This window comes from Celeribacter sp. PS-C1 (assembly GCF_019429625.1).
GTDB lineage: Bacteria > Pseudomonadota > Alphaproteobacteria > Rhodobacterales > Rhodobacteraceae > Celeribacter.
The window spans coordinates 285,620-340,492 of the sequence record NZ_JAHXRW010000004.1 but is presented as its reverse complement, the minus strand read 5'-3'; the positions used below and the strand labels follow the sequence as shown (position 1 = coordinate 340,492).

Genomic DNA, 54,873 nt, shown 5'->3' with positions numbered 1-54,873 from the left:
GAGCGCGTTTGATGGCACGGGCCAGTTCACGCTGTTTCTTCGCAGAGACTGCGGTGATGCGGGACGGAACGATTTTGCCGCGCTCGGAGATGTAGCGCTGCAGAAGACGGGTGTCTTTGTAATCGATCGCAGGTGCATTGTCGCCGGAGAACGGGCAGACTTTGCGGCGGCGGAAAAACGGTTTAGCGGCCATAGGTTAGGTCCTTTCCAAGCAAGATCAGTTGCGACGCGGACGGCGCTCTTCGCGGTCGTCACGTTTCTGCATTTGCACGGAGGGGCCTTCCTCGTGCGCGTCGACCTTGATGGTCAGGACGCGCATCACGTCGTCATGCAGACGCATCAGGCGTTCCATTTCCTGCACGGCTTCCGACGGGGCGTCGGTGCGCAGGTAGGCGTAGTGGCCCTTGCGGTTTTTGTTGATCTTGTAGGCCATCGTTTTGACGCCCCAGTACTCGTGCTCGACGAGTTTCCCGCCGTTGTCGGCGAGGACGGTGCCAAAATGTTCGATGAGACCTTCGGCCTGCGCGTTGGAAAGGTCCTGACGCGCAATGAAGACATGCTCGTAAAGCGGCATGGGTGCTCCAATCATGTTCAAGCGCATTTCATAGGACGGGCATTTGACCTTCCGCGGCCCGACCACGAGAGACTGCGCGGTTCATACGTATCTTGCGAAAGGATGTGCCCTTATACGCATTTCGGGCCTCGGTTCAAGAATAAACTCCGGCGTTGATCTGTGGCTTGGATGGGTGATTTTCGACGCCGCAAAAAAACACCGTAAGCTGGTCACATTCCCGCCCTGATTAACCAACATTACAACCTAAGGATGAGACGACTACAAGGAATGTACAGAATGACGCTGTCTTCTGATTTGGTGCGCGGGGCGAGCGCGGCACCCGTGAGGACGAAGGATCGCGGGACGATCTTTCGGCGAGAGACGGGGTGGGGCTATTGTCTCACGCAGCAGGACGGTTCGGGCAACATGCGGGCGCGGGCGGAGGTGGGCCTGCGGGGGCTGTCTTTTCTCTCTCTTCTGGCGATGGGTGCGCTTTGGCTCTGGCCGGGGGCGAGTTTTGCGCTCGGGCTTTTGGGCATCAAGTTGGGCCTGTCGATCATCCTTGGCATCGTCGGGTTGTCTCTGGGCTATCTGGCGGAGCGCGGCTTTGGTCGTGAGGTGCAGGTTGATTTGCTGCGCCACCAGCTTCGGATCGTGTGGGTGAACCGCCGCGCAGAGTCGCGGTTGCACACTGTGATCGGATTTGAGGAGATCGGATCGGTGTTCGTGCGCCGCAGTCCGGTGCCGAGCCGGACAACGCATCTCGATGTGCGTTTCGGCGCGCTGGGTGCGATAGAGACGCTGTTCGAGGGCAGTGAAACGGTGCTGCGGGAGCTTTGGTACGATCTGAATACGGATTTGCGGGCCGAACCTATCGCGCCAGTAATGTCCGTCACGGAGAATGCCGACGCGACGCGTCTTCGGTCTCAGCGCATGACGCGCAAGGCGGCTTCAAAGACACTGCCGCGTTCTTTGCGCTGATCTTAATCTCTGTTCCAATGGGTGATCCGGCGCGTCGATGCGATCAAGCTGAGTGACGGTGGGTCCCATGTCGGGCTTGCCGCCTGCGCGTGAGACCGTTAGACCCGTCTGCAACATTGAGACAGTTGGAGGGGCGAGCATGACGCGCGCATTCGTTTTCCCGGGGCAGGGCGCCCAAACCATCAGTATGGGCAAGGCTTTGGCCGAGGCATATCCTGCGGCTAAAGCCGTATTCGAAGAGGTCGATGAGGCATTGGGTGAAAGCCTGTCCTCGCTGATCTGGGAGGGCGAGATCGAGACGCTGACGCTGACGCAGAACGCGCAGCCTGCGTTGATGGCGACCTCTTTGGCGGCGATGCGGGCGCTGGAGGCCGAGGGCTTTGCGGTGACGGATGCAGCGTTTGTGGCGGGGCACTCCTTGGGTGAATATTCCGCTTTGGCTGCGGCGGGTGCGATCTCCGTGGCCGATACGGCGCGGCTTTTGCGCACCCGTGGCGAAGCGATGCAAAAGGCTGTGCCTGTGGGCGTGGGCGCCATGGCAGCTTTGCTGGGGTTGGATTTCGCGACCGTGAAAGACGTGGCGGAAGAGGCGGCCCAAGGTGAGGTCTGTCAGGCGGCGAATGACAACGATCCGGGGCAGGTTGTGGTCTCCGGTCACAAAGACGCCGTTGAGCGCGCCGTTGAGATCGCCAAGGAAAAAGGCGCGAAACGTGCGGTTCTTTTGCCGGTCTCCGCACCGTTCCACTGCGCGCTGATGGCGCCTGCGGCAGAGGTGATGGCCGAGGCCTTGGACGATGTCGAGATCGTGGCCCCCGCAGTGCCTCTGGTGGCGAACGTGCGGGCCTCCGCCGTGACCGATCCGGCGTTGATCCGGGCGCTTTTGGTCGAGCAGGTGACCGGTTCCGTGCGCTGGCGCGAATCCGTGGCCTACATGGCGGCAGAGGGCGTCACCGAGATGTGGGAAATCGGTGCGGGCAAGGCGCTTTCGGGTATGGTGCGGCGGATTGAGAAATCCATCGCTTGCAGTGCCGTGGGCACGCCTGAAGACATCGCGAAGCTGAAAGGGTAAGGGCTCCGCCCTCACCGCGCCTTTGGGCGCGGTTCACCCGGAATATTTTATGGACAAAAGAAGCGAAAAGCTTCGGAGGAATTGGAAATGTTTGATCTGACTGGTAAAAATGCGCTGATCACGGGCGCGTCCGGGGGCATCGGTGGTGCGATTGCCAAGGCGCTTTATGATGCGGGAGCAACTGTGGCGCTGTCCGGGACGCGGGTGGAGCCTTTGGAAGCGCTGGCGGCAGAGCTTGGTGAGCGTGCGCATGTGTTGCCGTGCAACCTGTCTGACAAGGAGTCTGTCGAGGCGCTGCCGAAGCAGGCGGCCGAGGCGATGGGCTCTGTCGATATTCTGGTGAACAACGCGGGCATCACGCGCGACAACCTGTTTATGCGGATGTCGGATGACGAGTGGGAAAGCGTGCTGAACGTGAACCTGACCTCGACGATGCGCCTGTGCAAAGGCGTGCTGCGCGGCATGATGAAGGCACGTTGGGGCCGGATTGTGAATATTTCCTCGATCGTCGGCGCGACCGGCAACCCGGGGCAGGGCAACTATGCGGCGTCGAAAGCGGGCATGGTCGGCATGTCGAAATCGCTGGCCTACGAGGTTGCAACGCGCGGTATCACCGTGAACTGCGTTGCGCCGGGCTTCATTGCGACCGCGATGACCGACAAGCTGACGGACGATCAAAAAGACAAGATCAACGCACAGATCCCGAGCGCGCGCATGGGCACGCCGGAAGAGATCGCGGCGGCTGTGTTGTATCTGGCCTCGCAAGAGGCAGGCTATACCACCGGCACGACGCTGCATGTGAATGGCGGGATGGCTATGCTCTGAGCGCATAAAGCCTTTTCGGACGTGGCGTCACAAAACATTTGCCACCGGGAAGGATTGTGCTATGAGCAGCGCAGATTGAGCACGGGCGGTCAAGCGCCCGTGGGCATGTGGGCGTTTAAGGGTTGAAACGATCCGATCACGTCGGCATGTAAAGAGAGTGGTCCGAGCGGCCAAAGCTGAAAGCGGGCAACGGGCCCCAAACTGTGAGGAAAGAACATGAGCGACATCGCAGATCGCGTGAAAAAGATCGTTGTCGAGCACCTCGACGTTGAAGAAGATAAAGTGACGGAAACCGCGTCCTTCATCGACGACCTGGGCGCAGACAGCCTCGACACCGTCGAGCTGGTTATGGCATTCGAAGAAGAGTTCGGCATTGAGATCCCGGACGACGCAGCCGAGACCATCCAGACCTTTGGCGACGCGGTGAAGTTCATCACCGAAGCTTCCTGATCCGACCCTTTTGGGGGCGCCCAATAGGGGGCCGATCAGAACTAGATTTTGAAACGGCGTGGTCTTTGGACGGCGCCGTTTTCTTTTGCCTGTGTCCTTTCCTTTTAGGCTGCGGCATCGGGCGGCTCTTGCTCTGAGGTATCGCGGTCTGAAGGGGCGGCCTCAATGTCGTCAAGGTTTTCTTCGGGCGGCGTAAGCGCGGGTTTGAAGGAGGCAGGAGCATAAGAGGACAGGGGGATGTCGAGACCCATTTGACGCGCTTCCTCGCGTTCTGCGGATATTTGCGCGGCATAGGGGCCCAGGAGCGAGCGCATTTCCAACTCGGACAGGCTACGGTCGAATTTCACGCCGACGAAGTGATTGTTGCGCCAGATCACGCGGGCTTTGCGCTCGACCGGACCGCAGGTGAGTTTGATCTTTTGGCGCAGAGGCAGGGTAAGATCGCTTTCGATTTTCGCACCGATCTGGCTGATGTCGAGAAATTCGCCGATGACCGGGGCGATTCCATCGAAAATGATCACCGGCAAACTGCAGGGGTAACGGATGGCGCGGCGTTGCACGATGCCGTAGCGCATCCAAACCCAGGAGGTGATGGCCGTGATAAAGGTGAAAATCCCCAAGGCGAAGGCGACGTTGCCCGAGGGGCTTAAAGCGACGGTCGACTTTTCGCGTGGCGCAGGCGGATGTGGGCGAAACTCGTCGAAATTTGTGGGGTCGACGGGCGCGGGCTCTTCCTCCTCTTTCGGCGTGAGGAGGGAAATCATTTCGTCGACGCCCCCGGACAAGCGGGCCATAAAACTTTGGTCATCCTCTGCGGCGGCGTTGAGGAAATCCGGCGCATCCGGGTCGCAGGGAATGGCTGTCAGATAGCGTTCGAGCGTGTTGGCTTGCGCGCCAAAGCGCGGGTCGGAGCCATAGCGTTTGGCCATTTCGGGCCAGTTCCCCTCATGCAAATCAAGAAGATGGCGGCGCGACGAGATGTAATTCATCAGGGCTTTTTCGTTTTGCCCCAAATCGGAATCGCGGATTTGTTTTAAAAGCCTGTCGCGGTCGTAGCGTTCCATTTCGGTGCGGAATTGCCGCGCGGCTTCGTGTTCCGACGCGCTTCCCAGAGCGGCGACATAGGAATTTGCGCTGGCGTTCAGCGAGGTGAGCCAGTCTTCGAGCCCGCAAGAGGGATCAGCCTTGGCAGACTTTGGCAGAACCACGCAGAACAGGCCGACAACTGCCAGAAAACAGAGGCGCAAGAGGCCGAGCAGGGGGAGTGAGAGCGAGAGCATAGGCGTTTCTATCGGTTGCACGTCCCTCTTGATTGCCCACCAAGCCTCAATATCTGGTTACCATTCGCCGATTTGGCGGCAAATCCCGTCTCGGACTTCCATCGCCGGTCGGAGCCGTGTAAGAAAACGCAGACGAAAAATGAGGGGGCACGGATGCGCCGAGTAGTTGTCACTGGACTTGGAATGGTTTCGCCGCTGGCATGCGGCGTGGAGGAAACATGGTCGCGCCTTTTGGACGGCCAATCGGCGGCTGGCACGATCCAGCGGTTCGACGCGAGCCATTTGGCGACCGATTACGCCTGTGAGGTGAAATTCGGGGATGGGACCGACGGGACGTTCAATCCCGAGGACTGGATGTCGAACAAAGAGCGCAAGAAGGTGGATGATTTCATCCTATTCGGCATTGCTGCGGCAGAACAGGCGCTCACAGATGCGGATTGGAAGCCCGAGGGCGAGGAAGATCGCCTGCGCACCGGTGTGCTGATTGGCTCCGGCATCGGTGGCCTGTCGTCCATCGCGGATGCGGCTGTCCTTTTGAAAGAAAAAGGCCCGCGTCGGATTTCTCCGTTCTTTATTCCGGGCTCCCTGATCAACCTGATCTCCGGTCAGGTGTCGATCCGCTACGGCTTCAAAGGTCCGAACCACGCGGTTGTGACAGCCTGTTCCACCGGCGCGCATGCGATCGGCGATGCCTCGCGTCTTATTGGCTATGGTGATGCGGATGTGATGGTCGCAGGCGGTGCGGAAGCGGCGATCTGTGAACTGGGTATCGCGGGCTTCAACGCTTGTAAGGCACTGTCCACAAAACGCAAAGACGATCCGAGCCACGCCTCGCGTCCCTATGATGACGACCGTGATGGGTTTGTCATGGGCGAGGGCGCCGGTGTTGTCGTGCTCGAAGAATACGAACACGCCAAAGCGCGCGGTGCGAAGATTTATGCTGAGGTCGTGGGCTATGGCCTGTCGGGCGACGCCTATCACATCACCGCGCCGTCCGAGGATGGCGATGGCGGTTTCCGCGCGATGCAGGCGGCACTGGCCCGCGCAGGGATTGAACCGTCCGAAATCGACTACATCAACGCGCATGGCACCTCGACCATGGCCGACACGATCGAATTGTCCGCCGTTGAGCGTCTGTTGGGCGATGCGGCCTCCAAGGCCACGATGTCTTCCACCAAATCCTCCATCGGCCACCTGCTGGGCGCTGCTGGGGCTGTTGAAGCGATTTTCTGTGTGCTGGCGATCCGTGACCAAGTCGCTCCGCCGACGATCAACCTCGACAATCCGGCGGTTGAACCGAAACTTGATCTAGCGCCCAATGCCAAACGTGAGCGCGAGATCAACGTGGCACTGTCGAACTCCTTCGGCTTTGGCGGCACCAACGCCTCTCTGGTTCTGAAAAAGGTGGACAGCTGATATGTGGCGATCCATCGCCTCGAATGCGCTGACCCTCTTCATCGTCGCCCTCGTCGCTTTGGCGGGGGCGGTGGCTTGGGGCAAACGGGAATATTCTGCTCAAGGACCTCTTGATCAGGCGATCTGTCTGCGTGTGCCGTCGGGCTCGACCATGCGGCGGGTGTCCGAAAATCTGGCCGATCAAGGCGCGATTTCCAATGCGCATATTTTCCGTATCGGTGCCGAGTATTCTGAGAAGTCACAAGAACTTAAGGCCGGGTCTTTCCTTGTTGAGGAAGGCGCCTCCATGGTGGAGATCATTGATCAAATCACCCGTGGCGGTGCGTCGACTTGTGGCACCGAGGTGGTTTACCGCATCGGTGTGAACCGCGCCGAAATTCAGGTGCGTGAACTGGATCCGCAGACCGGCAGTTATGTTGAAACCGCCGAGTTCGAACCCATCGCAGAGAGCGACGCGGTTCAGGAGATTCCGGCTGAATATACCAAGGTGCGGTCCGAGGCGGACACGCGCTATCGCGTGTTGGTGGCCGAGGGCACCACCGTGTGGCGCGTCGTTGAAAGCCTCAAAGCGGCTGATTTTATGACCGGCTCTGTCGAGACGGACGAGATGCCTGCAGAGGGCATGTTGGCGCCCGATAGTTATGAAGTGCGCGAAGGCTCCGATGTGGACGACCTGATTGCTCGCATGGAAGCGGCGCAGCAGCAGCGGATCGACACGGTCTGGGCGGCGCGTGTCGATGGCCTGCCGTTCGACACGCCGGAAGAGATGCTGATCATGGCCTCGATCATCGAGAAGGAAACCGGGCTGGCGGAAGAGCGCCGTCAGGTGGCTTCTGTGTTCGAGAACCGTTTGCGTCGTGGCATGCGGCTTCAGACGGACCCGACGGTGATTTACGGCGTGACCAATGGTGTCGGCGTGCTGGGGCGCGGTTTGCGTCAGTCGGAGCTGCAATCGAACAGCCCCTACAACACCTATGTGATTGAGGGCATGCCGCCGGGACCGATTGCCAACCCGGGGCTTGAGGCGATGCAGGCGGCGGTGAACCCGGATGAGACGCCCTATCTGTTCTTTGTGGCAGATGGTTCGGGCGGGCACGCCTTTGCCGAGACCTTGGTGGAACATAACGCCAATGTCGCCAAATGGCGCGAGATCGAAGCCGAACGCGCAAGCCAGTAAGCTATTGAGACGATATGAAAAGGGCGCGGCGAGGCTGCGCCCTTTTGCTTTTTAAGGACGAGACGATGGAAACCAGTGCCATTATTGCCATGACGCTTTTGGTGGCGGGGCTTTTGAGTTGGCCGCGGCTGGCGCAGGCACAGCTTTGGAAAGCGACTGTGACGCCATTGGCCTCGATCATAGGATCGGGCTTTCTGGTTTTGGGACCTATTTTGGCGCAGGCTTACGGGGCGTGGACACCGCTGGCGATGGCGCTTTTGTGTCTCTTGGCCTATGCGATCGGCGCTGCGGTGCGGTTCAATATCGCGGCATTGGACGAGCGCGGACATGATGCGCTGAGCGGTCGGCTCGAACATCTGGCCTCTTGGGTGCTGTCCTTCGCCTATGTGATTTCGGTCGCTTATTATCTCAACCTTTTGGGCGCCTTTGCTGTCAGTCTGACGCCATGGGACACGGAGGTTGCGGCGCGTCTGGTGACCAGTGCGGTGTTTGGTGTGATCCTGATCACCGGCTGGACCAAAGGGTTTTCGGCATTGGAGCGGTTGGAACAGGTGTCTGTCGGGCTGAAACTGTCGATTATTGCCGGGCTTTTGGTCGGCTTGGCATGGTTTTTCGCGGAGAAAGCCAGCACTGAGGCGTTGATCGTGACGCCCGCGAGCCTGACGGGCTGGCCAGCGCTGAGCCTGTTGTTCGGGCTTGTGGTCACGGTGCAGGGCTTTGAAACCTCGCACTATCTGGGCGAGGAGTACGACGCCAAGACCCGCATCCGCTCGATGCGCATTGCGCAATGGGTCTCGGCGGCGATCTACATGATCTACGTGCTGCTCATGGCCTATGTATTCCGTCCCGATCAGATCGAGACCTCGGAAACGGCCATTATCGACATGATGCGGATCGTTGCGCCGGTGTTGCCGATGATGCTGGTGATCGCGGCGCTCGCGGCGCAGTTCTCGGCGGCTGTGGCGGACACTTCCGGTGCGGGTGGGCTGGTTGAGGAACTGACCAAGGGCCGGGTGCCCGTGAAAATCGGCTATGCCGGGCTGGTCGCCTTGGGCCTTATGATCACATGGGGCCTCGACGTCTTCCAGATCATTTCCTGGGCGTCCAAGGCCTTTGCCGCCTATTACACGGTGCAGGGCGCCATCGCCGTAGTGCTGGCGCGCCGTGCTGGCAAATCAGCCATCCATATCGCCTTTTTCGTCGCCGTGACGGTAATCGCGGCCATGGTAACGCTGTTCGGCACAGCCGTGGAATAGCGTCTTTTCCGTGGGAAAATACTCCCGCCGGAGACGCTACAGAAGGCCTTCGGTTTGGATATGAACCACGGCGCCGCAATGTTTGCAGTGGGTCGCATCCGCGTCATGCAACATGAGCCCGCAGCTTTCGCACTCGTAACGCACTTTGGTGGGACGAAAGAGCACTTGGGCGAGGCGCAGGAACAGCGTGACACCAAAGAACATCACGGCGATGGAGACCAGGCGACCCGTTGTGCCGGGCAGGGTGATGTCGCCAAAACCGGTGGTGGTGAGCGTCGTCACGGTGAAATAGAGCGCATCTGCGTAGTTGCGGATATGCGGGTTGTGGCCGTGCTCCAAGGCGTAGATCAGCCCGGTTGTGACAAAGATAAAGACCAGTAGGTTGATCGCGGCGACGATGACTTCTTCGTGTTTGCGGAAGAGTTTAAAGTCCTGCCGCAGCCGGTTCATCAGCTGATAGGTGTGCAAGAGCCTGAGCGTGCGCAGGATGCGCAGGAAGCCAAGGCCTTCGCCCGCGAGCGGCGCCAGAAAAGAGATCATGGCGAGGATGTCGGCGAGCGTCGAGGGACGGGTCAGGTACTGGACCTTGCGATCGGCCACATAGACCCGCGCGGAGAAGTCCAGAAGGATCAGGAAGCCGAACACCAGATCGGTGATCTCGACCCAGAGCGGGTGCGGGAAGAATGAGGTGACGATGACGAAGAGGATGGTCACCATGTCGAAGGTCAAAAGCGCGTAGCGAAAGACATGCGCGCGGTCGCTGTCGCCCTCGTAGAGCGCGTAGAGCTTGGCGTGAAAGGCGCTGGCCATGGCGGTTCCTCGTTTTCTTTTCGGTGATGCGCAAAATGGGCCGCGATTTCAAGTGGGAACAAAGCCGCAGTCATGTGGCAAAGGTTAATGCTTTGATACGCTGACGCCGCGCGCTGGCTTTAACCAATTTTACGGGTTTTGTCGCAGGGTGGTCTTGCTGGAAAGCGTGGGGGATGAGGCGAAAGGGACCTGAGGGGGTCCAATTACGTCCCGTCAAAGTGCTGAGGGGCACCGAAAAACCTCGCGTTTCTCGTGCGGAGAACACTCAAGCATGAGAGGCGAAGACAATGAAAGTGACTTCATCTGTGGGGGATGAACACGGGTTGGACAATCTGGTGAAGATTGCCGACCAGAGCGTGCTCCGGGCGATCGGGGCCGTCAACGAGGCCATACTCGGTGTTGAGGCCGGAGATCCGGATGCGGCGAAGGACATCGCCAAGCACATGGCGGATCTCAACAAGGCGCTGAACACCTCATTCGACGAAAGGAAACGTCTCGATGAGCACAAACGCAAAAGCGGAGAGCTCGGCGGCGGAGAGATCGACTTTGACGCCGCCAAATCTGAGATCCTTGATCGGCTGGCTCGCCTCAGAGCCACCAGAGACACAGCGTGAGTTTTTGGACACGTTGGGGGAGGGGGCGCTTATGGCGCTCCCTTACCTCTTCGAGGCTTGGGCGCTGGATCACCAATTGCCGCCGGAGGGCGATTGGCGCACATGGGTGATCATGGGCGGGCGCGGTGCAGGCAAAACGCGCGCGGGCTCCGAATGGGTGCGGTCGATGGTTGAGGGAAGCCGGGCGACACAAAGAGGCCGCGCGAAACGGGTGGCGTTGATCGGCGAGACCTATGATCAGGCGCGCGAGGTGATGGTGTTTGGCGACAGTGGCATTCTGGCCTGTTCGCCCCCCGACCGGCGACCGACATGGCATGCGACGCGACGAACGCTGATCTGGCCCAACGGGGCGGAGGCCACCGTGTTTTCCGGTAATGATCCTGAGGCGCTGCGCGGGCCGCAATTCGATGCGGCCTGGGTCGATGAACTGGGCTGTGCCGCGATCGACAAGGGCACCAATGAGCCGAACAAGTTTCTGGATGCGAAATCCTCGGAAAGCGCACTTCCGGCCTATTCTAACGGGCGGCGGGATGATTTCATCCAGCTTCAGTACATCCGGGCGATGACCGGCTATTGGGGCGAGGATGAGAACAACCCGACCTCCGAGGTCTATGACGGCCCGATGATCGACATGACCCGTGCCCATGTCTGGGCGTGGGACGCGCGGCCCTATCCGGCGTTTCCGTCGGTCACGGCGGTGTGGTCCGATGGCGACAGTTACGCCAAGGGGCATTGGCTCAACGGGCGTTCGACCGCGCGGTCTGTGGCCGATGTCGTAACCGAAATCTGCGTGCGGTCCGGCGTGAAAGAGATCGACACAACCGAGCTTTGGGGCGTGCTCCGGGGCTATAACGTCAACGACATCGCGGGGGCGCGTTCGGCGCTGCAACCCTTGATGCTGGCCTATGGTTTCGAAGCCGTCGAGCGTGAGGGGCAACTGATCTTCCGCTCGCGGGATGGCAAATCGCAGCTGACGCTGGCGGATACGGATTTTGCGGTTTCCGACGAGTTGGACGGTCTGTTCGAGCGCGTCCGTGCGCCTGAGGCCGAGGTCGCTGGCCGCGTTCAGCTGACCTTTGTCGATGCCGACGGCGATTATGCGGCGCGCTCCGAGGAGGCGATCTTCCCGGATGAGGCAAGCCGTCTGGTGTCGCAATCCGAACTGCCTCTTGCACTCACGCGGGCCGAGGGGCGCCAGATCGTCGAGCGCTGGCTCTCCGAGGCGCGGATTGCGCGGGATACGGCACGGTTCTCCCTGTCGCCGTCGCTCATGTCCTATGGCGCGGGCGATGTGATCAGCGTCGAGACCGAAGAGGGCACGCTGCGCTACCGCGTCGATCACGCCACCCTTGGTCAACAGCAACAGATCGAAGCCGTGCGGGTCGAGCAGGAGGTCTATGAGCCTTCCGACATGGTCGAAGAGATCATCGAGGCCAAGGCCTTCTCCGCGCCTGTGCCGGTCTATCCGTTGTTCCTTGACTTGCCGTTGTTGACCGGAGACGAGGTGCCTTACACACCGCATATCGCGGTGACGGCCAATCCTTGGCCGGGCTCTGCGGCGGTCTATGCGTCGGCGTCGGACAGTGGCTATACGCTCAACACTCTGGTGCCGAGCTGGGCCACAATCGGGGTCACGCAGACTGCACTTGATGCGGCCAAACCCGGCCTCTGGGATCGCGGTTCTGTGCTGCGGGTCAAACTGACACGGGGGGAATTGTCCTCGGTCGACCCGCTTGATGTGCTCAATGGCGCCAATGTCGCGGCCATCGGCGATGGCACCTCGTCCAATTGGGAGGTGTTCCAATTCGCCAATGCCGAGATCGTGGGTGAGAACACCTACGACATCTCGCTGCGCCTTCGCGGGCAGGCTGGTACGGATGGTCTGGACACGGGCGATAAGACGCAAAGCTGGCCTGCGGGCTCGCGCTTTGTGCTGATCGACACGACATTGCGTCAGCTTGATCTGCCGCAGTCGTCCCGTGGTCTGGCGCGTCACTACCGGATCGGGCCGTCGAACCGGGCCTATGATGACACGAGCTTCAGCCACTATGTCGAGGCTTTCGATGGCATCGGATTGCGGCCCTATGCGCCCGCGCATCTCCAAGCGGTGCCGACAGGGACGGGCGGCACGGCGGTGAGTTGGGTGCGGCGAACGCGTATCGATGGCGACAGTTGGCAATCCTTTGAGGTGCCACTGGGTGAAAGCTATGAGCTCTACCTCGTCCGGGTCATCAAGGACGGCGCCATTCTACGCGAAGTTACCACCGGCTCCACAAGCTGGACCTACACGGCCTCTCAGAAAACCAGCGACGGTCTGACCGGCGCTTATGAAATCCACGTTGCCCAAATGTCCGAAAGCTTCGGCGCGGGCCTCTTCAAAAGGATTGAGATCAATGAGTGATACAACCCGTTTTGCCCTGCCGCTGATCGAGGCCGCGCAGGCCCAGAAACATGTGACCGTGAATGAGGCGCTGAGCCGGATCGACGGGCTGATGCAGCTCACGCTCCTCTCCGTAACCGGCAACACACCGCCTTTGACGCCGCAAGAGGGCGACGCTTACGGTGTGGGCTCCGCCCCTGTCAAGGACTGGTCCGGTCAGGCGGGGATGATCTCGCTGTATGTCAACGGCGGCTGGGCGTTTGTGCCCGCCACTTTGGGCATGCGCGCCTATATCGCGGATCAAAATGGCTGGGCCGGATATGATGGCGCGGATTGGGTGCTGGGCCTTCAGACCCTCTCCGCAAATGGTGCGGGCATGGTGCAGCGTGTCATCGAGATCGATCACACGATAACCGCCGGCACCACCTCTGCGGCCAGCTTTGCGCTCCCCGGACAATCCGTCGTCTATGGCGTCACAGGGCGGGTTCTCAGCGACATCACCGGCAGCGGGCTCACGGGCTTTTCGCTTGGTGTGGCGGGGTCTTCGAACCGCTACGGCTCAGGTCTTTCGCTCTCACAAGGCAGCTGGCTGCGCGGTCTCACCGGCACGCCTTTGACCTATTATGCCTCCGAGGATCTGATCCTCACCGGAGAGGGCGGGGATTTCGATGCAGGCGGAGTGATCCGCCTCGCCATCCACTGTGTCCAATTCTCACTGCCCTACGAATAACACGCGGACGACGACCATCCGGTCGATCACGCAAAATCACAAACCCCGTCGCGCACCTGCGGCGGGGTCTTTTTCATCTTTACGCTCTTGCGCTTTTGAATTCGGGACTATCTATAGTACACTCTCGAAAAAGAGGAAAAGCGCATGGCCAAGACACGCACCACTTTGAAAAAACTCGATCCCGTCTGGAGCCAGATCGTCTCCGAGGCGCGGCAAGCCGTTGAGGCCGAGCCTCTGTTGGGTGGGTTGGTCCATGCCTGTATCCTGCATCACGAGACGCTGGAGGATGCGCTGGCCTATCGGATCGCGCAGAAACTTGCCTCTCCCGAGATGTCCGAACAGCTTATTCGCGAGATTGCCGACGACGCCTATTCGGGCGATCCGATGCTCTCTGAGGCTGCGCGTGCCGACATCGCTGCCGTTTACGACCGCGATCCGGCCTGCCATCGCTACATCCAGCCTTTGCTCTATTTCAAAGGCTTCCAGGCGATCCAAGCCCATCGCGTTTCCAACTGGCTCTGGCGCGAAGGTCGCCGCGATCTGGCCTATTTCTTCCAGATGCGCATGTCCGAGCAATTCTCCGTCGACATTCACCCCGCCTGCCGCATCGGGAAGGGGCTGTTCCTCGACCACGCCCATGCTTTGGTCTTTGGCGAGACGGCTGTGATCGGCGACAATGTTTCGATCCTGCATTCCGTGACGCTCGGCGGCACCGGCAAAGAGGACGAAGACCGTCACCCGAAAATTGGCGACGGTGTCCTGATCGGCGCAGGCGCCAAGGTGCTCGGCAATATCAAGATCGGCGATTGCTCTCGCGTCGCTGCGGGTTCTGTCGTCCTCAATGATGTACCGCATTGCACCACGGTCGCGGGTGTTCCCGCCAAAGTCGTGGGTGAGGCTGGCTGTTCCCAGCCGTCGATTTCGATGAACCAACTGATTGGTGCACGCGGCGAAAAGGCCTGAGTAGGGCCGCTGCTCAGATGGACGTGAAATCGCTGCTTTCCGCGGGCTACCGCCATGTTTTCGCTCGGAAACACAAGCCGGAGGATGCGCCGCTTATCCTCGTGATGATCCCGCTCGTCGGCAAGGCGCGGGCGCACGACTGGCACAGTGTTTGCGATATTCTTGAACTGACCTTGGCCTCGATTCGGGCGCAGAGCTATTCGAATGTCGAAGTGATCCTCTGTTCTCAGGACCGGCCCGACAATTTCCCCGAAAAAGACGGCTATCATTTCGTTTCTGCTCCGCCACATCATGCCGCCGCCAACGTCTCCGATCAGAGGATCAAGGTGCGGTTGATGGCGGAATACGCCGCACGGACGTTCGACCGGTTCAGCTATGTCATGCATCTCGATGCCGACGATCTGCTGCACCCCGATCTGTTTCGCTATGTGGCAGAGGACAACAATGGCCGGGGCTATCTGGTCGAACAGGGCTATATGATGGATGCGCTGTCCGGGCGCATGGCCCCTTTGGGCCGGGCCATCGGTGGCGAGACCGAGTTTTGGGAGCATTGCGGCTCCTGCGCCTTTTTCGCGGTGGACTGGGGCAAACAGGCCTTTCCTGTCTTCTTCCTGCGCATGATTGGCAAGGGTCACAAGAATTACGCCCCCCGTGCGGCGCGACTTGGCTTTCCTCTGGACCCGGTTCCATTTCCGGCGATGCTTTATGTGGTCAACCACGGCGACAACATGCAGATCCGCAAAGGCAACGATAAGCTGCTCTATTTCGCCAATCTGGAAATCACCGATCCCGCGCGGCTCTCTGCCATTCAAGAGGAATTCGGCCTCGCAGATCCGGTGACCGTGTCACTCTAAGCCTGTGCCGCCCCCAGAAAAACCTCAACATCCATTCACCCCTTACGCAAAAGGCCCCGCACTTGCGGGGCCTTCTGTAACACTATGATGAGGCTTGGCGTTAAGCCAGCATCGCCACCGGATTTTCCAAGTTTTCGACGATGGCTTTGAGCAGTTCCGCCCCAAGCGCGCCGTCGATCACGCGGTGATCCACCGACATGGTGACGGACATCACGGTCGCGACCTTGATCTCGCCATCTTCGCCGATCACCGGTTTCTTGACCCCGGTGCCGACCGCCAGAATACCTGCGTGCGGCGGGTTCACGATGGCGTCGAAATTGTCGATGCCGAACATGCCGAGGTTGGAGATCGCAAAGGAGCCACCCTGATATTCATGCGGCGCAAGCTTGCGGTCGCGGGCGCGATGCGCGAGGTCTTTCATCTCTTTCGACAGGGCCGAAAGCGACTTCATGTCAGCGTCTTTCAGAACCGGCGTGAACAGACCGCCTTCGATGGCGACCGCGACGGCCACATCGGATGCTTTCATCTGCAACACACGGTCGCCTGCCCAAACGGCATTGGCGCTCGGCACTTCTTGTAGCGCGTTGGCCACGGCCTTGATGATGAAATCATTGACCGACAGCTTCACACCCTTGCCAGTGAGCTGGTGGTTCAGCTCGGCGCGGAATTTCATCAGCGCATCAAGCTGAATGTCGCGGCGCAGGTAGAAATGCGGGATGGTTTGCTTGGCTTCCGTGAGACGCGCAGCGATGGTTTTGCGCATGCCGTCGAGTTTGATTTCCTCGTACTCGCGACCTTCGTACATCTTCGCGACCATATCCGCCGAGGGACCAGAGGGCGCAGCGGCTGCAGCAGCCGGGGCCGGAGCAGCTTTCGGAGCTTCGGCTTTCGGCGCGACAGTGGCGTTCTCCACATCCGCTTTCACAATACGTCCTTTCGGACCGGAGCCCGAAATCGCAGACAGATCGAGACCTTTCTGAGCTGCGATGCGACGCGCCAGCGGCGAGGCAAAGATGCGCTCGCCGGAGGCTGCAACCGGAGCTGCCGGGGCAGGGGCCGCAGCAGCTGCGGGGGCAGGAGCCGCCGCCTCGGCTTTCGGGGCTTCTGCTGCCGCCGGAGCGGGCGCAGAGGCGCCGAGGTTCTCAGCGGCAGAGGCGTCTTCGCCCTCTTCCAAAAGCACCGCGATGGGCGCGTTCACTTTCACGCCTTCCGTGCCCTCGGCCACGAGGATTTTCCCCATGACGCCTTCGTCAACGGCTTCGAATTCCATCGTCGCCTTGTCGGTCTCGATCTCTGCGATCACATCGCCAGAGGAGATGGAGTCCCCCTCTTTCACGAGCCATTTCGCCAGCGTCCCTTCCTCCATCGTCGGAGACAGCGCGGGCATCAAAAGTTCAATAGCCATAACGGGTTCTCCTTAGCGGTAGGTGACTTCTTTGCAGGCAGCCACGACTTCGTCGGTGGTCACAAGCGCGAGTTTTTCAAGGTTGGCGGCATAGGGCATCGGCACGTCTTTACCGGCACAGTTGATCACCGGCGCGTCGAGATAATCAAACGCACGCTGCATAATTACAGCCGAGATGTGGTTGCCGATGGAACCGACCGGGAAGCCCTCTTCGACGGTCACGCAGCGGTTGGTCTTCATCACGGAGGCCAGCACGGTGTCGTAGTCGATCGGACGGAGCGTCCGCAGGTCGATGACTTCGGCGGAGATGCCTTCTGCGGCCAGTTTGTCCGCAGCTTCCAAGGCGTAGGTCATGCCGATGCCGAAGGAGACGATGGTCACATCCGTGCCTTCGCGCCAGATGCGGGCCTTGCCGAAGGGAATGGTGAAATCTTCGAGGTCCGGCACTTCAAAGGATTTGCCGTACATGATTTCGTTCTCAAGGAAGATCACCGGGTTCGGGTCACGGATCGCGGTTTTCATCAGACCTTTGTAGTCGGCTGCCGAGTAGGGCATGACCACTTTGAGGCCCGGGATTTGCGCATACCATGCGGCGTAGTCTTGGGAGTGCTGCGCGCCCACGCGGGCGGCGGCCCCATTCGGACCACGGAACACCATCGGTGCCCCCATCTGACCGCCAGACATGTAAAGCGTCTTGGCGGCGGAGTTGATCAGGTGGTCGATGGCCTGCATCGCGAAGTTGAAGGTCATGAATTCGACGATCGGTTTCAACCCGCCAAAGGCCGCACCCGTGGCGATGCCCGCAAAGCCGTGCTCGGTGATCGGCGTGTCGATAACGCGTTTCGGGCCAAACTCGTCCAGCATGCCTTGGGAGATTTTGTAAGCGCCCTGATACTCCGCGACCTCTTCCCCCATGAGGAAGACGTTCTCGTCACGGCGCATCTCTTCAGCCATGGCGTCGCGCAGTGCTTCGCGCACGGTCTGGGTTTTCATCGGTGTGCCTTCCGGGAAATCCGGGGAGGCTTTGGAGACCACTTCGACCGGAGCCGCAGCTTTCGCCGGAGCAGACGCCGGTGCTTCGGTCGCCGCAGGGGCCTGAGCCTCGGCAGCGGGGGCAGGGGCCGCGATGTCGTCCGCGCTCTCGCCCTCTTCGACGAGGATCGCGATCACTTCGTTGACCTTCACACCCTCGGTGCCCTCGGCCACGAGGATCTTGCCGACGATCCCTTCGTCCACGGCTTCGAATTCCATCGTCGCCTTGTCGGTTTCAATTTCCGCGATGATGTCGCCGGAGGAGACGGTGTCGCCCTCCTTGATGAGCCATTTCGCGAGCGTGCCTTCTTCCATCGTCGGAGAAAGGGCGGGCATCAAAAGTTCGGTTGCCATTGTGTCGTTCTCCCCGGATCAGGCGTTGTGCTGCGGAATTTCGTCCGCGTAAATGTCGGTCCAAAGCTCTTCGAGCGCCGGTTCCGGGCTTTCCTTGGCGAATTCTGCGGATTCGTTGACGATGGCCTTGATGTCTTTGTCGATGGCCTTCAGATCGTCTTCGGTCGCATGGTTGCCGGTCAAAAGGATCGAACGCACGGCCTCAATCGGGTCGCGTTCTTCGCGCATTTTCTGCACTTCCTCACGGGTCCGGTATTTCGCCGGGTCGGACATGGAGTGACCACGGTAGCGGTAGGTTTTCACCTCAAGGATGTAGGGCCCTTTGCCCGCGCGGCAGTGTGCCACGGCGCGCTCACCGGCCTCTTTCACGGCCAGAACGTCCATGCCGTCCACTTCCTCGCCTTCGATCCCGTAAGCCGCGCCGCGTTCCCACAGGGACGGGGATTTGGTCGAGCGGGCCACCGAGGTGCCCATGGCGTATTGATTGTTTTCGATGACGAAAATGACCGGCAGGTCCCAAAGCTCGGCCATGTTGTAGGTCTCATAGACCTGACCCTGGTTGGCTGCACCATCGCCAAAATAGGCGAAGGTCACATTGTCATTGCCTTTGTATTTGTCTGAAAATGCCAGACCGGCGCCGAGCGGCACCTGCGCACCGACGATCCCGTGGCCGCCGTAGAAATGCTTCTCTTTCGAGAACATGTGCATCGAGCCGCCTTTGCCTTTGGAATAGCCGCCCTCGCGACCGGTCAGCTCGGCCATCACGCCGTTCGGGTCCATGCCGCAGGCGAGCATGTGCCCGTGATCGCGGTAAGAGGTGATGCGCTTGTCGCCCTCTTTCGTGGCGGCCTCAAGCCCGACCACAACGGCCTCTTGGCCGATATAGAGGTGACAGAACCCGCCGATGAGGCCCATGCCGTACAACTGGCCGGCTTTTTCCTCGAAACGACGGATAAGAAGCATGTCTTTGTAATAGGCAAGAAGCTCGTCTTTAGAGACGTTTGCTTGGCTTGCCGGTTTGGACGCTGTTTTACGGGGTGCCATCAGGCCTCCTCCTCCAAGATCACGGCTGATAGTTTAGTATTAAACTATATGATAGAGGAGGTAAGTCACGATTGCACGGATTTTCTGATATGCATTGCGGGTGGCAGCTATGCGTTTTGGGAATGGCGGGGCAGGAGGGGGGCGGTGAAGCTCGGAGATGAAATGCCCAATGACTTCATGGCATTGTCTGACGCTGCATCCAGACGTTAGAATAGCGTCATGGCCATTCTCGTTTATGCTCTTGTTTTTGTATCGTTTGCCAATGCTGTTATTGCGTTTGGCATTTTCTTCTTTTGGCAGTCGAAAGTTATTTCCACGATGTTTAAAATATCAGAGGGGCATATTTCGTACGTACCATGGAAAGCTCTCGCTGACCCCAAAAGTCCGCAGAATAATTTTAGTCGCTTGTTGGCGGGGGAGATATTTCCCGAGTTGCGGAAAAAGTGGTTAAAGGCCCTTGCGTATGTTGTGGCGAGTTATGCAATGCTCTTTTCAATTGTTGGCTTGCTGATGATTTTCGCGCGGGACTACTTGCCGTAACGGTTTGAAGCGGCCTAACGCCGCTCACCGACTACAATACCCCAGCTGCGCCTCATAGCGCGCCGCGCGCGCAGCCACCCCATCCGCCACATTCAGCAACCACGTCTTGCCATTATGCGATCCGCGCCGGTATCCTGTGCGGCCTTCGTGATAGGCCAGATAGCTGTTGCGGGCGTCGGTGTTGGTAATCCCCAAGGCGGCGTTGTTGGTCGAGACATACCAGCCGATGAAATCGGTGGCGTCACGGATGTTGCTGCGGCTGGCGCCTGCGCGACCCGGGCCGTTGCGGTAGTCGTCCCATGTGCCGTCGAGCGCCTGCGCATAGCCGCGGGCGGAGCTGGCCCGGCCTTTCGGGATGATGAACAGGACATAGCGTTTCGGTGGGCGGGCGGTCGCGCGGAAGGTGGATTCCTGATAGATCAGCGCCATTTGCACATGCACCGGCACACCCCATTTGCGTGCGGAGGCCTCCAGCGCCCTTTGGTAATGCGGGCGCTCGCGGAAGATCGCGCAGGCATCCTCGGGGTTCGCAGGCGCGCCGCCATAGCCACCGCCACAGGCCGACAACGCCAAAAGACCCGTGCCACCCAAAATCATCCGGCGGCGGGTCAAAAACGGTGCGGTGTCATTGGCTGTCTGTGTCATCTTTTGCCTTTCGGGCAGGGGATGTCTGGATGTCAGCGGATCACAATCTCATCGGCACGAAGATAGCCCAAAACATCGCGTGCCTGTTCATCCAAAAGGTCGAGATCGAGATAGCTGTCGGACAGGCGCAAAGTCTTGTTGCGCATCACGGCCAGCTCCGCGTCGAGTTTGCCGCTCACCGCTTGCAACTCGGACAATTCTGCCTCGATCTGCAAGCGGCGAAACAGCCCATACTCCCCTTGCACGGATGCAAAGGTGAAATAGCCACCGAGGGTGACCATCACGCCGACGTACAAAAGCACAGCCAGCGAGGGGCGTTTACGCGGATGAGCCATGATAGGCTTCTTACCTTTTTGTATGAAAGATGCCCGACCGGAGTCAGATCACCTGTACTGCCTCACGGGGCGTTCTCTTTGGCGGAACCCCTCCGTAACCCTCTTATGCCACAGGCGATTCGCGCTGTGAATCCCAAAAACGAATCATCTGCAAAAAAATGCTGAAACGGATTGTGCGCGGCCTGAATACACTTGCGTGTTACTCTGCAGGCAGGGGCGGTGCCGCAACCTCCACCTGACGCGCGGCGGTTTTGCGCTTTGCAGACTTCTGAACATCGCCCAGCCAGGCGACCGCGATCAGGATCAATGCGCCCAAGGGTAGGAGCACCCACCCGAGCCACTCTGCCTCCGCGTAATAGCCCATGATCACATGGTTGAAGAGCGCCAGCACCGTGCCCGCTGCGAAAACCAAAAGGCCCTGACGCCCCAACAGCCGCAAGAACGACAGCGCTTTCGAGCCGGTCAGACGTGTCACCCAAGGCAGGCAGGACAACACATAGGCCAGCGCCAGAGCATGGGTCATACGAGGCAGGGCGAGGAAGGTCTTGTCATGCGATACCATGTTGAACGGCAGGCCCGCCTTGCCCAGAACCGCCATCTGATGGTTCATGAACGGCCCGAATTCCGGCACATAGCGCCATGCCAGAACCACCGCGAGCCACCCGGCCGCGAGCCAAAAGAGCCACGGCGTTTTCGGCAAAAAGCGTTCGCCCCGACGCAGGAAAATCCCCGTCAAAAGCCCGACGACAAAGATGAATTGCCACGCGACAGGGTTGAAAAACCAGCCGCCCGGATTGGGGTAATTCGGCAGGTTGATCCGCCAAATGCCCGCCGCGAGCCAAATCGCGGCCGACAGCCCCAAAAGCAACATGGGCCGCCAGAGCCCCAAGAGGATCATCAAGGGCCCGCAAAACAACAGCACCGAATAGGCGGGCAGAATGTTCACATAGCCAAGCTGATGCCCCAGTAGAGGAATGCCGATGAGCGCCTCGGCGGTGTTGTTGAACACCTGCCTGAGGTTGATTTTGGTCAGCAACTCGTCGACGCCAAACCATGTGGCGCCTGCGGCAAAGATCGCGATGGCCAGAGAGGTCAGCAGGATTTGCACCAGATAGAGCGTCCAGGAGCGTTTCCACATCGGCGCCATGGCCTGCCACAGGCCTTTCTCGTGACGGGCCTCGAACCGGCCGGTGTAGGCCAGACCGGCGGCAACGCCGGACATGATGAAAAACGCCTCCGCCGCGTCGGAAAAGCCGATGTTGCGCACGGTGAGATATTCATAGGGATTGTGCGGCGAATGGTCGATGAAGATCATCAAGAGCGCCAGCCCGCGAAACGCGTCGATCCGCGGATCTCGCGGGCGTTTCACCGGCTGGGCCAACTCATTCGGCACCGCGATGTCATGCCGGGACATGGGTCACCTCCGGGGATGCCACATCTGCGCGCGGCTCCGCCTGCCAACGGCCAAGGATCTCGCGATAGCTGCGGATCACCGGGGCAGGGCGGCGCTCTTCGGGCACCAGAAACAGGGCATGTGTGAGCGGACGCGAGGTCCATGCGATCAGGAAAGGCGCTGCCAACATCGGCAGACAGACGGGCAGGAGCCAAAGCGTCAGATCGGGTGCCACACGGGCGACCAAAGCCAGCGCCGCGCCGCCTGTGAGCATGATCCAAAGCCCGGCGCGGAAGCCTTCCATCAAGGTCAAAGCGCCTTCGCCACGCTGGTTGGCGGGCCAGCCGCCATCGCGACCGGAGAGCACCTGAAGCACGGCTTTGGTTTGATACATCAGCATCAAAGGTGCGATCAGTGAGGACAGTAAAATCTCCGCCACAACCGAGAAACCTGCACGAAGCGATCCGCCAAACCGCGCGGTGCGCCGCGTGCCAGAGGCCTCATAGAGAATGGCGAATTTTGGCAGGATCAAAAGCCCCATGATGCCCACGATCAGCGCGGTGATCTCCTTGGTCCGGTCGTCCGGGAAAACCGGGAACAGCATATGCGGTTCGGGGAAGTAATTTGGCACCGGTGCAAGGATTGTCGCCACCACAGAGGTGATCAGGAAAGCGGCCCAGAGCACGGAAACGAGATAGGCAAAGATACCCTGCAAAAACACGAACCGGGACCAGCCCGCGATGCCGGGAGACAGCAAAAGCCGGGAATGTTGCAGGTTGCCCTGACACCAGCGGCGGTCGCGTTTGGCGTAGGACAGGATGTTTTCGGGGCCTTCTTCGAACGAGCCGCTGATGGTGTGATCGACCTGCACGCGCCAGCCACCGCGCGCCAAAAGCGCGGCTTCGACATAGTCATGGCTGAGGATATGCCCGCCAAAGGGCGGCGGTCCCGCCAGTTCCGGCAGAGCGCAGCTTTCAGCAAAGGCATTGACCCGCACCATGGCGTTATGACCCCAGAAAGGACCTGTGTTGCCCTGAAGTCGCTCAAGGCCACGGGTGAAGATCGGGCTGTGAAAGCTCGCCGCGAATTGCATCGCCCGGCCAAAGAACGACCGCGCACCGATGATTTTCGGCAGGGTCTGCAACAGGCCAAGCTTCGGGTCGGCCTGCATCTTGGCGGCCATCTCGCGCACGGCGCGGCCCTCCATCAGGCTGTCGGCATCGAGGATCAGCGCGAAATCATAGGCACTGCCGGAGCGACGGATGAATTCTTCGATGTTGCCCGCCTTGCGGCCCCGATTGTCGTCGCGACGACGGTAGAAAATGCGACCTTCTCCGTGCGTCTCGCGGATCAGGCGCAGATAGGTCTGACGCTCCAAAAGCGCAGATTCATCATTGCGGGTGTCAGACAGGATCGCGATGTCGGCGGCGAGAGCTTCGGCGCGGATCGACTGATCCATCGCGGCGATGCGGGCAAAGGTCGTCACCGGGTCTTCGTTGCAGATCGGCACCAAGACGACAAGGCGCGGGGCAGGGGTTTGCAACTCCGGCGCAGGGCGGCGTTTGCCGACGCGCGGTGCGAGGCCGACGAAAGACAGCGTCGCCCCCCAGGCGAGCCAGGCGGTGGTCACAAAGATCAACACACCGCGCACAACGTCCCAGACGTCAACACCATCCTGAATGGCGGCATCGGCCAAAAGCGTAGAGGCGGTGAGCGCCGCCAAAAGTGCGAAACTCAGGGCCAGCGTGCGGATCAGCTTGGTGCGGGCATCAGCGGGCAGGGCCCTGCGCGCGGCCTTGCGAGGCGAAGAGGACATGATCTTGTCTCTCGGCCTCAGACGGCTTTGCCGGGCAGGATCAGGCGCAGAAGGCGGGGCCATTCGGTGCGCCGAGTTTCGCGCTCAAGAACCTGGCGCGGCATCTCAAGCGGTGCCTCGGGCGGCAGCCAATTTTGAGCCGCATCCAGATGTGCGTCGGGGTTCATATCAGTGCCCATATCAAATTCGGTCTGTTGAGAAGCTCGCGTCACAGTCATTCCCTCATCCATTGGTAAAGCCACGTTTCCGTCAAAGTCTGTCCATAACCCGCGAGGGCCGCTTTTAGTTCCGCCACGCTACCGGGATCGGTCTTGGCCTCGATCACAAGGCGCCAGATGTCTGTGCCGCTGATCTTGCTCACGATCGCCTGCGTGATGACACCACGGCCGCTGTTGACTTCGGGTACAAGCACGGCATCGGCAGGCAGGGTCGACAGAGCGCCGCCCCCGAAATCGATCACGAACTTGCGGGTATCGCTTTTCTGTTCGACGCCGGCCACGCCGCCTTCGCCCACGCGGGTGCGCAGGATGCGGGCGCGATCGACGCTGCGGTCCCCTTTGGGGTCCATGCCCCAGTGCAGCCGGTAGGCATATTCAAGCGCCGCGCCTTTGTCGAACTTTCCGTCTGGAACCCAGAATGCGACGATATTGTCATTGCCCTCAAGTTTCGACGGGATTTCCACCAAGCGCACGGTGCCCTTGCCCCAATCGCCAATCGGCTCAACCATCAAGGACGGGCGGCGTTCGTAATGCGCCTGCGCGTCGAGGTAATCGTCGAAATTGCGGCTGCGCTGGACGAGGCCGAAAGACAGCGGGTTCTCCGCGCCCAGATAAGAACTCGCCAGACGCGGCGGGTTGTTTAGAGCGCGTAGGAAAGTCTCGCCGCCTCGGGTGTTGAGCACGAGATATTCGCTGTCATGCACAGAGGCGCGGAAATCGTCGAAGCCGCGCGGATCGGCCCCGCCGAAGAGATACATTGAGGTGAGCGGCGCGATGCCGATCTGGTCGGTCTTTTCGCGCAGGAACAGCCGGGCGGAGACCTCCATCTCGGTGTCCTCACCGGGGGTGATGACAAAGCGGTAAGCGCCGGTCACGGATTGGCTGTCGAGGGCGGCATAGACCGTGATCTGATGGGCGCCCGGCATCGGACGTTCGATCCAGAAATCGGTAAAGCGCGGAAATTCCTCGCCGCCCTGCATGGCGGTGTTGACCGCGAGCCCACGTGCGGAGAGGCCGTAGACCGTCCCCCGACCCAGAGCGCGGAAATAGCTCGCGCCCAGGAATGCGATCAGCTCGTCGAAAATATCGGCGCGGTTGAGCGGGTTGTGCAGGCGAAAGCCCGCAACACCCGGCATCGGCGTGTCTTCGGGGATCTGTTCGCTGACATTGCCACCATATTCGAAGTCATGGGTGGAGAACTCCATCGGCTGGGCACGGCCATCCACGATCTCAAAAATATGCACCGGTTCTTTGAACAGCCACCCGAGGTGAAAGGCGTGCAGCCGGAAGGCCTGTCCTTCATCCTGCCAGCGGGCGTGGTCGGGGCGGAAGCGGATGCGTTGGTAAGCATCGTAATCGAGCCCCGCGAGCGCGCCCTCGATCTTCTCCGCCTCGTGCCAATTCTCACCGGCCGCTTTGCGCATCTCCTCAGAGAGTGCATCAAAGCTGAAAGGCGGAAACTCGGGGGCCGCGACAGGTTCCGCAGGTGCGGGCTCTACGTTAGGAGCCTCGGTCGCAGGAACTTCGGCCTCTTGGGCCAAGAGCAAAGAGGGCATTACCGCAGAGAGGGCAACGGAGCCTGCCATAGCCGATAGAAACCGGCGGCGGCGCAGATTGTCAGGGGAAGTCTCAAGGGTTGCGGCGGAACCGGCGGGAATCGTCAAACTGGCACTCCGTGATGTCAGGGTCTGGAGGGTAAATAGGGCGTCAATTTTGCTGTGCAGCACAAAATGCCAATCTTAGGGTGTCTCTGGCGGAATGCTGCTTAATGCGGGCGGAATTCCTCCTAATCTCAACGCCTTTTGACCTTTTTTGTCCATCGCGCAAGTGGGATTCTATGCGCAGGATGCGGATTTACGCTGATGAAACGGCGATGTGATTTCGCAAATGCAGCATATATGTTCGTAAAAGTGTTACAGGGTTTTCGCGACCGGGTTCCAGTGAGGAAATGCACATATCTTTCCCACCTCTTTCGGGCTTGTGGCGGGGCGTGGGCGGCGCGACTCACCTCGTTTTTGCGAGGCGAAGGACGTGGATGGGCCGAACTCAGGGCGTGGGGGAGCGCGTTTTACATGCGAAAAGGGCGCCCCATCTGGGACGCCCTATCGAGAAACTTCTTCGGCGCAGATCAGCCTGCGATGGAGGCCGCCTGGATGCTGTCGACTGCGGCTTTCAGCGTGGCGTCAAACTCCGCGTCGCTTTGCTTGGCGTTCAGGCCTTCGGATAGAGCGCGGGAGAAGGACGCGATCATGCCGGTGTTTTTCGACAGGATGTCATTGGCCTCATCGCGACCGTAACCGCCCGACAGAGCCACGACCTTCAACACGCGCGGGTGGTCCACCAGCGGCTTGTAAAAGTTGGCCTCGGTCGGCAGGGACAGCTTCAGCATGACCTGTTTGCTTTCGTCCATGGCGTCGAGATGCTTGAGGATTTCTTCGCGCAGGATCGCTTCTGCCTCGGCTTTGTCCGCGATGGTGATGGTCACTTCTGGCTCAAGGATCGGCATCAGACCGGCCTTGATTACCTGTTCGCCGATCTCGAATTGTTGGTCCACGACGGCCTTGATGCCTTCCGGATTGGCGGCGTTGATCACCGAACGCTCTTTCGTGCCAAAGACCTTGAGCTTGGCGGCACGTGCCAAAAGGTCATCGAGACCCGGCATCGGCTTCATCAGTTGGACGCCATTGGCTTCAGATTCGAGCCCCTTGTCGATCTTGAGAAAAGGCACCACGCCTTTGTCTTCCCAGAGGAACAGAGAGGTCGGTTTGCCGCCCACTTCGCGGTCCATGGTCATCTCAAAGAGGATCGCGCCGATCACCTTGTCGCCAGTAAAAGACGGCGACTGGATGATGCGCGAGCGCATGGCGTGCACCATGTCGAACATCTCGTCGTCACCAGAATACTCGCTTTCCTCGACGCCGTAGAGTTTGAGCGCCTTGGGCGTGGAGCCCCCCGATTGGTCAAGTGCTGCGATGAAGCCTTGGCCTTCGCCCATTTTGGCGGTCATTTCTTGAATAGACATCTCATTCCTCTTTTTGACTCAAATCCCCCTCGGTCCCGAGGGCTTTCAGTTCTCACTCACCGAGTTACCTTGCCCGGCGGTCTGTCGCAATCTTGGTGGCGCTAACTTTCTGGAATCTCTTGCAGGTGGCGCGCAGGGCTTGTCTCGACGGCACGCTATGCCGCTTTTCCCGGCAACGTCTTGATACAGCGCAAATGCGCCTTTCAGGGCCGCTTTTTGTATCAAGAAGAGGCTGGGCGGAAATGAAAAGGCCCGCCAAACTCGGCGGGCCTTGATGTTTAGTCGAGGGCTACAACCCCGGGCAATTCCTTGCCTTCCATCCATTCGAGGAACGCACCGCCCGCGGTCGAGATGTAGGTGAAATCTTCGCCGTGGCCCGAGGCGTTGATCGAAGCCACCGTGTCGCCGCCACCCGCGACCGACACCAGAGCGCCAGCCTTGGTTTGCTCGGCGATCTTGTCGATCATCGCAAAGGTTCCCTTGCCGAAAGGCTCCAGTTCAAACACGCCCAGCGGCCCGTTCATGATCAGGGTCTTGGCGCCCTCAATGATCTCGCCGATGCGCTCGACGGATTTCGGACCGGCATCGAAAATCATCGCATCTGCCGGGCATTCGGTCACCGGAACGACTTCGTTTTCGGCATTTGCCTTAAACTCGCGGGCGATGACCACATCCACCGGCAGCACGATTTCGCACCCGGCCTCATCGGCCTTCTTGATGATCTCGCGTGCGGTGTCAGCCAGATCGTGTTCGCAGAGCGATTTGCCCACATCGACGCCCTCGGCGGCAAGGAACGTATTGGCCATGCCGCCGCCGATGATCAGATAATCGACCTTGCGCACCAGATTGCCCAGCAGGTCAAGTTTGGTAGACACTTTCGCGCCGCCGACCACGGCGACGACCGGGCGATCAGGGGTCGCCAGCGCGGCTTCGAGTGCCGAAAGCTCAGCCTGCATCAACCGACCGGCGCACGCCGGCAGAAGCTTTGCCACACCTTCGGTCGAGCCATGCGCGCGGTGCGCCGCAGAGAAAGCGTCGTTGACGTAAACATCGCCAAGTGCCGCGAGGGAGGCGGCGAATTGGCCGTCGTTCTTGGTCTCGCCCTCATGAAAGCGCGTGTTTTCCAAAAGCAAAACCTCGCCTGCGCCCAGATTGGCCACCGCTTCTTTCGCCGGGCCGCCGATGCAGTCGCTCGCGAATGTGACCGGCACACCCAGAACCTCGGCCACAGCATCCTTGATCAGCCCGAGGCTCATCTCCGGCACGACCTGACCTTTCGGACGACCGAAATGCGCCAAAAGCACCGGTTTGCCGCCTTTTTCCAGAATATCGTCGATGGTCGGCTTGATCCGCTCGATCCGCGTGGCGTCGGTCACCTTGCCATCGGCCACGGGCACGTTGATGTCCACGCGGGTCAGCACGACCTTGCCGGCCAGCTCCATATCATCGAGGGTTTTCCAAGCCATAGCAGTCGGTCCTTTCGGGGAGGTTTTGACATCTGACACTTGTTTGAACTCTGATCACCGCTTCGTCAACCGCCGTGACCGCTCACGGGCGCGATCCGGGAAAGGAGAGGCGAGATCGCCCTTTCCCTTGCCCTCTACGCAGATTAAACTGCGGCAAATTTTGACCGTTTTGCAGACGGTTTTCTATTCGGAGGAGCCAGTCATGGCCGACATCAAAGACCCTGAAAACACGATCATCATCACGCTCGAAGGCGGCGAAGTGGTCATTGAGCTTCTGCCCGACATCGCGCCTAAGCATTGCGAGCGGATGAAAGAACTGGCCCGTTCCGGCGCTTATGACGGCGTGGTGTTCCATCGCGTGATCGACGGTTTCATGGCGCAGACCGGCGACGTGAAATTCGGCAACCAAAACAAGGATTTCGAGCTGCGTCGCGCAGGCACCGGCGGCTCTGATCTGCCGGATCTTCCGGCCGAATTCTCCGGCATTCCGCATGATCGCGGCACCATCGGTGCGGCGCGTTCGCAAAACCCGAACTCCGCCAACTCGCAGTTCTTCATCAACTTTTCCGACAACCACTTCCTGAACCGTCAGTACACGGTCTATGGCCGCGTGATCTCCGGCATGGACGCCGTCGACAAGATCACCCGTGGCGAGCCGCCGATGTATCCGGATGCGATGATCTCCATGAAAGTGGCCGCCGATGCTTAAATCGCTCACCCTGATCGCCGCTCTGGCGGCGGGGCCGGCTTTTGCAACCGGTCTCGACATCACCGTCTCGGGTGAGGCCAATGGCGTTGTCCATATCGACCTGTTCGATGATGTGGCTCCGGGCCATGTCGAACAAATCACCAAGCTCGCCAACGAAGGCGCCTATGACAATGTTGTATTTCACCGCGTGATCGACGGCTTCATGGCCCAGACCGGCGATGTGCAATATGGCAAGATGGGCGCAGCCGATTTCTCGATGCAAATGGCCGGGCGCGGTGGGTCGACCTATCCCGACCTGAAGGCTGAGTTCTCGGATCAGTCCTTTGACACCGGCGTCGTTGGCATGGCGCGAAGCCAGAACCCGAACTCCGCCAATGCGCAGTTCTTTATCATGTTCGCCCCCGCGCCGCATCTCGACGGTCAATACACCGTGGTCGGCAAGGTGACCTCGGGCATGGATGTGGTAAATCAGATCAAACGCGGCACCGGTCCGAACGGCGCCGTCATCGGTGAGCCGGATGTGATGACGTCTGTCACCGTTACGGACTGAGTTGTAACTGTCCATCAATAGAAAAGGGCGCTCTCGGGCGCCCTTTTTCATGTCTGTCTTTCGGATTTAAAACTCGAACCTGAGCGCGGCAGAGGCCAATCCATCCCCCGCGCCATAGCCGCCCGACAGGTCCAAAGATGTCGAGCCGCGCAGGTAGATATTCGCCCCCAAAAGCGCCACGCCGTCTTCCGGTTCCTCGAAGGGCACGGAGATCAGCTCGGTCAAAGACAGTCTATCCGTCACTTGGTGGCGATAGGCCAGTTCCACCGCCGCAGGGGCGTCGTTGGCCTCATTGTAGGACAGCGTGCCGGACATCTCGCCCGCTCCCAATTCATAGCGCCCTTGTAGCTTGGCGTTGGCGTCATTCGTGTCGCCATCAACATATTCCAGCGCCACTTCGAACTGCCATGCGCCGCTCTGCCACGCGCCGCCGAGACCCAGCACCGTGGCGTCATACTCATCGACATAATGCAGAGAGGTCGCGATGCCTGCGTTTTGATAGCTCACGCCATAGGGCAGATAGTCGTCCTCGGTGATCGTGCCGTCGGTCAGGCGGCTAAAACCCGTGTCGGTGCGCATCAGCGCTTCCGGCAGCATCACGTCAGAGAGCAGCGGTCGGGCGAATTGATCATAAGCAGGGCGGGGGTTGCCGATCTCGAACCGGGCGCCGGAACTGAGGCTATAGCTCAGCGCTGCGTAGGTTTCATGTTCGCGACCCAAGGTGCCGAATGCCCCGAAGCTGAGCCCAAGCCCGTCCCAAGCGGTCGTCCAAGTGCCATCGCCCCCGAGCCACGCATCTTTTGTGTCGACGGTGGAGGCGCCAAGCGCGATCCAGCCGTCGCCGGTGATCCATTGGCCGGCGTCAAAAGACTGTGCCTGCGCCGTGTTGACGAGGCCCATAAGAACAAGGGGAAGGAAAGCGACTCTCTTCATGCGTGTATTCTGCGCCCAAAAACGCAAAAAATCCATGAATATCAGGGTCATTTAATATCACAAAACCGCGCAAATGCTGCGCGGTTTTGTTTTGTGTCGTTGCTCGAACAGGGCCTTAGCCCTTGCAAACCACCAAAGCGTGGCGCTTTTTGCCCGCTGAGAGTTTCATCGGCTCTTTGAGCATCTCGGTGGTGACCAAGAGGCCAGCATCTTTGTGATCTTCGTCATTCACCTTGGCGCCGCCCTCGGCAAAGAGGCGCTTCGCTGCTTTGCCGCTGTCGGCGAGGCCGGATTTAACGAAAAGCTGCACGATGGAAATGCCGTCGCCGATGTCGGACGCCGCCAGTTCCACGGTCGGAAGGTCATCGCCCACGCCGCCTTTCTCGAACACTTCGCGCGCGGTGGCCTCTGCCGCCTGCGCAGCCTCGACGCCGTGCAGAAGCGAGGTGACTTCATTGGCGAGAATGATCTTGGCTTCGTTGATCTCGGAGCCTTCAAGCGCGCCTAGACGCTCGCACTCTTCGACCGGCAGATCGGTGTAGAGCTTGAGGAAGCGGCCGGTGTCGGCGTCCGTGGTGTTGCGCCAGAACTGCCAGAACTCGTAGGGCGACAGCATATCGGCATTGAGCCAGACCGCGCCGCCTTGGGATTTGCCCATCTTGCGGCCATCCGAGGTGGTCAGAAGCGGAGTGGTCAGGCCGTAGATTTCATTGTCGAGCACACGACGCGTCAGGTCGATGCCGTTGACGATATTGCCCCACTGATCCGAGCCACCCATCTGCAAGAGACAGCCATAACGGCGGTTTAGCTCAAGGAAGTCATACGCCTGCAAAATCATGTAGTTGAATTCGAGGAAGGACAGCGATTGCTCTCGATCCAGACGCGATTTCACGCTCTCAAACGACAACATTCGGTTGACCGAGAAATGCCGCCCGATGTCGCGCAGGAAATCAAGGTAGTTCAACGCGTCGAGCCACTCGGAGTTGTTGCGCATCAGCGCGCCGTTGCCCTCATCCGCGTAATCGAGGTAGCGGTCGAACACCTGCTGCATGCCCGCGATGTTCTCGTCGATCTGTTCCGGCCCCAACAACGGGCGCTCGTCGGAGCGGAAAGACGGATCGCCCACCTTCGTCGTGCCGCCGCCCATCAGCGTAATCGGCTTGTTGCCGGTCTTCTGGAACCAGCGCAGCAGCATGATGTTCAACAGATGCCCGACGTGCAGCGATTTCGCCGTGGCGTCATAGCCGATATAGGCGGTCACCATCCCGTTGTTCAGCGCGTCGTCCAGCTCTTGCAAATTGGTGCAATCGGCCAAGAACCCGCGCTCGATGATCACGCGCAGGAATTCCGATTTGGGATGGTAGGTCATCTGTCACATTTTCCGTTCAAAGGGTCAGCGGGGCCTGATATATCGGGGTGCGCACCAAAGGGAAAGAGTGTGATGAGCAGTCAGGGTAAGAAGTCTCCGATCTGGGCCGCCGGATGTATGTCCGGCACGTCTCTGGACGGGGTGGATGTGGCGGTGTTGAAAACCGATGGTGTCGAAATTTTCGAGTTCGGCGAGAGTACGTTTCGCGGCTATTCGGAGCCTGAGCAAGAGATGTTCCGCGCCGAACTTGGCACCTGGCAGGCCTCGAATGAGCTGACCGAGCTGATCGAGACGGCGCACGCCGAGGCCTTGTCCGGGCTTGAGGGCTTTGAGTTGATCGGCTTTCATGGCCAGACCTTAAACCACGCGCCCGACGAGGGGCGGACCTATCAAGCGGGCGACGGGTCGGTTTTGGCGGAGGTCACGGGGGTTCCCGTCGTTTGGGATTTCCGCTCCTCGGATGTCGAAATGGGCGGGCAGGGCGCGCCTCTGGCGCCGTTCTACCATCACGCTTTGGCGCGCTACATCGGTGCCACCGCGCCGGTGGTGTTTCTCAATCTCGGGGGTGTCGGCAATCTCACTTGGGTTGACCCAACTGCGGCGGATCCTGCTGCGACGGGTGCGTTGCTGGCCTTCGATACTGGTCCTGCGAACGCGCCGGTCAACGATCTGATGCGCGCGCGTCGGGGCGAAACCCATGACGCTAATGGCGCACTTGCCTCCACGGGGCAGCCGGAGATGGAGATCGTGGCGCAGGGGCTGGAACATCCCTATTTTTACAAGATGCCTCCGAAATCTCTGGACCGGAACGATTTTCACGGGGTTCTCGAGGCGGTCGAACCGCTCTCCGACGCGAATGCCGCCGCCACCCTGACCGCCTTTGCTGCCGCCTCTGTTGCGCGCGCCATGGACCATTGCCCGACGCCACCCTCGGCGCTCTATGTCACCGGCGGCGGGCGGCACAACGCGACGCTTATGACGATGCTCAAAGCGGGGGTAGAGTGTCCCGTCCTGCCGGTCGAAGACGTGGGGCTTGATGGCGATATGCTTGAGGCGCAGGCTTTCGCCTATCTTGCGGTGCGGGTGATGTATGGGATGCCGACATCTGCGCCTTCGACCACGGGTGTGCGTGCGGCGATCGGGGGTGGGCGTATCTCGCGGCCAGATGTCGCGTCTGCGACTGCGGAGTGATCGCTAAGCCCTTAAAGTCCGGAAGGAGAAAATGGGAGGAGAACGAAACCCGACAGTTTGCGAGACGCAAATCTGCCGGGTCCAAAACTCGGAACAATGGGAAAACGTGTGGTCACTGGTTCCCCCCCCGACACTGGTTAACACGTTTAAGTTAACCTAACGTCATTTTTAAGCCAGTCTGGAAAACCTTACCATTTAGCGAAATCTGTGGGGAATAATGCGACAGTATTCCCCGTAACTCGAAACTATCTCACGCAAGGCACTAATCAGGCACGCGGAATGTCGAAACCCTCCGGCGCCAATTCGAATCCTTCGAACCGAAATCCGGGTGAGACCGTGCAGCCAACAAGGGTCCAGTCCCCGGTCGTCTTGGCCGCCTGCCAATGATGTGGCGGCACGATCAGCTGGGGCGTTTCGCCGGTCGCCAAATTCGGCCCGAGGATCACATCTCGCGCAGGGCCTGCCGCAGTTTCCGCCATTGAGAGCACCAAAGGGGCGCCCGCATAGTAGTGCCAGATTTCCGCGGCATCGACCCGGTGCCAATGGCTTTGCTCGCCCGCCTTGAGCAGGAAATAGATGCAAGTCCCTGTGGCGCGTGCGTCCTCTTCGGTTTCGGCGATCCAGGTCTGGCGATAGTGCCCACCTTCGGGGTGTGGGGCCAGATCGAGCTTCACGATGATCTCGTCTGCGGAAAGTTCTTTTATCATGATTTCAGATGCTTGCCTTGATTTCTCTCACGATTTTTTACGTTTTGGTCACTTTTTTAGGAACCATTTCGGCGGCGCCGAGGTTGATCCCACAGCAATAAGATCAACGGGAGACTTCCATGTCCAAGAAAATCCTTCTGGCGATGGCCTTTGCCGCGCCGACGCTCGCCGCTTGTCAGATGAGCAACACCGACACGAGCACCGCGATGGGCGCTGCTGCCGGTGCTGGTCTGGGCTACATCACCGCTGATGCGCTTGGTTCCAACGATGAATGGACCGTTCTGGCCACCTTGGGCGGTGCTGCTGCCGGCGCTCTTGTCGCCAAGGACGCAAGTGCTGCGACCTGTGCCTACTCCAACGGCGACGGCACCTACTACACGGCGAAATGCCCCTAAACCCCGTTTTCAGTAACCAGTGATCCTGTACGGTTTTAAAAGGTGAACTTGTATGAAAAGGCCCCTCAATGAGGGGTCTTTTTGCATCAGCTGTCGCGCTTGACGGAGGTGACGATCATCATCGCGATCACCGCTCCGATGGCATTGAACACAAGATCAAGCGCGGTGTTGATATAGCCGCCGACATTGGTGTCCGGCACCATAAGCACGGCGGAAAATTCGATGATCTCATTGAGCGCGCCCAACCCCATCGCGCCCAGTACCGGCAGGACAAAGGCGGTTTTCGTGCCTTTGAGCACGGGAAATGCGTGGGTCATGATGTGCCACAACAGCCATGCGGCGACACCAAAGCCGTAGGCATGGACCAGCTGATCGTATTTCAGAATGGTCATTTCGCCATCGCTGACAAAGGGGATCAGTTCAAGCGTATAGAGTACCGACCCGTTCACCGGAACGCCACCGCCAGCCATGTGCAAAAGCCCCCAAAGCGTGAGCGCCCAGAGGAGACAGGGAGGGTATTCGACCTTGCGCAGGCTGGTAGCGACCAGGCCGATCAGGATCAGCATGGTCAACACATAGATCACGAATTCGAAATTCCCGATGGCAAAGAACCAAAGCGTGAACCCGATGACATAGATCGCGGTGAATAGGCCGACCTGTTTCTCTGCGCGGGTGATTGGACCCATAGCAATTCCTCCTCTTTGACCGATCATCCTTTGGAGAAAACGGAAAAGAAAGAGGGAATTCGATTTGGCTCAAATCCTCGGGATCTGTGGCGCAGCGGTTTCTGCAAGCGGGCCGTTCATGCGTGGATCATCCATCACCTCGATGGCGCGGCCATAGGGGGTAAAGCCCGACCGGATGTAGAACCCCACGGCCTGCGGGCTGTCGAGGGTGCAGGTGTGGACAAAAAACCGTTTGATCGGGCGAGAAAAAGCCTTGTCCAGCGCGTGCTCCATCAACCACCGCCCGGTGCCGCCCCCGATCAGGCTGTCGTCCAAACCGAAAAAAGCCAGTTCGGTGTTGTCCGGATCACGGAAATCCAACTCGAGAAGCCCAAGGTCCGTGCCGTCTTTCCGCACGGAATAGACCTCGACATCCGGGTGCGTCAGGATCGCGGCAAGCGCCTCATCCGCCATATACATCCGCGAAAACCAAAGCCAATCCTCGCCCACACGACGGTAGAGCGCACGATACCATTCGTGATCGGGCGCCTCATGACGCACCAGTTCCAATCCCGGCTGCTCCGGCGCGGGTCGCGGTTCCGGTCGGGCGAACATTTCGAGATAGGTGACAATCGCGGCGAGCTTGCCGGAGGGCAACTCGTGGATGCCATCCTCAAGTGGGCAGGGAAGCGGGCTGGAAAGGGAAGCTGTGGTCATGGCGGGAAGGTGACGCAGACGCGCAGGATTTACAAGCTGTTCAGATCGTGATGCGCTGGTGAACTTTCCTGTGCTACAAGATTTTAAACACCCACAAGACCTAGGACCGTCCCATGCGCAGACCCGCCCTCTCTATGGTTTTTTCTGTGGCCTTTGGCCTCCTTCCTCAGATGATCATGGCGCAATCGGACCCGCATATGCATGGCGCGACGGGGCATGACGAGATCAATATGCCGGGCCTGCGCGGTCGGGACGCAACGGTGCAGGAAAGCCGCGAGATGGAGGTGATGTTCAAGGGCTTCACCACTTTGACCCGTGAGGTTGAAAACCTCCCCAACGGCATCCGGACCGTAACCGGTTCAACTGACCCTGAGGTGATGGCCGCACTCGTGAGCCACGTCGTCGGCATGACCGCACGGGTGGAAGAGGGACGTGACCCGCAGGTCTTCGTTCAATCCCCCACGCTCAACATCTTTTTTGCCCGTACCGGCGCGATTGAGACGGAGATTGAGGTGACGGAGGAGGGGATTGTGGTGGTGCAAACCTCAGACGATCCGGAGATTGTCGCCGCACTTCATGTTCATGCGGGCGAAGTGTCGGATATGGCGGAACGGGGAATGATGGCCGTGCATGAAAGGATGATGGGGCAGTAATGGGGGGAGGGTGGCAATGTTGAGGCCCGTTTAGGCGCAGCCCTCATCGTTACTTTTCTTCGACAAACAGCAACTTTTAGAGGAGCATTTTGCCGCTTTCCATAGTTTTTTATCTTGTTGGGTAACGACTTGATATTCTCCGAAACCCGCTCTTTTCTGTTTTAGGATCACGCGTCCGTCTACAGATGTCTCTAGAGCTTTCGTGCAAATATTTGGATTAGAACCTACATAAACTTCTTTTAATTTTAGAGAATTTCCCCAATCAAAGAAATGGTTATCCCTCTCAGTTTTCATCTCTTCGAGGTTAACGATTAGCCGATGCTCCTTTTCATAGGACCATTGGCTTTGCTTGGTTGCAAAGCATCTTTGAAGCTCTGCATCGCTTAGCCCAAAAATATTGGTTTCAGGCAGACCGACGGTCTCGTCGGGTAAGATTTCTTCGCGGCTCGCCTTGTATTCGACTCTAACTAGTTTTCCTCTCGATTTCTCGGGATGGTAATCAAATACTAAACATGCTCCGCGGTTTCGATCCGCATAATGTGCCCACATAAGAGGGGAGTAATGGTTATCTGAGAAACATATAAGGCCGTATTGTGCGTCCATTCGGTTGCTCCAATCTCGAATTGGGCGGCGAGCTTCTTGGCGCTTCGTCAAGTCAGTATCGTAAGGAATACGAAAGTTTCCGAGTTCGAAAATGTCATTGCATTTGTTGAAGCGAGAGACCTTTAAATGCTTGTTTTGAAGCGTCGAAATCAAATGCTTCGAAGGTGTATAGTAACAAAGCCGCATATAATTCTCCCTAAAACAAAAAGCCCCACCAATCTGGCGGGGCTTCTCTAATTCGTAAAGCGTTGAAGATTACTTCTTCAGGATCGAGGTCCCAGCATATTCCGCCGTTGCGCCCAGTTGTTCCTCGATGCGGATCAGCTGGTTGTATTTCGCCATCCGGTCGGAGCGCGACATGGAGCCGGTTTTGATCTGGCCGCAGTTGGTGGCCACGGCGAGGTCAGCAATGGTCGCGTCTTCGGTCTCGCCCGAGCGGTGCGACATCACGTTGGTGTAGCGCGCGCGGTGGGCCATATCGACGGCTTTGAGCGTCTCGGACAAGGACCCGATCTGGTTCACTTTCACCAGCATGGAGTTCGCCACGCCTTGCTCGATGCCAGAAGCCAGACGCTCCGGGTTGGTCACGAAGAGATCGTCGCCCACGAGCTGGACTTTATCGCCGAGTTTGTCGGTCAAAAGCTTCCAACCGGCCCAATCGTCCTCGGCCATGCCGTCTTCGATGGAGATGATCGGGTAGTCGTTGCAGAGCTCGACGAGGTAGTCGGCGTTTTCCTCGGAGGTGAGCGATTTGCCTTCGCCCTTCATCTCGTATTTGCCGCCCTCGTAGTATTCGGTCGAGGCGCAATCGAGCGCGAGGTAGATGTCTTCGCCCGGTTTGTAGCCGGCTTTCTCGATCGCAGCGAGAACGAAGTCCAACGCCTCACGGGTCGAGGAGATGTTCGGTGCAAAGCCCCCTTCGTCGCCAATGCCGGTGTTGTAGCCCGCGGCGGAAAGCTCTTTTTTCAGGGTGTGGAACACTTCGGCGCCCATGCGGATCGCTTCTTTCACGTTCGATGCCGAGACAGGCATGATCATGAATTCCTGGAAATCGATCGGGTTGTCGGCATGCTCGCCGCCGTTGATGATGTTCATCATCGGAACCGGCAACACGCGTGCGGCGGAGCCACCCACGTAGCGGTAGAGCGGCAGGGCGGAATAGTCAGCGGCGGCTTTCGCACAGGCCAGCGACACGCCGAGAATGGCGTTGGCGCCAAGGCGGCCTTTGTTCGGCGTGCCGTCCAGCTCGATCATCACGGCGTCCACGGCTTCTTGTTCGGTGGCGTCCATGCCGACGAGCGCTTCGGCAATCTCACCGTTCACGGCGGCGACAGCTTCGAGCACGCCTTTGCCAAGATAGCGGGACTTATCACCGTCGCGCTTTTCCACGGCTTCGTGGGCGCCGGTCGAGGCGCCCGACGGCACAGCGGCGCGGCCCATGGTGCCGTCTTCAAGAATGACGTCCACTTCCACGGTCGGATTGCCGCGGCTGTCGAGAATTTCGCGACCGATGATGTCGATGATGGTGCTCATTGAAGGTGTCCCTTTGCAATTTGGTTAAGCGGGCCAGTCGCCTGCTTGATACCAGCCGGGGCGTATAGGTCAACAACCCATGCGCTAACATCGGCCAACTCTTTGAAAACGGCGCATTCTAAAATGGCGCTAAAACAGGGATCAAATCCGGGGCGCTTCGAGATCGGCGATCAGCGTCTCGCGGTCGAGCCGCGCGAGTTTGCGTTCGCGCAAGAAGCTGTAGAGCCCGGAGGCGATGATCAGCGCAGAGCCGAGATAGGTCATCAGGTCGGGCCGTTCGCCAAAGACCAGAATGCCGCCAATCATCGTGAAGACGAGCCGTGCATAGCGAAACGGTGTGACGGCGGAGGCATCGCCAATGCGCATGCCCGCAACGATCAGCGCATAACCCAGCACGCCCGCGGAAATCGCCATGAGGGTCATGGCGGTTAAAGATGGGGTAAAGGCGGCGGCGCTGTCGCCGGAGATCCAGAGATTGAACATTGCGGCCGGGATCACGGCGAGGAAAGCCTGAAACGACACCACCGAGGAGGGCACCGCCACGTCCATAACTCGTGTCATTAGATCGCGCGTGGCCACGGCAGCGACCGTGATCAGCACCCAAAGCACCTGCGGTTCAAAGGCCGTCAGCCCCGGGCGGATGATCATCAACACGCCGGCAAACCCCACGCCAATCGCGCTCCACCGTCGCCAGCCGACGCGCTCGTCCAGAAACAGCGCGGCGCCCAGCGTGACCACCAGCGGCATGGATTGGAACACGGCGCCGACCGTGGAAATATCGACCCGCGACAGCGCGGTGACGAAGGAGACGGAGGCCACGGCTTCGGTCGCAGCGCGCAGCAAGATCACCGGACGCCAGTTGCGCGCCGCCAAGATCGGGTCACGACGCACCAAAGCCCAGATCAAAAAGGCGCTCGCGCCCCCGAAGGCGACGCACAACAGCACCTGTCCCACCGGCAAAGTCTTGGACAGCTGTTTGATGAACATGTCCTCCACGGTGAAAAAGGCCATGGAGCCGATGATCATAAGAATGGCGCGGAGGTTGTGCATGGTGGGTCCTGAGTGTTTTCCCAGACCTAGCGGGGAGGACACCCAAGCGGCAAGCTCTGTGAGGCGTCCAAAGCCGCAGACGGGGGAGGGCGAAACCACTCAGCCTTTCTTGTCAGCCCTTTTTGCGCACGCCGAAAAGTTCGAGGCGATGGCCTTTGAGATCGAACCCAAGACGCTCCGCGATCTTTTCCTGAAGCGCTTCGATTTCGGGGTCGACAAATTCGATGACCTGCCCGGTTTCCATATCGATCAGGTGGTCGTGATGCGCCCGGTCCGCCGCCTCATAGCGGGCGCGTCCGTCGCCGAATTCGAGCTTGTCCAAAATGCCGCGCTCTTCGAACAGCTTCACCGTGCGGTAAACTGTGGCGAGCGAGATTTTCGGATCCTTTTCGGAGGCGCGGGCGTAAAGCTCCTCGACATCCGGGTGATCCGCCGCCTCTTCGAGCACAGAGGCGATGACGCGGCGTTGCTCTGTCAGGCGCAGGCCTTTGGCCTCGCAACGCGTCAGGATCGTGTCGGTCATGGGGACTCCGGCTCAGGTGTTCGACCTAAAAGTAAAAAAACGGGCCGGATTGGTCCAGCCCGCTTTTGCGAATTGCTCGCAATTGTTGCGGCCCTCAATCGGGCTGAGCCTTAAAAGACTAGGGTGCCCTCCATCATGCGGATCGCCTGACCGCCGATGGTGACACCGTCGGGTGTCGCATGCACCGAAATGCGCGAGGGGCGGCCCATATCGTCGCCCTGATGGATTGTCATCGTGACATCATTGCCGACACGCTCTTGGAACAGACGCCCAAGCGCGGCTGCAGCGGAGCCCGTCGCGGGGTCCTCGGGGATGTTGTCCAGAGGTGCAAACATGCGCATGTGAACCGTATCACCATCGCGCCAATAAGCCGCTTGAGCAAAATCATGTTCCGTCTGGTAACGGGCGTGGCCTTCGCGAAAGGTGGCAATATCGCAGGTGATGCGCGCCAAAGCTGCGCGGGAGGTTAGCTCTGTGAATGTCGTGGGCAGCCCAATCCCCGCCATCACCGGCGCGGATTTAAGATCGCTCTCTGCCAGTCCCAGCGCTTTGGCGACCAGAGCGGGGTCGGGATGAGCAAAGGTTTTCAGTGGCTGGGTGGCAGTGAATTCCGCTTTGCCGTCCGCCACCTTCGCCGTGATCAATCCGACCTTCAATTCAAGCCGCAACTCCGGCCCGTGACCAAGTTCCGAGAGCGCCACAGCCGCGCCGATGGTCGGGTGACCGGCAAAGGGCATCTCCATCGTCGGCGTGAAAATCCTGAGCCGCGCGGTGTTCCCGGCGTTCTCGGGCGGGAAGAGAAACACGGTCTCAGAGTAGTTGAACTCGCGCGCGATCTTTTGCAGCTGCTCTTCGGGCAGGGCACCCGCGTCGGGCACCACGGCCAGAGGATTGCCGCCGAAGGCGCGGTCGGTGAAGACGTCATAGGTCAGGTAGCGGGTCATACATCCAACTCCGGTTCAGGGCCGACACGTTTGGCGACGGCAGCGACGGTGAGGCCCTGGACGATGATCGAAAACACCACGACGATATAGGTCGCCGTCAGGATCAGCGGCTTCCATTCGCTGTCCGGCAAAGACAGGGCGAGGGCGACGGAAATCCCGCCTTTGAGCCCGCCCCAGGTCATGATCGGAATGGTGCCCTTCGAAAAATTCGAGAAGGGTTTGAGCATCAGAACCGGGATCGCCACCGCCGTGAGCCGCGCTAGGAGTGCCAGCACGATGGCCATGAGCCCGCCGATGACGGAGGTGGTGTCGAACGCGACGGCAAAGACTTCAAAGCCGATCATCAGGAAGAGGATGGCGTTCAGGATTTCGTCGATCATCTTCCAGAAGGCATCGACATAGCGGCGGGTCTCTTCGGACATGCCGTATTTTGCGCCCACATCCCCGATCAAAAGACCGGCACAGACTGCCATGATCGGTGCTGAGACATGCAGCGCGACTGCCAATTCATAGCCGCCAAACGCAAGCCCCAAGGTGATCAGCACCTCCAAAGCGTAGTCATCAATCAACCGCATCACACGAAAGGTCAGCCAGCCCAGTACAAGGCCCAAGAGCGCACCACCGATGGCTTCTTGGGCAAAGAGCCAGAGCGCGCCTTCGACGGCATTCTCGGGCCCGTGGCTTTCCCCGTGGCCTGTGCCGGCAAAGGCCAGCCCGACGAGCACCAGATAGACCACATAGCCCACGCCATCGTTGAATAGGCTCTCGCCCGCGATCTTGGTTTCGAGGTTCTTGGGCAGGGACGCCTGACGCAACACCCCCAGCACCGCCACCGGATCTGTCGGAGAAATGAGCGCTCCAAAGGTCAGCGCAATCAACAAAGGCATGCCGGTCAGCCAGCTAAAGCCCGCGCCGACGACGGCCGTGGACAGCGCCACGCCCAAGGTCGCCATGAGAAACACCGGCTTCCACTGCGCCCTGAGATCGGAGACCTTCACATGAAGCGCGCCTGCAAAGAGCAACAGTCCCAACATCCCCTCCAAAAGCGCGTCGGAGAAATCAATCGCCATGACCTCGGCGCGGATGGTCTCTTCGACCTGAGAGGCGGGGTAAATCACGTCGAGGCCGATCACTGCGAGAGAGGCGATCAGGGCCACGACGAGAATGCCGATGGAGGAGGGCAGTTTCAAAAACAGGTAGTTGATCGCTCCAAAAGCGCCGGCGAGCACGATCAGAAGCGAGGTGATTTGCAGAAGTGTCATGGGGGAAACCTTGAAGGGGAACCTTAAAATCGTCTTGCCTCTGGTTTAAGACGATTTCTGGCAAAGCACACCACAGATTATCGCATACCGCTTTCGCAGGCACGGTAGGGGAACGTGGAAAGTTTCCCGTCAGATCAGGCGCTTGTCAGGGGCTTTTTAGGCGCAAATCGGCCCATATCGGTAAGTGATCGGAGGCTTGGCGCGACAACACGGTCTCCGCCACGCCCGCATCCCGCATCTCGAGCGTGTGCATAAAGGCGATGCGGTCAAGGGCCGCCATCGGGCGCGAGGCATGAAACGACCGTCCGGGCGCATGGATGTCGAAGGCGTCGCGCAGCGGATCGAGGCCCTGCGTGCGGGACCACTCGTTGAAATCGCCCAAGATGACGGTTGGACGGTCGTCGAGCTTGGCCAGATGCGCGCGAATGGCGTGAAGCTGTTTCTGGCGGGAGCTGCGCAACAGGCCCAGATGCACGCCCACGACCCGCAGATTGGGCAGGTCGACCGCCACAGACCCGCGCGGCTCCAGCCCCGGCAGATCAAAACGATGCACCGCCTCGACCAAGGCCCCTTTGCGCACAAGGATCGCGTTGCCATGCCAGCCGACGGAGACAGGCGAGGTGTTGACGGGCAGAGGCCTGAAATCCGTGTGCGTGTCGATCATCCGAGAGGGTAACGCGGCCGGGCGCGGCCCCAGGCGCAGATCGGCTTCTTGCAGCGCGATCACATCGGCCTCAAGGCTGTTGATCACGTCCAACACCCGTCCGGGCGCGCGTTTGCCATCCGTGCCTTTGCATTTGCGCAGATTATAAGAGGCGAGGCGCAGGGCGCCGGTTTCCACTTTCGGTATCATCTGGTTAACATAGGCATTCAGGACAAGGATTTCACCCGTGACGCACCAAAAGAGGCCCCTCAAAGAGCGCTTGCAAGATCTGATGGCCAAGGCCCGCAGCCAGCCTTTGGTGATGCGCCTCGTTTGGGTTGCGCTTTTGGCGGAATTCGTCGCGGGTCTCGTGGCAGCGCGCTACACCTCGTCTTTCATCGCGCTGGGCACATTCGGGCTGACGCTCATGCCGATGATCTTCGCGCGCCGCTTTCACATCTACATCCCTCGCTCTTTCATGGCGGGGATCGTGCTTTTCATCTTCGCGACGCTGTTTTTGGGCGAGGTGGGCGATTTCTACAATCGCTACTGGTGGTGGGACATCGTGCTGCATGGCGGCTCGGCGCTGGGCTTTGGCCTTGTGGGGTTCATTGCGATTTTTATGCTGTTCCAAGGCGACCGCTACGCCGCTCCCCCATGGGCGATGGGGCTCTTCGCCTTTTGTTTCGCCATGTCCATCGGCGCGATCTGGGAGATTTTCGAGTATACGATGGATCAGGCGTTTGGCACGAATATGCAGAAATCCGGCCTTCAGGACACGATGTGGGACCTGATCGTCGATGCAGGCGGCGGCCTTGTGGGGGCTGTGTCAGGCGCGATCTATGTGGCTTTCGACCGCGACACGCCTTTCGCCAGCCTGATCCGGGATTTCATCACCCGCAACAAGCGGTTGTTCGGGAAATATCGCTCGAAGTGAGAGATCAAGTTCCGCAGAACGTCTTGTGCACCATCTGATCTTCGGTCGGCGGATGCGTCAAATCCTGATCGTCTTCCGCCAAATCGAAAGGATTGCTCAGCACCCGCGCCAGACGCTCCGCCTTGCGATCGTCGCCCTCAAGAGCGGCTTGAATGGCCTCTTCGATCCGGTGATTGCGCGGGATGACGGTGGGGCTTGCCTTGGCGATGATCTCTTGCCAAGCCTCAGAACGCCGTGCCTCCCAACGCGGGGTCCAGGCATCAAACGCCTCCCGGTCCAACATCCAATCCCGCGCAGAGCCGTCTAGCAAGCCTCTGAACGTATTCGTGAAATCCGCGCCATCCTTGGCCATCAGGCCCAAGAGGTCCTGAATGAGCGGCAAATCCGCCTCATTCGGATCGGCAATCCCAAGTTTTGCGCCAAACACCGCGCGCCATTCCGCCTGATAGGCCTCCGGAAAAGCATTCAGCACCTCGGTCAGCGCATCAATCGCCTTGTGCTGCCCGCCCAGCTCTTCCTCCATTTGCGGCACGAAACACGACCCCAATTGCGCCAAATTCCAATGCGCAATCGAGGGCTGTTGCTCATAGGCATAGCGCCCGAACTGGTCGATGGAGCTATAGACCGCCTTAGGCGAATAGCCGTCGATAAAGGCGCACGGGCCGTAGTCAATCGTCTCGCCCGACACTGCCATATTGTCCGTGTTCATCACACCGTGGACAAAGCCAAGCCCCATCCATTTGGCGATCAATCGCGCCTGCGCTTTGACGATTTCGGCGTAAAGCTCCAGCGTATCTTTGGCCTGCGGGTAATGCCGCGCGCGGACATGGTCGGTCAAAATTTTGACAGAGGCCTCGTCGCCGCGTGCGGTGAAATACTGAAAGGTGCCAACTCGGATGTGGCTGGACGCAATGCGCACCAAAAGCCCGCCGGGGTAGGCGCGCTCACGTTGCACCCTTGCACCAGTGCGCAGAGCCGCTAAAGCCCGTGTCGTCGGCACACCCGCCGCATGCATGAATTCACTGACGATATATTCACGCAGCACCGGCCCGATCCACGCCCGTCCATCGCCATTGCGCGAATAGGGCGTGCGCCCCGCGCCTTTGAGGTGGATGTCAAAGCGGCCATCCTCTGTGAGCACTTCCCCCAAAAGCACCGCCCGCCCATCGCCCAGTTGCGGCGACCAGCCGCCGAACTGATGCCCGGCATAGACCTGCGCAATCGGATCGGCGCCCTCGGGGATGACATTGCCCGCAAGCATCGGCGCATCCCAATCGGACACGCCCAAAGCCTCCGCCAAAGGCGCATTCCACAGCATCACCTCGGGCGCGGGCGAAAGCTCCGGCGCGATCCTCGTGTGAAACTCTTTCGGCAGGCGGGCATAGGAATTGTCGAACTGGGTCATGCGCCTAACCTAGTGCGTCTTCTTCTTGGCGCAAATACTCATTCATCCCAGACGTCGCACGCGCTCCGTCAATAGATCAAAGAACCCATCCGCATCCGCATCCCCCATGAACATCGCATTCTTCGGGCGATCCGTGACGCCCCACCAATCGGCAACGGTCATGCCGCGGGTCAGTTTCGACTGGGTTTCAATCTCGACATTGATGAAGCGCCCGGAGAACAGCCCCGGTTTGATCAGATAGGCGATCACCGTCGGGTCGTGCAGCGGGCCACCCTTAGAGCCGTATTTCTCGATGTCGAAGCGCTCAAAAAAGTCGAGCCAACCCGCGACCACCTCGCCAAGGTGATTGCCAAACTCCTTGAACGCCTGCAAACGCGGTGCGGTGACCAGCACCTTGTGGGTGGCATCCAGCGGCATCACCGTCAGCTTTACGCCGGATTTGAACACAATATCGGCGGCTTCCGGATCGACGTAGATGTTGAACTCGGCGGCGGGGGTGATGTTGCCAACCTCAAAATAGGCGCCGCCCATCAGGACGATTTCCTGCACGCGCTCGACAATATCCGGGGCTTTTTCAAAAGCCGTCGCGATGTTCGTCAAAGGCCCCATCGGACAAAGCGTCACCGTGCCGGGGGCCTCGCGGCGTAGCGTCTCGATGATGAAATCCACGCCGTGCTGCTTTTGCAAAGGCATCGTCGGTGTCGGCAATTCGATCCCGTCGAGGCCGGTTTTGCCGTGCACGTGTTCGGCGGTCACCAGCGTGTGTGCCATCGGCCTGTCACAGCCCGCGAAAACCAACACATCGGGTCGCCCGGCCACTTCGCAAATTTTTCGCGCGTTCTCGGAAGTGCGCTCGATCGGCACATTGCCCGCGACAGCGACGATGCCCAAAAGGTCGATCTCCTCGGGCGAGCCAAGCGCCAGAAGGATCGCCATGGCGTCATCCTGTCCAGGATCCGTGTCGATGATGATTTTGCGCGGGAAATCCGACATATGCGTGCCTTTAACTGGTTGGTCAAAGACGCAGCATGCTCCGCGTTGGTCGGGATGTAAAGCCGCTCAGGGACACGACTTTGCGACGCAGTTAGCGCCGGACCTGACGTGCCCCATCCGCGCCGCGCACGATTACAGTGCGAATGCCTGCGATGTCTGCATTCGACAGCGACTTCGCGGCCGTGATCTGACGCTGTGCGGCCGTGCCCGCAGGGGCGCTTTGCGACGGCGCGCGCAGACGGAAATCGAACACCAATGTGTCGGCGCTCTCGGACGGCACGGCGACCAGTTCGGCGTCATAATAGCCGGAAGAGGGCAGGGCGGCGGTCGCGGTCACAATCGCGCCGGAGGCGGATTTGACCATCTGCATCTCAATGATCTGAGGCGCCAGCGGGCGGGTGTCGACAAAGACCGGGTAGCCTTTGCGGGGGGCGAGAGTTTTGAGCACAGTGACGTTCTGACCATTCTGATCGACCGCAACGGATTCAGATTTGCCGAACCAGTTGAGCGGATTGAATCGCGACTCTTTCACTGTGGCGCACCCCGCCATGAGTGACAGAACCAGCCCCGAAATGATCACCTGACGCCGCATCGGCTTCTCCCTTACACCTTCGTGATGAAAGGGCTACCCGAAAAGCCCCCTATTGAAAAGCCCGCGTTGCAGCGCCCCGGCTCAAAACGCAGGACAAAGGCGGCGGACTGGACCTTTGCCGGGCAACGGCTTATGTGAATTTGGCAGCAAAACCGAGGGTCCGATCATGGCGCAAGAGAAGTTCGAAGAGATTGTCGAAACCTTTGAGTTTCTGGACGATTGGGAGGACCGCTATCGTCATGTGATTGAAATGGGCAAGGCCTTTCCACCATTGGATGACGCCTTCAAAGTCCCCGCGACCAAGGTCGAGGGCTGCGCCTCGCAGGTCTGGCTGGTGCCGACGATCGAGGGCGGTAAATTCGAGTTCCAAGGCGCCTCGGACGCGATGATCGTGCAAGGCCTGATTGCCATTTTGCATGAATTGTTTGCCGGATTGACTGTCTCCGAGGTGCTGACCACCGATGCGCCCGCCGAGCTCGCGCGACTGGGCCTCGACGAACACCTGTCGTCGCAGCGTTCCAACGGTCTGCGCGCCATGGTTGAGCGCATCATAGAGACCGCGCAAAAAGCGTCCTGAGGACGGTAGGGCCAAGTTCTCTACTTGGCAAATGTTCTCTTTTTGTTCATGCTTGAGGCATGAGCCACGAATCCAGAATCTCCACCGTTTGTTCGAGTGATTTTTTCGACGAGACCCTGCCTTTGGGGCTGGTGCCCAAGGCCCGTGGCAGCACGTCCAATGCCGCCGGGAGGTTCGAGCGTCTCGCTCGCGAAACCTTCATCGACGGTTGGGATGCGGAGTTGGAGCAAAGCGTGATGCGCACCACCACTGTGGACGAACGCCCGCGCAAGATCATCACCCGCAACGACAGTCCAGACATTCCCTTCGACCGTTCGATCAACCCCTATCGCGGCTGCGAACACGGCTGTTCTTACTGTTTTGCCCGCCCGAGCCATGCCTATCTCGGTCTGTCGCCGGGATTGGATTTCGAAACCCGGCTGACGCGCAAACTCGGCGCGGCGCAGGTTTTGCGGCGTGAACTTGCGGCCAAAAGCTATGAGGTCGCGCCGATTGCCTTGGGCACCAACACCGATCCCTATCAACCCATCGAGGCGCGTGACCGCATCATGCGCAGCATTCTCGAGGTGCTCGCGGAGCACAATCACCCGGTGACCATCGTCACCAAAGGCACGCTGATCGAGCGCGACATCGATATTTTGGCGCCGATGGCCGCGAAAGGCCTGGTGCATGTCGGCGTGTCGGTGACCACGCTGGGCTCGCGCCTGTCACGTCAGTTGGAACCTCGAGCGCCGGTGCCTGCTCGGCGGCTGAAAACCATACGTGCGCTCGCGGAGGCGGGCATTCCGGTCCGCGTCATGGTCGCGCCGGTCATTCCCGCGCTCACCGATCATGAGTTGGAGGCCATTCTGACTGCGGCGGCCACCCACGGGGCCAAAGCGGCGGCCTATATTATGCTGCGCTTGCCTCTGGAGGTCGCGCCTCTGTTCGAGGAATGGCTTGAAACCCATGTGCCGGATCGCGCCGCGCGGGTGATGAACCGGGTGCGCGAGTTGCGTGGCGGCAAGGCCAACGACAGCAGCTTCGGCACGCGGATGCAGGGCGAGGGCGAATGGGCGGAACTGATGTTGAAACGCTTCGAGATCGCGTTGAACCGCACGGGGCTCACGCGCGAGGGGACGCCTCTGCGCTGCGACCTGTTCTCCGTGCCGCCGAAACCCGGCGATCAACTGAGCCTGTTTTAAAACGCGTCCTCGGCACTGTCCGCTTTGGCCGAAAACGGCCCAAGGCGTGCCACCACCTGTTCAAGCGTTGGACGGGGGCCTTTGGGGGTGCTCTCCAAGGCTTGTTTCATGGCTTTGAGATGTGCGGGCGAGGTGCCACAGCATCCGCCAATGATCTGTGCGCCCGCATCACGCGCCAGTAGAGCGTAATCGGCCATCGTCTCTCGCGTAACATCGTAGCGCAGTTTGTCCTCGATAACACGCGGCAGACCGGCGTTGGCCTTGGCCACGATGGGGCATTCGGGCGCGCGGGCGGTCAGGTCCAGAACGCTGCGCACCACAGCGGAGGGCCCCGCACCGCAGTTCGCGCCGTAGGCCAGAGGCGGCGGCGCCATATTTTCCACCAGCGCTGAGAGCTGCGCCGGGGTGACGCCCATCATCGTCGCGCCGCCCGTGTCGAAACTCATCGTCCCGACCCATGCGAGCCCCGCCTCGCTGGCGCCTTTTGCGGCGGCGGTCAATTCCTCGAGCGAAGACATGGTTTCGATCCAGGCTATGTTGACGCCGCCGGCTTTCAGCGCTTGCGCCTGATCAAAAAACATCTCTACGGCAGCCTCGTGGGAGAGTGTGCCCATCGGGGCCAAAATCTCTCCGGTCGGTCCCATAGTGCCCGCAACGACCACCGGGTGTGTGGTTGCGTCGGCGGCTTGGCGGGCCAAGGCGGCTGCGGTTTTGTTGATTTCAAAGACCTGACCTTTGGCGCCAATGGGTTTCAGCCGCGCCGAGGTGCCACCAGAGCTATTGGTCAGCAGAATGTCTGCCCCTGCGGCGATCGAGTCTTTGTGCACCGTCAGGACGCACTCCGGTCTGTCTAAATTCCACATCTCCGGCGCCATGCCTCGCACCAGCCCCATGTCGTAGAGAGACGTCGCCATCGCGCCATCGGCCAAGAGCCAGTCGCGGGAGGCCAGAAGGCGGCTCAACACGGTGTCGGTATGCGTAGCGGGCATGTGGTCTCCGGAAAATGCAATGTCGGATGTCCTAAAGCCTTTCTCGGCTGGAGGCAAAGTGTCTCCGCGAAAACTGGCGCTGCAACGGTCTCATTTGCGGCGGCGCCCCAGAAGCTTGGAGAAACGCAAGGTCGGGTGAGTGGCGGAGCGGGCGGCTTTCATCGGGTTTGCGGTCACTTTCGGCGGCGGCGCGGTCACGCGGCGCAGGATGTCGATGCCAGCGACAGTGAGTGCCAGTCGCGTGGGTGCAGCCAGATAAAGCGTTTCCCAATGTGGGGCGAAGGCCAATTTGAACCGGCGCAACCCAGCTGCACCGGAGCGGGTCAGGAATTTTTGCCGCAGCCAGCAGGTCAGCGGATCACGATCTTCGCCTTGCCATGGCACGGCGGCCAAGGACAGGCGGGGCACGCCTTGTGAACGGGCGACCTCAATGGCTTTGACGATCAAAAGCTGGATCGAGCCATCGGGCGCGGCTTCGCCGGAGCGCATCAGATCAAGTGTCATCTCGCTGCGGCTCTCATGAAAACTGACAAAGGCCACGAGATTGGTGCCTTGCCATCCCAAGAACACCCGCTGACAGGAAATATAATCGCGATCATAGGTGCCCATAGAAAAGCCGCGCTCTTGGCCGCGCATCGCCAGCCATTCGGCGGCCACGCGGTCCATTTGGTCGAGTGGCAGATTGCGCGTGCCTTCGGTGACACGGATGCGTCCCTCTTCGGCCTTGCGCAGGACGCGTCTCAGCTGCCGGGTTTTGGAGCCTTCGAGGTTGAACTCTGCAGGCGCGAGCCAGGCTTCTTCGGCGGTGGGTAGCACTTGCCAGCCTGCACAGCGGGCGGAGGCGGCCATGCGGGCACCGCATTTGTAGATCGCGGGCATCCGGTAACGGCGTGAGGCGGCACGGGAAAGGGCGGTGCGGGTTTGGCCGGGACACTGCGGAGAAATCGGATCAGAGAGCATCACCAGCGATTGCCCAATCGGCGAGGCCAACCCAAGGGGCGTGCCGTCGGCTGCGGATAAAAGAGAGAAATCACGAGTGCGCAAGAGTCCGGCTTCGGCGCGCGGAGCTGCGAAAATCTGCGCTTCGAGTTGCGGCGGCAGGTAAGGCGAGGGGGAGGTTTTCACCAGATGCGGCTCGCGCGCCAGATTGCAGCGACGCGGCCCCCGCAAAACGAACAGCGCCGAAATTGCGGCGGGCACCCCGTAGTAGATCAAGCGAAAGGCGACCACGGCACCCAGAAGTGGCTCAAGCGGGATCGCAGGCAGCAGGGACGCCAATGTGGCCTCAAACGGACCAACACCGCCGGGGGTCGAACTGATCAGACCGGCGCCGAGAGAAAAGAGATAGGCCGACACGGTATGGCCGAGAGGCAGCAATAGGTGATCGGGCAAAAGCACATAGAGCGCGAGGCCCGCGCAGATCGTGTCGATGGCGGCGAGGCCAACGACGGTGACCATGGTCTTGATCGAGGGCCAGGGCAGGCGGACCAAGGCACGCGGCGGGTAGATCGAGAGCGCGGCCAGCGTGAGGAAAAGCGCGATGGCGCCGATTGCCAGTGTTTCCATCCACGGCACTTCGGGTTGAAACACCACAAGCGCCATGGTGGCCACCACAGCCCAGCCCATGAGGAACGACAGAGCCACGGCGCCGGACAACCGCGCCGCTTGCCACAACGTTAGTTCGGGGAGCATGCGCCAGCGGATGAGTGTGCCGGTCAGCGCGCCGAAGCCGAGCGCCTGCGACAGGCCGATGGCGACGATGCCGGAACTGCGGGCGGAACTGTCGGAAATGCCGGTGCCAAGTTGGGCGTGGAGCACCCGGTCGTATTGGCCGACGGCCCAGAAACTGGCGAGTGTGGCCAGCCCCGCGAGGCCCCATTGACCGGGGGTGACCGTGGCGACGGTGGCAAACACCGCTTTCATGTCGAGATGCGCGACTTTTTCCCACAACAGCCAGGCGAAAAACACCATGACGGCCAGCGGCACCATCTGTTTGCCGAGGAGTTTGGAGAGGCCTTTGCGGTCGCCTTGTCGATCCGTAGGGCGATCCGTGGGGTGATCCAACGGTGCAGGCGTCGCGGCCTCATCCAAAGGCGGGCTCAGGATGGACGATCGTGTGAGGGCGTCCTCGATCTCGATCTGACTGTGTCGCATGAGCGGTCTTCCTTTGTCGACCTTTGGGCCTGTCGGAGCGGCCAAGGCAGCAGCCCGTGGGATACACCTTTCAGGGGCGTGTCTCTATGAGGCACACGTTCCATGAAGCGCTGAGGTGTTTTTGAAAGCCTTAAGCGCATATTCCCAATATTCGATTAAAGCCATCAGACCGTTCCGGATCGGGACGGGGGCGTGGCTTTGACGCGACCTGCGATAGGGGCGTCCTAGCGGATATTGGGAGAGATTTTATGAGAACAAGGCCTGCACGCGGGTTGCAGGCCTCTCAGGGCGTCACGTTGCAGTGACGATATGGCGATGATGCTGTGAAGCGGAGGCTTAGCCTTCTGCCAGCTCGGCTTTGGCTTCACTGAGGAAACCGGTGTAAAGTGTGCGCAACTCCTGCATATCCGCAGTGCCGCCGAGATCCTCGGCGACTTTGGTGAGCACGTCTTCAAAGCCGGCCTCTTTCATATCCGCGCGGATCACTTCTTTGATGTATTCATCGAGGTCTGCCGAAGATTTCCCGAGTTTCTCGGCAGCCCAAACAGCGAGTTTCTTGTTGGCGCGGGATTCGGCGCGAAACTGAGCCGCAGAGTCATGGGCATATTTGCTTTCAAACGCAGCTTCACGTTCGTCGAAAGTGGTCATGGCTGGCTTCTCCTCATTCAACCTTTGGTTCAGATTATGCCCGCCCGACATGGGGGGAGCAAGGAGCTAGATCAATGTTTCGTTGAAATTCTGGGCGAAATTAAAACCCGACACCATGTCGATCTCCGGCGACAATTGTAGATCAGATTTGCAGCCCACCTTGCCCCGACGCCCGCCTTGCCCTAAAGAGCGCATCTGAAGTGGCCGGTCGCATCGATTCCCGGCCCCACTAGCTTTTGGAGGCCCCATGGCGCGCCGCAAGAAAATCTACGAAGGCAAAGCGAAAACGCTCTACGAAGGTCCGGAACCGGGCACTCTGGTGCAGTATTTCAAGGATGACGCCACCGCGTTCAACGCCGAGAAAAAGGCGACGATCGAAGGCAAGGGCGTTCTCAACAACCGCTTGTCCGAGTTTTTCATGACCGGCCTGACGTCTCTGGGCATCCCGAACCACTTCATCAAGCGCCTAAATATGCGCGAGCAGCTGATCCGCCAGTGCGAGATCATCCCGCTCGAAGTCATCGTGCGCAATTATGCCGCCGGCTCCATGGCGAAACGCCTCGGCCTCGAAGAGGGCATGCGCCTGCCGCGCCCGATCATCGAGTTCTCCTACAAGGACGACGCTCTGGGCGATCCGCTGGTGCCCGAGGAATATATCATCGCCTTCGGCTGGGCCTCTCAGCAGGACCTCGACGACATCGTCGCACTTGCGCTGCGCGTCAACGACTATATGTCCGGTGTGATGTATGGCGTGGGCATCAAGCTGATCGACTTCAAAATCGAGATCGGTCGTGTCTGGGATGGCGATTTCATGCGTCTGATCGTGGCCGATGAAATCTCGCCTGACAGCTGCCGCCTGTGGGACATCGAAAGCGGGCAGAAGCTCGACAAGGATGTGTTCCGCCGCGATCTCGGCTCGCTGACCGATGCCTACACCGAAGTGGCGCGTCGTCTGGGTGTTTTGCCGACGAATGGCCCGATCGGCGATAAGCCGACGCTGATCAACTGAACTTTCAAAGACTGCCCGAAAGAGGATAACCCCATGAAAGCCCGCGTTTTTGTTATGCTGAAAAACGGTGTTCTGGACCCCCAAGGCGCCGCCGTGCAACACGCGCTGGGTGCGCTTGGTTTTGACGGCGTGAACGAAGTCCGTCAGGGCAAGGTGATCGAGCTCGATTTGGCCGATGGCACCACCGAAGCGACGATCAACGAAATGTGCGAGAAACTGCTCGCCAACACGGTGATCGAAAGCTACCGGGTGGAATTGCTGTAAGCCTGAGTCTGCTTCGCAACCTTTCGAAAACCGCTCCTTCGGGGGCGGTTTTTTCGTTTTGTGCAAGAGATTTGGGGAAATTTCGAGAAACCTGCCGTCTGTGGTAAACTCTTCGGATCAAAGCGGAGGAGGGGGAGATGGCAAATCTAGGAGTTACTTTTCCACGGCAGGACGGGTTGATCTATCTCGCCGAGGGCGGCGTCGAGACGGAGATCATGTATCGCCACGGGCACAAACTCCGAGAATTCGCGATGTTCGAACTCATGGATAAACCGGAGGCGGTCGAGGATATGCGCGATATGTATCGGCGCTACCTCGATGTGGCGGCACGCTACGGGTTCGGCGCTCTGATGGCGGGGTTCGATTACCGTGCGAGCCCCGATTGGGCCGAAAAACTCGGGTATTCGCCTGAGGGCCTCGTGGAGATGCAGCAGAAGTGTATCGATTTTCTGAGAGATGTGTCTGCGCCTTATCAGGATGATATCCCTGTTATCGCGATAGCAGGCTGTGTCGGGCCGCGCGGCGACGCCTATGAGTTGAACCGCAATATCACGGCCGAGGAGGCTGAAGACTATCACAGCACACAGTTGGCGACGCTCAAGGACTGTGACGTCGATATCGTTTGGGCGGCGACACTCAACAATGTTCCCGAAGCTGTCGGAATTAGTCGCGCTGCGGCAGCGGCGGGCTTGCCGGTGAACATCTCCTTCACGCTCGACAGCACCCACAGACTGAAGTCCGGTCCGACGCTCAAAGCGGCCATTGAGGCGACGGATGCCGAGACAGGAGACGCAAAGCCCGATTCCTACGGGATCAATTGTTCGCATCCCGTGGAATTTGCGCCCGCGCTGGAGGCGGGGGTGTGGAAAGGGCGCTTGCGGTCTTTGCGCCCGAACGCCGCGAAGATGGACAAGATTTCGCTCTGTCAGTTGGGGCATATCGAAGAGGGCGACCCTGAAGAACTTGGCCAGATGATGGGTGATCTGGCGCGCGCCTATCCGTCTGTTGATATTCTCGGCGGGTGCTGCGGCACATGGGACAAGCAT

General features: G+C 59.8%; 57 protein-coding genes (2 of these 57 only partly in view). 24 read left to right on the top strand and 33 right to left on the bottom strand.

Annotated elements, in window-relative coordinates; translation table 11 throughout:
* Positions 1-193, bottom strand: partial view of a 30S ribosomal protein S18 gene (gene rpsR / locus J5Y17_RS08430; protein ID WP_005852865.1) — the 5' portion only. 35 nt of this gene lie to the left of the window's left edge; 193 of the gene's 228 nt are visible here — the first part of the coding sequence; its start codon is at positions 191-193; its stop codon lies beyond the left edge, outside the window.
* A gap of 24 nt (positions 194-217) precedes the next feature.
* On the bottom strand, positions 218-574 hold the full coding sequence (gene rpsF / locus J5Y17_RS08425; protein WP_167600842.1) for a 30S ribosomal protein S6: 357 nt from the start codon (positions 572-574) through the stop codon (positions 218-220).
* 276 nt (positions 575-850) lie between these two features.
* On the opposite strand from rpsF, the gene J5Y17_RS08420 reads away from it, so the two are divergent.
* From J5Y17_RS08420 to J5Y17_RS08405, 4 genes are all read left to right on the top strand, one after another.
* The gene (locus J5Y17_RS08420) at positions 851-1,534 is read left to right on the top strand and encodes a hypothetical protein (RefSeq protein WP_219784786.1); all 684 of its coding nucleotides are present in this window, start codon (positions 851-853) and stop codon (positions 1,532-1,534) included.
* Positions 1,535-1,673: 139 nt separating this feature from the next.
* The gene (gene fabD / locus J5Y17_RS08415) at positions 1,674-2,603 is read left to right on the top strand and encodes an ACP S-malonyltransferase (protein WP_219784785.1); all 930 of its coding nucleotides are present in this window, start codon (positions 1,674-1,676) and stop codon (positions 2,601-2,603) included.
* An 87-nt stretch (positions 2,604-2,690) separates the two neighbouring features.
* Entirely contained in the window at positions 2,691-3,428 is a 738-nt protein-coding gene (gene fabG / locus J5Y17_RS08410; RefSeq protein WP_219784784.1) for a 3-oxoacyl-[acyl-carrier-protein] reductase, read from the top strand.
* A gap of 216 nt (positions 3,429-3,644) precedes the next feature.
* Complete coding sequence (locus tag J5Y17_RS08405) at positions 3,645-3,878, top strand: acyl carrier protein (RefSeq protein ID WP_009571390.1); 234 nt, start codon at positions 3,645-3,647, stop codon at positions 3,876-3,878.
* Positions 3,879-3,982: 104 nt separating this feature from the next.
* On the opposite strand, the gene J5Y17_RS08400 is transcribed toward J5Y17_RS08405, so the two are convergent.
* A complete protein-coding gene (locus J5Y17_RS08400) occupies positions 3,983-5,158 on the bottom strand; it encodes a PilZ domain-containing protein (RefSeq protein ID WP_219784783.1) in 1,176 nt (391 codons plus the stop codon).
* A 153-nt stretch (positions 5,159-5,311) separates the two neighbouring features.
* Here J5Y17_RS08400 and fabF point away from each other — a divergent pair, with 153 nt between their 5' ends.
* The 3 genes from fabF (at position 5,312) to J5Y17_RS08385 (ending at position 9,007) form a co-directional block, all read left to right on the top strand.
* A complete protein-coding gene (gene fabF / locus J5Y17_RS08395; RefSeq protein ID WP_219784782.1) occupies positions 5,312-6,574 on the top strand; it encodes a beta-ketoacyl-ACP synthase II in 1,263 nt (420 codons plus the stop codon).
* Position 6,575: 1 nt separating this feature from the next.
* Entirely contained in the window at positions 6,576-7,751 is a 1,176-nt protein-coding gene (mltG, locus tag J5Y17_RS08390; protein ID WP_219784781.1) for an endolytic transglycosylase MltG, read from the top strand.
* 65 nt (positions 7,752-7,816) lie between these two features.
* Complete coding sequence (locus tag J5Y17_RS08385; RefSeq protein ID WP_219784780.1) at positions 7,817-9,007, top strand: hypothetical protein; 1,191 nt, start codon at positions 7,817-7,819, stop codon at positions 9,005-9,007.
* 36 nt (positions 9,008-9,043) lie between these two features.
* On the opposite strand, the gene J5Y17_RS08380 is transcribed toward J5Y17_RS08385, so the two are convergent.
* Complete coding sequence (locus tag J5Y17_RS08380; RefSeq protein WP_219784779.1) at positions 9,044-9,817, bottom strand: potassium channel family protein; 774 nt, start codon at positions 9,815-9,817, stop codon at positions 9,044-9,046.
* A gap of 287 nt (positions 9,818-10,104) precedes the next feature.
* Here J5Y17_RS08380 and J5Y17_RS08375 point away from each other — a divergent pair, with 287 nt between their 5' ends.
* From J5Y17_RS08375 to J5Y17_RS08355, 5 genes are all read left to right on the top strand, one after another.
* On the top strand, positions 10,105-10,431 hold the full coding sequence (locus J5Y17_RS08375) for a hypothetical protein (protein ID WP_219784778.1): 327 nt from the start codon (positions 10,105-10,107) through the stop codon (positions 10,429-10,431).
* 31 nt (positions 10,432-10,462) lie between these two features.
* Complete coding sequence (locus J5Y17_RS08370; RefSeq protein WP_255571964.1) at positions 10,463-12,832, top strand: phage tail protein; 2,370 nt, start codon at positions 10,463-10,465, stop codon at positions 12,830-12,832.
* A complete protein-coding gene (locus J5Y17_RS08365; RefSeq protein ID WP_219784776.1) occupies positions 12,825-13,541 on the top strand; it encodes a DUF2793 domain-containing protein in 717 nt (238 codons plus the stop codon). Before J5Y17_RS08370 ends, J5Y17_RS08365 begins: the two co-directional genes overlap by 8 nt.
* Before the next feature lie 144 nt (positions 13,542-13,685).
* Complete coding sequence (cysE, locus tag J5Y17_RS08360; RefSeq protein WP_219784775.1) at positions 13,686-14,504, top strand: serine O-acetyltransferase; 819 nt, start codon at positions 13,686-13,688, stop codon at positions 14,502-14,504.
* Between the two features lie 17 nt (positions 14,505-14,521).
* Positions 14,522-15,358 carry a glycosyltransferase family 2 protein gene (locus tag J5Y17_RS08355; RefSeq protein WP_219784774.1) on the top strand — a complete coding sequence of 279 codons (837 nt, stop codon included), beginning with the start codon at positions 14,522-14,524 and terminating at the stop codon, positions 15,356-15,358.
* 100 nt (positions 15,359-15,458) lie between these two features.
* On the opposite strand, the gene J5Y17_RS08350 is transcribed toward J5Y17_RS08355, so the two are convergent.
* From J5Y17_RS08350 to pdhA, 3 genes are read right to left on the bottom strand one after another with little or no spacing between them, the layout of a single operon-like run.
* Positions 15,459-16,763: a pyruvate dehydrogenase complex dihydrolipoamide acetyltransferase gene (locus tag J5Y17_RS08350; RefSeq protein ID WP_219784773.1), complete on the bottom strand. Its 1,305-nt coding sequence runs from the start codon at positions 16,761-16,763 to the stop codon at positions 15,459-15,461.
* A 12-nt stretch (positions 16,764-16,775) separates the two neighbouring features.
* Positions 16,776-18,149 carry a pyruvate dehydrogenase complex E1 component subunit beta gene (locus J5Y17_RS08345; protein WP_219784772.1) on the bottom strand — a complete coding sequence of 458 codons (1,374 nt, stop codon included), beginning with the start codon at positions 18,147-18,149 and terminating at the stop codon, positions 16,776-16,778.
* An 18-nt stretch (positions 18,150-18,167) separates the two neighbouring features.
* On the bottom strand, positions 18,168-19,193 hold the full coding sequence (pdhA, locus tag J5Y17_RS08340) for a pyruvate dehydrogenase (acetyl-transferring) E1 component subunit alpha (RefSeq protein WP_219784771.1): 1,026 nt from the start codon (positions 19,191-19,193) through the stop codon (positions 18,168-18,170).
* A 219-nt stretch (positions 19,194-19,412) separates the two neighbouring features.
* Between pdhA and J5Y17_RS08335 the strand changes: the two genes are divergently transcribed.
* Positions 19,413-19,733, top strand: coding sequence for a hypothetical protein (locus J5Y17_RS08335; RefSeq protein ID WP_219784770.1), 321 nt, complete (start codon positions 19,413-19,415; stop codon positions 19,731-19,733).
* 24 nt (positions 19,734-19,757) lie between these two features.
* On the opposite strand, the gene J5Y17_RS08330 is transcribed toward J5Y17_RS08335, so the two are convergent.
* The 8 genes from J5Y17_RS08330 to pgk form a co-directional block, all read right to left on the bottom strand.
* Positions 19,758-20,330, bottom strand: a complete 573-nt coding sequence (locus tag J5Y17_RS08330) for a lytic transglycosylase (RefSeq protein WP_219784851.1) — start codon at positions 20,328-20,330, stop codon at positions 19,758-19,760.
* 80 nt (positions 20,331-20,410) lie between these two features.
* The gene (locus J5Y17_RS08325) at positions 20,411-20,713 is read right to left on the bottom strand and encodes a septum formation initiator family protein (RefSeq protein ID WP_219784769.1); all 303 of its coding nucleotides are present in this window, start codon (positions 20,711-20,713) and stop codon (positions 20,411-20,413) included.
* Positions 20,714-20,912: 199 nt separating this feature from the next.
* The gene (locus tag J5Y17_RS08320) at positions 20,913-22,127 is read right to left on the bottom strand and encodes an OpgC family protein (protein WP_219784768.1); all 1,215 of its coding nucleotides are present in this window, start codon (positions 22,125-22,127) and stop codon (positions 20,913-20,915) included.
* Positions 22,114-23,922, bottom strand: coding sequence for a glucans biosynthesis glucosyltransferase MdoH (gene mdoH / locus J5Y17_RS08315; RefSeq protein ID WP_219784767.1), 1,809 nt, complete (start codon positions 23,920-23,922; stop codon positions 22,114-22,116). Before mdoH ends, J5Y17_RS08320 begins: the two co-directional genes overlap by 14 nt.
* 17 nt (positions 23,923-23,939) lie before the next feature.
* Positions 23,940-24,140 (bottom strand): hypothetical protein, encoded by a 201-nt coding sequence (locus J5Y17_RS08310; RefSeq protein ID WP_219784766.1) that lies wholly within the window; start codon positions 24,138-24,140, stop codon positions 23,940-23,942.
* Positions 24,137-25,726 (bottom strand): glucan biosynthesis protein, encoded by a 1,590-nt coding sequence (locus J5Y17_RS08305; RefSeq protein WP_219784850.1) that lies wholly within the window; start codon positions 25,724-25,726, stop codon positions 24,137-24,139. The genes J5Y17_RS08310 and J5Y17_RS08305 overlap by 4 nt, the downstream gene beginning before the upstream one ends.
* Positions 25,727-26,268: 542 nt before the next feature.
* Positions 26,269-27,162 carry a fructose bisphosphate aldolase gene (locus J5Y17_RS08300; protein ID WP_219784765.1) on the bottom strand — a complete coding sequence of 298 codons (894 nt, stop codon included), beginning with the start codon at positions 27,160-27,162 and terminating at the stop codon, positions 26,269-26,271.
* A gap of 278 nt (positions 27,163-27,440) precedes the next feature.
* A complete protein-coding gene (pgk, locus tag J5Y17_RS08295; protein WP_219784764.1) occupies positions 27,441-28,628 on the bottom strand; it encodes a phosphoglycerate kinase in 1,188 nt (395 codons plus the stop codon).
* Between the two features lie 202 nt (positions 28,629-28,830).
* Between pgk and J5Y17_RS08290 the strand changes: the two genes are divergently transcribed.
* Positions 28,831-29,337, top strand: coding sequence for a peptidylprolyl isomerase (locus J5Y17_RS08290; RefSeq protein ID WP_219784763.1), 507 nt, complete (start codon positions 28,831-28,833; stop codon positions 29,335-29,337).
* Complete coding sequence (locus J5Y17_RS08285; RefSeq protein WP_219784762.1) at positions 29,330-29,887, top strand: peptidylprolyl isomerase; 558 nt, start codon at positions 29,330-29,332, stop codon at positions 29,885-29,887. The genes J5Y17_RS08290 and J5Y17_RS08285 overlap by 8 nt, the downstream gene beginning before the upstream one ends.
* A gap of 66 nt (positions 29,888-29,953) precedes the next feature.
* Here the strand turns inward: J5Y17_RS08285 and J5Y17_RS08280 are convergent, their stop codons facing one another.
* Both J5Y17_RS08280 and tyrS read right to left on the bottom strand, forming a co-directional pair.
* On the bottom strand, positions 29,954-30,820 hold the full coding sequence (locus J5Y17_RS08280; RefSeq protein WP_219784761.1) for a hypothetical protein: 867 nt from the start codon (positions 30,818-30,820) through the stop codon (positions 29,954-29,956).
* Positions 30,821-30,935: 115 nt separating this feature from the next.
* On the bottom strand, positions 30,936-32,189 hold the full coding sequence (gene tyrS, locus J5Y17_RS08275; RefSeq protein WP_219784760.1) for a tyrosine--tRNA ligase: 1,254 nt from the start codon (positions 32,187-32,189) through the stop codon (positions 30,936-30,938).
* A 72-nt stretch (positions 32,190-32,261) separates the two neighbouring features.
* On the opposite strand from tyrS, the gene J5Y17_RS08270 reads away from it, so the two are divergent.
* Positions 32,262-33,380 (top strand): anhydro-N-acetylmuramic acid kinase, encoded by a 1,119-nt coding sequence (locus J5Y17_RS08270; protein ID WP_219784759.1) that lies wholly within the window; start codon positions 32,262-32,264, stop codon positions 33,378-33,380.
* A 266-nt stretch (positions 33,381-33,646) separates the two neighbouring features.
* On the opposite strand, the gene J5Y17_RS08265 is transcribed toward J5Y17_RS08270, so the two are convergent.
* On the bottom strand, positions 33,647-34,087 hold the full coding sequence (locus J5Y17_RS08265; RefSeq protein ID WP_219784758.1) for a cupin domain-containing protein: 441 nt from the start codon (positions 34,085-34,087) through the stop codon (positions 33,647-33,649).
* 119 nt (positions 34,088-34,206) lie between these two features.
* Here J5Y17_RS08265 and J5Y17_RS08260 point away from each other — a divergent pair, with 119 nt between their 5' ends.
* Positions 34,207-34,482, top strand: coding sequence for a glycine zipper 2TM domain-containing protein (locus tag J5Y17_RS08260; RefSeq protein ID WP_219784757.1), 276 nt, complete (start codon positions 34,207-34,209; stop codon positions 34,480-34,482).
* An 86-nt stretch (positions 34,483-34,568) separates the two neighbouring features.
* Here J5Y17_RS08260 and J5Y17_RS08255 read toward each other — a convergent pair whose 3' ends face one another.
* Complete coding sequence (locus tag J5Y17_RS08255) at positions 34,569-35,168, bottom strand: DUF2238 domain-containing protein (protein WP_255571963.1); 600 nt, start codon at positions 35,166-35,168, stop codon at positions 34,569-34,571.
* A gap of 69 nt (positions 35,169-35,237) precedes the next feature.
* On the bottom strand, positions 35,238-35,864 hold the full coding sequence (locus J5Y17_RS08250; RefSeq protein WP_219784756.1) for a GNAT family N-acetyltransferase: 627 nt from the start codon (positions 35,862-35,864) through the stop codon (positions 35,238-35,240).
* Positions 35,865-35,977: 113 nt separating this feature from the next.
* Between J5Y17_RS08250 and J5Y17_RS08245 the strand changes: the two genes are divergently transcribed.
* Complete coding sequence (locus J5Y17_RS08245) at positions 35,978-36,517, top strand: hypothetical protein (protein ID WP_255571962.1); 540 nt, start codon at positions 35,978-35,980, stop codon at positions 36,515-36,517.
* A 30-nt stretch (positions 36,518-36,547) separates the two neighbouring features.
* Here J5Y17_RS08245 and J5Y17_RS08240 read toward each other — a convergent pair whose 3' ends face one another.
* The 7 genes from J5Y17_RS08240 to J5Y17_RS08210 form a co-directional block, all read right to left on the bottom strand.
* Positions 36,548-37,306 (bottom strand): DUF2971 domain-containing protein, encoded by a 759-nt coding sequence (locus J5Y17_RS08240; protein WP_219784755.1) that lies wholly within the window; start codon positions 37,304-37,306, stop codon positions 36,548-36,550.
* A 69-nt stretch (positions 37,307-37,375) separates the two neighbouring features.
* Positions 37,376-38,653 (bottom strand): phosphopyruvate hydratase, encoded by a 1,278-nt coding sequence (eno, locus tag J5Y17_RS08235; RefSeq protein ID WP_219784754.1) that lies wholly within the window; start codon positions 38,651-38,653, stop codon positions 37,376-37,378.
* A 141-nt stretch (positions 38,654-38,794) separates the two neighbouring features.
* Positions 38,795-39,703, bottom strand: coding sequence for a DMT family transporter (locus J5Y17_RS08230; protein ID WP_219784753.1), 909 nt, complete (start codon positions 39,701-39,703; stop codon positions 38,795-38,797).
* Positions 39,704-39,815: 112 nt separating this feature from the next.
* Positions 39,816-40,226, bottom strand: coding sequence for a Fur family transcriptional regulator (locus tag J5Y17_RS08225; protein ID WP_219784752.1), 411 nt, complete (start codon positions 40,224-40,226; stop codon positions 39,816-39,818).
* Positions 40,227-40,336: 110 nt separating this feature from the next.
* Complete coding sequence (locus J5Y17_RS08220) at positions 40,337-41,170, bottom strand: PhzF family phenazine biosynthesis protein (protein ID WP_219784751.1); 834 nt, start codon at positions 41,168-41,170, stop codon at positions 40,337-40,339.
* A complete protein-coding gene (locus J5Y17_RS08215) occupies positions 41,167-42,432 on the bottom strand; it encodes a sodium:proton antiporter (RefSeq protein WP_219784750.1) in 1,266 nt (421 codons plus the stop codon). Before J5Y17_RS08215 ends, J5Y17_RS08220 begins: the two co-directional genes overlap by 4 nt.
* Before the next feature lie 145 nt (positions 42,433-42,577).
* Positions 42,578-43,285 carry an endonuclease/exonuclease/phosphatase family protein gene (locus J5Y17_RS08210; protein WP_219784749.1) on the bottom strand — a complete coding sequence of 236 codons (708 nt, stop codon included), beginning with the start codon at positions 43,283-43,285 and terminating at the stop codon, positions 42,578-42,580.
* A gap of 37 nt (positions 43,286-43,322) precedes the next feature.
* Here J5Y17_RS08210 and J5Y17_RS08205 point away from each other — a divergent pair, with 37 nt between their 5' ends.
* Complete coding sequence (locus tag J5Y17_RS08205; protein WP_370628899.1) at positions 43,323-44,012, top strand: hypothetical protein; 690 nt, start codon at positions 43,323-43,325, stop codon at positions 44,010-44,012.
* Between the two features lie 4 nt (positions 44,013-44,016).
* On the opposite strand, the gene J5Y17_RS08200 is transcribed toward J5Y17_RS08205, so the two are convergent.
* From J5Y17_RS08200 to J5Y17_RS08190, 3 genes are all read right to left on the bottom strand, one after another.
* Positions 44,017-45,417 carry a YdiU family protein gene (locus J5Y17_RS08200; protein ID WP_219784748.1) on the bottom strand — a complete coding sequence of 467 codons (1,401 nt, stop codon included), beginning with the start codon at positions 45,415-45,417 and terminating at the stop codon, positions 44,017-44,019.
* 42 nt (positions 45,418-45,459) lie between these two features.
* Positions 45,460-46,410 (bottom strand): nucleoside hydrolase, encoded by a 951-nt coding sequence (locus J5Y17_RS08195; protein WP_219784747.1) that lies wholly within the window; start codon positions 46,408-46,410, stop codon positions 45,460-45,462.
* A gap of 91 nt (positions 46,411-46,501) precedes the next feature.
* Positions 46,502-47,002, bottom strand: coding sequence for a hypothetical protein (locus J5Y17_RS08190; RefSeq protein ID WP_219784746.1), 501 nt, complete (start codon positions 47,000-47,002; stop codon positions 46,502-46,504).
* A 166-nt stretch (positions 47,003-47,168) separates the two neighbouring features.
* Between J5Y17_RS08190 and J5Y17_RS08185 the strand changes: the two genes are divergently transcribed.
* A complete protein-coding gene (locus tag J5Y17_RS08185) occupies positions 47,169-47,579 on the top strand; it encodes a SufE family protein (RefSeq protein ID WP_219784745.1) in 411 nt (136 codons plus the stop codon).
* A gap of 59 nt (positions 47,580-47,638) precedes the next feature.
* Positions 47,639-48,763 (top strand): PA0069 family radical SAM protein, encoded by a 1,125-nt coding sequence (locus J5Y17_RS08180; RefSeq protein ID WP_219784744.1) that lies wholly within the window; start codon positions 47,639-47,641, stop codon positions 48,761-48,763.
* Here the strand turns inward: J5Y17_RS08180 and bmt are convergent.
* The 3 genes from bmt to J5Y17_RS08165 all read right to left on the bottom strand — a co-directional run bounded on the left by bmt (position 48,760) and on the right by J5Y17_RS08165 (position 52,554).
* Positions 48,760-49,752, bottom strand: coding sequence for a betaine--homocysteine S-methyltransferase (bmt, locus tag J5Y17_RS08175; protein WP_219784743.1), 993 nt, complete (start codon positions 49,750-49,752; stop codon positions 48,760-48,762). The two genes, J5Y17_RS08180 and bmt, sit on opposite strands and share 4 nt — an antisense overlap.
* A 90-nt stretch (positions 49,753-49,842) precedes the next feature.
* Positions 49,843-51,906 (bottom strand): phosphatidylglycerol lysyltransferase domain-containing protein, encoded by a 2,064-nt coding sequence (locus tag J5Y17_RS08170; RefSeq protein WP_219784742.1) that lies wholly within the window; start codon positions 51,904-51,906, stop codon positions 49,843-49,845.
* Between the two features lie 336 nt (positions 51,907-52,242).
* Positions 52,243-52,554: a DUF1476 domain-containing protein gene (locus J5Y17_RS08165; RefSeq protein WP_219784741.1), complete on the bottom strand. Its 312-nt coding sequence runs from the start codon at positions 52,552-52,554 to the stop codon at positions 52,243-52,245.
* A 247-nt stretch (positions 52,555-52,801) separates the two neighbouring features.
* On the opposite strand from J5Y17_RS08165, the gene purC reads away from it, so the two are divergent.
* From purC to J5Y17_RS08150, 3 genes are all read left to right on the top strand, one after another.
* The gene (purC, locus tag J5Y17_RS08160; RefSeq protein ID WP_219784740.1) at positions 52,802-53,563 is read left to right on the top strand and encodes a phosphoribosylaminoimidazolesuccinocarboxamide synthase; all 762 of its coding nucleotides are present in this window, start codon (positions 52,802-52,804) and stop codon (positions 53,561-53,563) included.
* A 33-nt stretch (positions 53,564-53,596) separates the two neighbouring features.
* Positions 53,597-53,827 carry a phosphoribosylformylglycinamidine synthase subunit PurS gene (gene purS / locus J5Y17_RS08155; protein WP_219784739.1) on the top strand — a complete coding sequence of 77 codons (231 nt, stop codon included), beginning with the start codon at positions 53,597-53,599 and terminating at the stop codon, positions 53,825-53,827.
* 137 nt (positions 53,828-53,964) lie between these two features.
* Positions 53,965-54,873 carry the 5' portion of a homocysteine S-methyltransferase family protein gene (locus J5Y17_RS08150; protein WP_219784738.1) on the top strand. 57 nt of this gene lie beyond the right edge of the window, so only the first 909 of its 966 coding nucleotides appear in the window; its start codon is at positions 53,965-53,967; its stop codon lies beyond the right edge, outside the window.

Bases quoted from the DNA above. Each gene is read 5' to 3' on its own strand.
- J5Y17_RS08385 (WP_219784780.1), top strand. From the start codon at position 7,817: ATGGAAACCAGTGCCATTATTGCCATGACGCTTTTGGTGGCGGGGCTT.
- J5Y17_RS08210 (WP_219784749.1), bottom strand. From the start codon at position 43,285: ATGATACCGAAAGTGGAAACCGGCGCCCTGCGCCTCGCCTCTTATAAT.
- J5Y17_RS08335 (WP_219784770.1), top strand. From the start codon at position 19,413: ATGGCCATTCTCGTTTATGCTCTTGTTTTTGTATCGTTTGCCAATGCT.
- purC (WP_219784740.1), top strand. From the start codon at position 52,802: ATGGCGCGCCGCAAGAAAATCTACGAAGGCAAAGCGAAAACGCTCTAC.
- J5Y17_RS08255 (WP_255571963.1), bottom strand. From the start codon at position 35,168: ATGGGTCCAATCACCCGCGCAGAGAAACAGGTCGGCCTATTCACCGCG.
- tyrS (WP_219784760.1), bottom strand. From the start codon at position 32,189: ATGACCTACCATCCCAAATCGGAATTCCTGCGCGTGATCATCGAGCGC.
- mdoH (WP_219784767.1), bottom strand. From the start codon at position 23,922: ATGTCCTCTTCGCCTCGCAAGGCCGCGCGCAGGGCCCTGCCCGCTGAT.
- J5Y17_RS08190 (WP_219784746.1), bottom strand. From the start codon at position 47,002: ATGCGGCGTCAGGTGATCATTTCGGGGCTGGTTCTGTCACTCATGGCG.
- J5Y17_RS08240 (WP_219784755.1), bottom strand. From the start codon at position 37,306: ATGCGGCTTTGTTACTATACACCTTCGAAGCATTTGATTTCGACGCTT.
- J5Y17_RS08265 (WP_219784758.1), bottom strand. From the start codon at position 34,087: ATGATAAAAGAACTTTCCGCAGACGAGATCATCGTGAAGCTCGATCTG.
- J5Y17_RS08330 (WP_219784851.1), bottom strand. From the start codon at position 20,330: ATGATTTTGGGTGGCACGGGTCTTTTGGCGTTGTCGGCCTGTGGCGGT.
- J5Y17_RS08280 (WP_219784761.1), bottom strand. From the start codon at position 30,820: ATGAAGAGAGTCGCTTTCCTTCCCCTTGTTCTTATGGGCCTCGTCAAC.
- J5Y17_RS08215 (WP_219784750.1), bottom strand. From the start codon at position 42,432: ATGACACTTCTGCAAATCACCTCGCTTCTGATCGTGCTCGCCGGCGCT.
- J5Y17_RS08225 (WP_219784752.1), bottom strand. From the start codon at position 40,226: ATGACCGACACGATCCTGACGCGTTGCGAGGCCAAAGGCCTGCGCCTG.
- J5Y17_RS08370 (WP_255571964.1), top strand. From the start codon at position 10,463: ATGGCGCTCCCTTACCTCTTCGAGGCTTGGGCGCTGGATCACCAATTG.
- J5Y17_RS08350 (WP_219784773.1), bottom strand. From the start codon at position 16,763: ATGGCTATTGAACTTTTGATGCCCGCGCTGTCTCCGACGATGGAGGAA.
- J5Y17_RS08260 (WP_219784757.1), top strand. From the start codon at position 34,207: ATGTCCAAGAAAATCCTTCTGGCGATGGCCTTTGCCGCGCCGACGCTC.
- J5Y17_RS08170 (WP_219784742.1), bottom strand. From the start codon at position 51,906: ATGCGACACAGTCAGATCGAGATCGAGGACGCCCTCACACGATCGTCC.
- J5Y17_RS08195 (WP_219784747.1), bottom strand. From the start codon at position 46,410: ATGTCGGATTTCCCGCGCAAAATCATCATCGACACGGATCCTGGACAG.
- J5Y17_RS08245 (WP_255571962.1), top strand. From the start codon at position 35,978: ATGCGCAGACCCGCCCTCTCTATGGTTTTTTCTGTGGCCTTTGGCCTC.
- J5Y17_RS08290 (WP_219784763.1), top strand. From the start codon at position 28,831: ATGGCCGACATCAAAGACCCTGAAAACACGATCATCATCACGCTCGAA.
- J5Y17_RS08345 (WP_219784772.1), bottom strand. From the start codon at position 18,149: ATGGCAACCGAACTTTTGATGCCCGCCCTTTCTCCGACGATGGAAGAA.
- rpsF (WP_167600842.1), bottom strand. From the start codon at position 574: ATGCCGCTTTACGAGCATGTCTTCATTGCGCGTCAGGACCTTTCCAAC.
- purS (WP_219784739.1), top strand. From the start codon at position 53,597: ATGAAAGCCCGCGTTTTTGTTATGCTGAAAAACGGTGTTCTGGACCCC.
- J5Y17_RS08310 (WP_219784766.1), bottom strand. From the start codon at position 24,140: ATGACTGTGACGCGAGCTTCTCAACAGACCGAATTTGATATGGGCACT.
- J5Y17_RS08375 (WP_219784778.1), top strand. From the start codon at position 10,105: ATGAAAGTGACTTCATCTGTGGGGGATGAACACGGGTTGGACAATCTG.
- J5Y17_RS08325 (WP_219784769.1), bottom strand. From the start codon at position 20,713: ATGGCTCATCCGCGTAAACGCCCCTCGCTGGCTGTGCTTTTGTACGTC.
- J5Y17_RS08270 (WP_219784759.1), top strand. From the start codon at position 32,262: ATGAGCAGTCAGGGTAAGAAGTCTCCGATCTGGGCCGCCGGATGTATG.
- J5Y17_RS08405 (WP_009571390.1), top strand. From the start codon at position 3,645: ATGAGCGACATCGCAGATCGCGTGAAAAAGATCGTTGTCGAGCACCTC.
- J5Y17_RS08300 (WP_219784765.1), bottom strand. From the start codon at position 27,162: ATGTCTATTCAAGAAATGACCGCCAAAATGGGCGAAGGCCAAGGCTTC.
- J5Y17_RS08250 (WP_219784756.1), bottom strand. From the start codon at position 35,864: ATGACCACAGCTTCCCTTTCCAGCCCGCTTCCCTGCCCACTTGAGGAT.
- fabG (WP_219784784.1), top strand. From the start codon at position 2,691: ATGTTTGATCTGACTGGTAAAAATGCGCTGATCACGGGCGCGTCCGGG.
- J5Y17_RS08420 (WP_219784786.1), top strand. From the start codon at position 851: ATGACGCTGTCTTCTGATTTGGTGCGCGGGGCGAGCGCGGCACCCGTG.
- J5Y17_RS08165 (WP_219784741.1), bottom strand. From the start codon at position 52,554: ATGACCACTTTCGACGAACGTGAAGCTGCGTTTGAAAGCAAATATGCC.
- J5Y17_RS08365 (WP_219784776.1), top strand. From the start codon at position 12,825: ATGAGTGATACAACCCGTTTTGCCCTGCCGCTGATCGAGGCCGCGCAG.
- J5Y17_RS08380 (WP_219784779.1), bottom strand. From the start codon at position 9,817: ATGGCCAGCGCCTTTCACGCCAAGCTCTACGCGCTCTACGAGGGCGAC.
- J5Y17_RS08180 (WP_219784744.1), top strand. From the start codon at position 47,639: ATGAGCCACGAATCCAGAATCTCCACCGTTTGTTCGAGTGATTTTTTC.
- pgk (WP_219784764.1), bottom strand. From the start codon at position 28,628: ATGGCTTGGAAAACCCTCGATGATATGGAGCTGGCCGGCAAGGTCGTG.
- J5Y17_RS08220 (WP_219784751.1), bottom strand. From the start codon at position 41,170: ATGACCCGCTACCTGACCTATGACGTCTTCACCGACCGCGCCTTCGGC.
- J5Y17_RS08355 (WP_219784774.1), top strand. From the start codon at position 14,522: ATGGACGTGAAATCGCTGCTTTCCGCGGGCTACCGCCATGTTTTCGCT.
- J5Y17_RS08285 (WP_219784762.1), top strand. From the start codon at position 29,330: ATGCTTAAATCGCTCACCCTGATCGCCGCTCTGGCGGCGGGGCCGGCT.
- J5Y17_RS08200 (WP_219784748.1), bottom strand. From the start codon at position 45,417: ATGACCCAGTTCGACAATTCCTATGCCCGCCTGCCGAAAGAGTTTCAC.
- J5Y17_RS08185 (WP_219784745.1), top strand. From the start codon at position 47,169: ATGGCGCAAGAGAAGTTCGAAGAGATTGTCGAAACCTTTGAGTTTCTG.
- J5Y17_RS08230 (WP_219784753.1), bottom strand. From the start codon at position 39,703: ATGCACAACCTCCGCGCCATTCTTATGATCATCGGCTCCATGGCCTTT.
- mltG (WP_219784781.1), top strand. From the start codon at position 6,576: ATGTGGCGATCCATCGCCTCGAATGCGCTGACCCTCTTCATCGTCGCC.
- J5Y17_RS08400 (WP_219784783.1), bottom strand. From the start codon at position 5,158: ATGCTCTCGCTCTCACTCCCCCTGCTCGGCCTCTTGCGCCTCTGTTTT.
- J5Y17_RS08305 (WP_219784850.1), bottom strand. From the start codon at position 25,726: ATGGCAGGCTCCGTTGCCCTCTCTGCGGTAATGCCCTCTTTGCTCTTG.
- J5Y17_RS08320 (WP_219784768.1), bottom strand. From the start codon at position 22,127: ATGTCCCGGCATGACATCGCGGTGCCGAATGAGTTGGCCCAGCCGGTG.
- pdhA (WP_219784771.1), bottom strand. From the start codon at position 19,193: ATGGCACCCCGTAAAACAGCGTCCAAACCGGCAAGCCAAGCAAACGTC.
- fabF (WP_219784782.1), top strand. From the start codon at position 5,312: ATGCGCCGAGTAGTTGTCACTGGACTTGGAATGGTTTCGCCGCTGGCA.
- bmt (WP_219784743.1), bottom strand. From the start codon at position 49,752: ATGCCCGCTACGCATACCGACACCGTGTTGAGCCGCCTTCTGGCCTCC.
- fabD (WP_219784785.1), top strand. From the start codon at position 1,674: ATGACGCGCGCATTCGTTTTCCCGGGGCAGGGCGCCCAAACCATCAGT.
- cysE (WP_219784775.1), top strand. From the start codon at position 13,686: ATGGCCAAGACACGCACCACTTTGAAAAAACTCGATCCCGTCTGGAGC.
- eno (WP_219784754.1), bottom strand. From the start codon at position 38,653: ATGAGCACCATCATCGACATCATCGGTCGCGAAATTCTCGACAGCCGC.